The sequence below is a fragment of the Consotaella salsifontis genome, from assembly GCF_900167365.1.
Taxonomy (GTDB): domain Bacteria; phylum Pseudomonadota; class Alphaproteobacteria; order Rhizobiales; family Rhizobiaceae; genus Consotaella; species Consotaella salsifontis.
This window is the reverse complement of the sequence record NZ_FUXL01000002.1, coordinates 393,637-447,257: the sequence shown is the minus strand read 5'-3', so window position 1 is coordinate 447,257 and position 53,621 is coordinate 393,637. Positions and strand designations below refer to the sequence as shown.

Annotated in this window: 53 protein-coding genes (1 of these 53 running past the window's edge); 24 read left to right on the top strand and 29 right to left on the bottom strand. The window is 64.7% G+C overall.

Going from position 1 to position 53,621, the window contains the following annotated elements; genetic code table 11:
- From B5D38_RS04160 to B5D38_RS04145, 4 genes are all read right to left on the bottom strand, one after another.
- Positions 1-869, bottom strand: an 869-nt coding sequence (locus B5D38_RS04160) for a HAMP domain-containing protein (RefSeq protein WP_131829861.1), incomplete at its 3' end; no start/stop codon positions are given.
- Positions 870-1,095: 226 nt separating this feature from the next.
- Positions 1,096-1,278: a hypothetical protein gene (locus B5D38_RS04155; protein WP_078707066.1), complete on the bottom strand. Its 183-nt coding sequence runs from the start codon at positions 1,276-1,278 to the stop codon at positions 1,096-1,098.
- A gap of 304 nt (positions 1,279-1,582) precedes the next feature.
- The gene (locus B5D38_RS04150) at positions 1,583-3,442 is read right to left on the bottom strand and encodes a methyl-accepting chemotaxis protein (protein ID WP_245318797.1); all 1,860 of its coding nucleotides are present in this window, start codon (positions 3,440-3,442) and stop codon (positions 1,583-1,585) included.
- Between the two features lie 338 nt (positions 3,443-3,780).
- Entirely contained in the window at positions 3,781-5,670 is a 1,890-nt protein-coding gene (locus B5D38_RS04145; protein ID WP_078707064.1) for an ABC-F family ATP-binding cassette domain-containing protein, read from the bottom strand.
- Positions 5,671-5,802: 132 nt separating this feature from the next.
- Here B5D38_RS04145 and B5D38_RS04140 point away from each other — a divergent pair, with 132 nt between their 5' ends.
- Positions 5,803-6,495 carry a glutathione S-transferase family protein gene (locus B5D38_RS04140; protein WP_078707063.1) on the top strand — a complete coding sequence of 231 codons (693 nt, stop codon included), beginning with the start codon at positions 5,803-5,805 and terminating at the stop codon, positions 6,493-6,495.
- Between the two features lie 92 nt (positions 6,496-6,587).
- The gene (ndk, locus tag B5D38_RS04135) at positions 6,588-7,010 is read left to right on the top strand and encodes a nucleoside-diphosphate kinase (protein WP_078707062.1); all 423 of its coding nucleotides are present in this window, start codon (positions 6,588-6,590) and stop codon (positions 7,008-7,010) included.
- 159 nt (positions 7,011-7,169) lie between these two features.
- On the opposite strand, the gene B5D38_RS04130 is transcribed toward ndk, so the two are convergent.
- The 5 genes from B5D38_RS04130 to uvrC all read right to left on the bottom strand — a co-directional run bounded on the left by B5D38_RS04130 (position 7,170) and on the right by uvrC (position 11,318).
- Positions 7,170-7,649: a GNAT family N-acetyltransferase gene (locus B5D38_RS04130; protein ID WP_078707061.1), complete on the bottom strand. Its 480-nt coding sequence runs from the start codon at positions 7,647-7,649 to the stop codon at positions 7,170-7,172.
- 95 nt (positions 7,650-7,744) lie between these two features.
- Positions 7,745-8,197 carry a molybdenum cofactor biosynthesis protein MoaE gene (locus tag B5D38_RS04125; protein ID WP_078707139.1) on the bottom strand — a complete coding sequence of 151 codons (453 nt, stop codon included), beginning with the start codon at positions 8,195-8,197 and terminating at the stop codon, positions 7,745-7,747.
- An 11-nt stretch (positions 8,198-8,208) separates the two neighbouring features.
- Positions 8,209-8,460 (bottom strand): molybdopterin converting factor subunit 1, encoded by a 252-nt coding sequence (gene moaD / locus B5D38_RS04120; RefSeq protein WP_078707138.1) that lies wholly within the window; start codon positions 8,458-8,460, stop codon positions 8,209-8,211.
- Positions 8,461-8,547: 87 nt separating this feature from the next.
- Positions 8,548-9,129, bottom strand: a complete 582-nt coding sequence (gene pgsA / locus B5D38_RS04115; RefSeq protein ID WP_078707137.1) for a CDP-diacylglycerol--glycerol-3-phosphate 3-phosphatidyltransferase — start codon at positions 9,127-9,129, stop codon at positions 8,548-8,550.
- Between the two features lie 140 nt (positions 9,130-9,269).
- The gene (gene uvrC, locus B5D38_RS04110) at positions 9,270-11,318 is read right to left on the bottom strand and encodes an excinuclease ABC subunit UvrC (protein WP_078707060.1); all 2,049 of its coding nucleotides are present in this window, start codon (positions 11,316-11,318) and stop codon (positions 9,270-9,272) included.
- A gap of 266 nt (positions 11,319-11,584) precedes the next feature.
- Between uvrC and B5D38_RS04105 the strand changes: the two genes are divergently transcribed.
- Complete coding sequence (locus B5D38_RS04105) at positions 11,585-12,250, top strand: outer membrane protein (protein WP_078707059.1); 666 nt, start codon at positions 11,585-11,587, stop codon at positions 12,248-12,250.
- A gap of 57 nt (positions 12,251-12,307) precedes the next feature.
- Here B5D38_RS04105 and purU read toward each other — a convergent pair whose 3' ends face one another.
- Positions 12,308-13,162, bottom strand: coding sequence for a formyltetrahydrofolate deformylase (gene purU / locus B5D38_RS04100; protein ID WP_078707058.1), 855 nt, complete (start codon positions 13,160-13,162; stop codon positions 12,308-12,310).
- Positions 13,163-13,351: 189 nt separating this feature from the next.
- On the opposite strand from purU, the gene B5D38_RS04095 reads away from it, so the two are divergent.
- The gene (locus tag B5D38_RS04095; protein ID WP_116002561.1) at positions 13,352-14,839 is read left to right on the top strand and encodes a pyruvate kinase; all 1,488 of its coding nucleotides are present in this window, start codon (positions 13,352-13,354) and stop codon (positions 14,837-14,839) included.
- Positions 14,840-14,870: 31 nt separating this feature from the next.
- Here the strand turns inward: B5D38_RS04095 and B5D38_RS04090 are convergent, their stop codons facing one another.
- Both B5D38_RS04090 and B5D38_RS04085 read right to left on the bottom strand, forming a co-directional pair.
- Positions 14,871-15,536, bottom strand: a complete 666-nt coding sequence (locus B5D38_RS04090; protein ID WP_078707057.1) for a nucleoside/nucleotide kinase family protein — start codon at positions 15,534-15,536, stop codon at positions 14,871-14,873.
- A 34-nt stretch (positions 15,537-15,570) separates the two neighbouring features.
- On the bottom strand, positions 15,571-16,599 hold the full coding sequence (locus B5D38_RS04085; RefSeq protein ID WP_078707056.1) for a LacI family DNA-binding transcriptional regulator: 1,029 nt from the start codon (positions 16,597-16,599) through the stop codon (positions 15,571-15,573).
- A gap of 205 nt (positions 16,600-16,804) precedes the next feature.
- Between B5D38_RS04085 and B5D38_RS04080 the strand changes: the two genes are divergently transcribed.
- The 5 genes from B5D38_RS04080 to B5D38_RS04060 all read left to right on the top strand — a co-directional run bounded on the left by B5D38_RS04080 (position 16,805) and on the right by B5D38_RS04060 (position 22,380).
- Positions 16,805-17,794, top strand: coding sequence for a substrate-binding domain-containing protein (locus B5D38_RS04080; protein ID WP_078707055.1), 990 nt, complete (start codon positions 16,805-16,807; stop codon positions 17,792-17,794).
- Between the two features lie 126 nt (positions 17,795-17,920).
- Entirely contained in the window at positions 17,921-19,444 is a 1,524-nt protein-coding gene (locus B5D38_RS04075) for a sugar ABC transporter ATP-binding protein (RefSeq protein WP_078707054.1), read from the top strand.
- On the top strand, positions 19,437-20,444 hold the full coding sequence (locus B5D38_RS04070) for an ABC transporter permease (protein ID WP_078707053.1): 1,008 nt from the start codon (positions 19,437-19,439) through the stop codon (positions 20,442-20,444). Before B5D38_RS04075 ends, B5D38_RS04070 begins: the two co-directional genes overlap by 8 nt.
- Entirely contained in the window at positions 20,441-21,469 is a 1,029-nt protein-coding gene (locus tag B5D38_RS04065) for an ABC transporter permease (protein ID WP_078707052.1), read from the top strand. Before B5D38_RS04070 ends, B5D38_RS04065 begins: the two co-directional genes overlap by 4 nt.
- Before the next feature lie 50 nt (positions 21,470-21,519).
- The gene (locus B5D38_RS04060; RefSeq protein ID WP_078707051.1) at positions 21,520-22,380 is read left to right on the top strand and encodes a sugar phosphate isomerase/epimerase family protein; all 861 of its coding nucleotides are present in this window, start codon (positions 21,520-21,522) and stop codon (positions 22,378-22,380) included.
- A 97-nt stretch (positions 22,381-22,477) separates the two neighbouring features.
- Here B5D38_RS04060 and B5D38_RS04055 read toward each other — a convergent pair whose 3' ends face one another.
- The 8 genes from B5D38_RS04055 to B5D38_RS04020 form a co-directional block, all read right to left on the bottom strand.
- Complete coding sequence (locus B5D38_RS04055) at positions 22,478-23,515, bottom strand: tagatose 1,6-diphosphate aldolase (RefSeq protein WP_078707050.1); 1,038 nt, start codon at positions 23,513-23,515, stop codon at positions 22,478-22,480.
- The gene (locus tag B5D38_RS04050) at positions 23,512-24,462 is read right to left on the bottom strand and encodes a PfkB family carbohydrate kinase (protein ID WP_245318795.1); all 951 of its coding nucleotides are present in this window, start codon (positions 24,460-24,462) and stop codon (positions 23,512-23,514) included. The genes B5D38_RS04055 and B5D38_RS04050 overlap by 4 nt, the downstream gene beginning before the upstream one ends.
- Positions 24,446-25,522: an ABC transporter ATP-binding protein gene (locus B5D38_RS04045; RefSeq protein WP_078707048.1), complete on the bottom strand. Its 1,077-nt coding sequence runs from the start codon at positions 25,520-25,522 to the stop codon at positions 24,446-24,448. The genes B5D38_RS04050 and B5D38_RS04045 overlap by 17 nt, the downstream gene beginning before the upstream one ends.
- Positions 25,522-26,535 (bottom strand): alcohol dehydrogenase catalytic domain-containing protein, encoded by a 1,014-nt coding sequence (locus B5D38_RS04040; protein ID WP_245318792.1) that lies wholly within the window; start codon positions 26,533-26,535, stop codon positions 25,522-25,524. Before B5D38_RS04040 ends, B5D38_RS04045 begins: the two co-directional genes overlap by 1 nt.
- A gap of 3 nt (positions 26,536-26,538) precedes the next feature.
- Complete coding sequence (locus B5D38_RS04035; protein WP_078707047.1) at positions 26,539-27,366, bottom strand: carbohydrate ABC transporter permease; 828 nt, start codon at positions 27,364-27,366, stop codon at positions 26,539-26,541.
- Positions 27,367-27,376: 10 nt separating this feature from the next.
- On the bottom strand, positions 27,377-28,246 hold the full coding sequence (locus B5D38_RS04030; protein ID WP_078707046.1) for a carbohydrate ABC transporter permease: 870 nt from the start codon (positions 28,244-28,246) through the stop codon (positions 27,377-27,379).
- A gap of 189 nt (positions 28,247-28,435) precedes the next feature.
- On the bottom strand, positions 28,436-29,152 hold the full coding sequence (locus tag B5D38_RS04025) for an SDR family NAD(P)-dependent oxidoreductase (protein WP_342587344.1): 717 nt from the start codon (positions 29,150-29,152) through the stop codon (positions 28,436-28,438).
- Between the two features lie 39 nt (positions 29,153-29,191).
- On the bottom strand, positions 29,192-30,496 hold the full coding sequence (locus B5D38_RS04020) for an ABC transporter substrate-binding protein (RefSeq protein ID WP_116002560.1): 1,305 nt from the start codon (positions 30,494-30,496) through the stop codon (positions 29,192-29,194).
- A 487-nt stretch (positions 30,497-30,983) separates the two neighbouring features.
- Between B5D38_RS04020 and B5D38_RS04015 the strand changes: the two genes are divergently transcribed.
- Entirely contained in the window at positions 30,984-32,033 is a 1,050-nt protein-coding gene (locus B5D38_RS04015; protein WP_078707043.1) for a LacI family DNA-binding transcriptional regulator, read from the top strand.
- 12 nt (positions 32,034-32,045) lie between these two features.
- On the opposite strand, the gene larC is transcribed toward B5D38_RS04015, so the two are convergent.
- The 5 genes from larC to B5D38_RS03990 form a co-directional block, all read right to left on the bottom strand.
- On the bottom strand, positions 32,046-33,404 hold the full coding sequence (gene larC, locus B5D38_RS04010) for a nickel pincer cofactor biosynthesis protein LarC (protein WP_078707042.1): 1,359 nt from the start codon (positions 33,402-33,404) through the stop codon (positions 32,046-32,048).
- A 68-nt stretch (positions 33,405-33,472) separates the two neighbouring features.
- Positions 33,473-34,177 (bottom strand): FadR/GntR family transcriptional regulator, encoded by a 705-nt coding sequence (locus B5D38_RS04005; RefSeq protein ID WP_078707041.1) that lies wholly within the window; start codon positions 34,175-34,177, stop codon positions 33,473-33,475.
- Positions 34,170-35,663 carry a tripartite tricarboxylate transporter permease gene (locus B5D38_RS04000; RefSeq protein ID WP_078707040.1) on the bottom strand — a complete coding sequence of 498 codons (1,494 nt, stop codon included), beginning with the start codon at positions 35,661-35,663 and terminating at the stop codon, positions 34,170-34,172. Before B5D38_RS04000 ends, B5D38_RS04005 begins: the two co-directional genes overlap by 8 nt.
- A 2-nt stretch (positions 35,664-35,665) precedes the next feature.
- Positions 35,666-36,142 carry a tripartite tricarboxylate transporter TctB family protein gene (locus B5D38_RS03995; RefSeq protein ID WP_078707039.1) on the bottom strand — a complete coding sequence of 159 codons (477 nt, stop codon included), beginning with the start codon at positions 36,140-36,142 and terminating at the stop codon, positions 35,666-35,668.
- Between the two features lie 76 nt (positions 36,143-36,218).
- Complete coding sequence (locus tag B5D38_RS03990) at positions 36,219-37,214, bottom strand: Bug family tripartite tricarboxylate transporter substrate binding protein (RefSeq protein WP_078707038.1); 996 nt, start codon at positions 37,212-37,214, stop codon at positions 36,219-36,221.
- A gap of 282 nt (positions 37,215-37,496) precedes the next feature.
- Here B5D38_RS03990 and B5D38_RS03985 point away from each other — a divergent pair, with 282 nt between their 5' ends.
- The 3 genes from B5D38_RS03985 (at position 37,497) to B5D38_RS03975 (ending at position 41,056) form a co-directional block, all read left to right on the top strand.
- Positions 37,497-39,230 (top strand): IlvD/Edd family dehydratase, encoded by a 1,734-nt coding sequence (locus B5D38_RS03985; protein WP_078707037.1) that lies wholly within the window; start codon positions 37,497-37,499, stop codon positions 39,228-39,230.
- Positions 39,231-39,237: 7 nt separating this feature from the next.
- Positions 39,238-40,047, top strand: coding sequence for an HpcH/HpaI aldolase family protein (locus tag B5D38_RS03980; protein ID WP_078707036.1), 810 nt, complete (start codon positions 39,238-39,240; stop codon positions 40,045-40,047).
- A gap of 655 nt (positions 40,048-40,702) precedes the next feature.
- Positions 40,703-41,056 carry a gamma-glutamylcyclotransferase family protein gene (locus B5D38_RS03975; RefSeq protein ID WP_078707134.1) on the top strand — a complete coding sequence of 118 codons (354 nt, stop codon included), beginning with the start codon at positions 40,703-40,705 and terminating at the stop codon, positions 41,054-41,056.
- A gap of 167 nt (positions 41,057-41,223) precedes the next feature.
- Here B5D38_RS03975 and B5D38_RS03970 read toward each other — a convergent pair whose 3' ends face one another.
- On the bottom strand, positions 41,224-41,697 hold the full coding sequence (locus tag B5D38_RS03970; RefSeq protein ID WP_078707035.1) for a MarR family winged helix-turn-helix transcriptional regulator: 474 nt from the start codon (positions 41,695-41,697) through the stop codon (positions 41,224-41,226).
- A 71-nt stretch (positions 41,698-41,768) separates the two neighbouring features.
- Between B5D38_RS03970 and B5D38_RS03965 the strand changes: the two genes are divergently transcribed.
- Entirely contained in the window at positions 41,769-42,518 is a 750-nt protein-coding gene (locus B5D38_RS03965; RefSeq protein ID WP_078707034.1) for a VOC family protein, read from the top strand.
- A gap of 120 nt (positions 42,519-42,638) precedes the next feature.
- A complete protein-coding gene (locus B5D38_RS03960; RefSeq protein WP_078707033.1) occupies positions 42,639-43,643 on the top strand; it encodes an ABC transporter substrate-binding protein in 1,005 nt (334 codons plus the stop codon).
- 90 nt (positions 43,644-43,733) lie between these two features.
- On the opposite strand, the gene B5D38_RS03955 is transcribed toward B5D38_RS03960, so the two are convergent.
- Positions 43,734-44,192, bottom strand: a complete 459-nt coding sequence (locus tag B5D38_RS03955; RefSeq protein ID WP_078707032.1) for a GNAT family N-acetyltransferase — start codon at positions 44,190-44,192, stop codon at positions 43,734-43,736.
- 188 nt (positions 44,193-44,380) lie between these two features.
- Here B5D38_RS03955 and B5D38_RS03950 point away from each other — a divergent pair, with 188 nt between their 5' ends.
- The 9 genes from B5D38_RS03950 (at position 44,381) to B5D38_RS03910 (ending at position 52,049) form a co-directional block, all read left to right on the top strand.
- A complete protein-coding gene (locus tag B5D38_RS03950) occupies positions 44,381-44,959 on the top strand; it encodes an NnrU family protein (protein ID WP_078707031.1) in 579 nt (192 codons plus the stop codon).
- A gap of 121 nt (positions 44,960-45,080) precedes the next feature.
- The gene (locus B5D38_RS22680) at positions 45,081-46,073 is read left to right on the top strand and encodes a tetratricopeptide repeat protein (protein ID WP_078707133.1); all 993 of its coding nucleotides are present in this window, start codon (positions 45,081-45,083) and stop codon (positions 46,071-46,073) included.
- Between the two features lie 146 nt (positions 46,074-46,219).
- Positions 46,220-47,626 (top strand): ribosome biogenesis GTPase Der, encoded by a 1,407-nt coding sequence (der, locus tag B5D38_RS03940; RefSeq protein ID WP_078707030.1) that lies wholly within the window; start codon positions 46,220-46,222, stop codon positions 47,624-47,626.
- 84 nt (positions 47,627-47,710) lie between these two features.
- Positions 47,711-48,922: a cell wall hydrolase gene (locus B5D38_RS03935; RefSeq protein WP_245318790.1), complete on the top strand. Its 1,212-nt coding sequence runs from the start codon at positions 47,711-47,713 to the stop codon at positions 48,920-48,922.
- A gap of 241 nt (positions 48,923-49,163) precedes the next feature.
- Positions 49,164-49,583: an AtpZ/AtpI family protein gene (locus B5D38_RS22360; RefSeq protein ID WP_207552882.1), complete on the top strand. Its 420-nt coding sequence runs from the start codon at positions 49,164-49,166 to the stop codon at positions 49,581-49,583.
- A 78-nt stretch (positions 49,584-49,661) separates the two neighbouring features.
- Complete coding sequence (locus B5D38_RS03925; RefSeq protein WP_078707028.1) at positions 49,662-50,411, top strand: F0F1 ATP synthase subunit A; 750 nt, start codon at positions 49,662-49,664, stop codon at positions 50,409-50,411.
- A gap of 64 nt (positions 50,412-50,475) precedes the next feature.
- Positions 50,476-50,703 carry a F0F1 ATP synthase subunit C gene (locus tag B5D38_RS03920; protein ID WP_078707027.1) on the top strand — a complete coding sequence of 76 codons (228 nt, stop codon included), beginning with the start codon at positions 50,476-50,478 and terminating at the stop codon, positions 50,701-50,703.
- 77 nt (positions 50,704-50,780) lie between these two features.
- Positions 50,781-51,386 (top strand): F0F1 ATP synthase subunit B, encoded by a 606-nt coding sequence (locus B5D38_RS03915; protein ID WP_078707026.1) that lies wholly within the window; start codon positions 50,781-50,783, stop codon positions 51,384-51,386.
- 177 nt (positions 51,387-51,563) lie between these two features.
- On the top strand, positions 51,564-52,049 hold the full coding sequence (locus B5D38_RS03910; protein ID WP_078707025.1) for a F0F1 ATP synthase subunit B: 486 nt from the start codon (positions 51,564-51,566) through the stop codon (positions 52,047-52,049).
- Between the two features lie 98 nt (positions 52,050-52,147).
- On the opposite strand, the gene B5D38_RS03905 is transcribed toward B5D38_RS03910, so the two are convergent.
- Both B5D38_RS03905 and B5D38_RS03900 read right to left on the bottom strand, forming a co-directional pair.
- Positions 52,148-52,864 carry a ribonuclease HII gene (locus B5D38_RS03905; RefSeq protein ID WP_078707131.1) on the bottom strand — a complete coding sequence of 239 codons (717 nt, stop codon included), beginning with the start codon at positions 52,862-52,864 and terminating at the stop codon, positions 52,148-52,150.
- A gap of 195 nt (positions 52,865-53,059) precedes the next feature.
- Positions 53,060-53,621, bottom strand: the 3' portion of a protein-coding gene (locus B5D38_RS03900) for a PA0069 family radical SAM protein (protein ID WP_078707024.1). It continues 599 nt past the right edge of the window; the window shows 562 of its 1,161 coding nt (coding positions 600-1,161); its start codon lies off the right edge, out of view; the stop codon is at positions 53,060-53,062.

The following is a 53,621-nucleotide window of genomic DNA, read 5'->3' as shown; positions in this document are numbered from 1 at the left end:
CGTTCCTCGGCGGCGAGGCGCTCGCGCTCGACCTCCTGGCGCCGGCGCGTCTCCTCGGCCTCGGCCTCCAGCTGCTTGGCCTTGATGCCGTTGTCCTTGAACACCTGCACGGCGCGGGCCATGGCGCCGACCTCGTCCTTGCGGTCGATGCCGTCGATGGCGGTGGAGAGGTTGCCTCCCGCCAGCCTCTGCATGGCGGATTCGAGGCCCTTGATGGGGCGGATGAGCCAGGCGCGGAAGGCGAAGAATGCGCCGGCAACGACGATAACCAGGCCTGCTAGAATGATCGCGTAGGTCGTCTTGACGATGGTGTCGGATAACGCGGAAATGTCGTCGCTTTTCGTCTGTGCCGTTTTGATCAGATCGTCCTGAATGGCGGTCGTTTGCTTCACAAAATCCGGGAACAGGGGCTGGCACTGCGACAGATACGTCGTCTGCGAGGCCACGACATCCTCGATGGCGACGGCCTTGGCGGCTTGGTCGATGGCCGAGGAACAGTTCTGATCGATGATCTGCAGGCCCTTGCTCTTCAGGTCCTTGAGTTGCTGAAGTTCGGGCATGGCGGCACTGGCCTTGTCGGACGCATCGATGAACCGGCTCCTCATATCCGCCATCTCGGCGGAGGCGCTCTTGTTGATGGCCTCTGAGCGGGACATCAGAAGGTCGGCGATAGCGGCGCGGGCGCCCAGCATCGACCGGTTCATCCTCACGATCTGCAGCGCGGCCGTCGATTCGCGCTCCAGCATGCTGCTGTAAGCGTGATCGACGCTTTGCAGCTGCGATCCGCTGTAATAGGCGACGCCAAGCGCGAAAGCGCCGAACGCCGCCATCACGAGCAATAGCTTGCCGATAATAGGTATGTTCTTCATGAGGCTCACCAACAACGCCGCAATACAACAAAACGCGCCGAATGGAGCGCGGTCGGCGATAACAGTACCGACGGGCAAAGTATAAAAGCTTAACAGGGATGGAAATACATAGATTGGCTTTAGAGATAATCAGAGAAGTATAATTTATTGAGCATTCTTGCCTAGGGGTGCATCGCCAGGTGACGCCGGCTCCTGAATGCGGCAGCCGGCGATCTTGCGGCGTGCTCTACCGAGCCATTGCAGCTTCGTATTCCTCCGAAGCGGCCATTTTTCCTCGGCTTCGGAAAGAGCGCGCGGCCTCGCTCTTCCTGTGCGCATATTCGCCCGCCTTGCCGGGATCGCGCGTATAGAGCTTAGGGTTGGCGAGCTTGTCGCCGAGATCGGCCAGGATGCGCTGAAGGCGATGCATCTCCGCCTCCAGCGCGTCGATCTTCTTTTTGAGAGGCTTCGACGCCTCGCGCTTTTCGGCGGCCGCGCGGCGCTGGTTGGCTTTCGAGACGGAGAGGCGCTTTCCCCTGAGGCCGCCTTTTCGGTATCGCGGCCGGCCGAAAGGATGAGCTTGCGATAGTTTTCCGGGTCGCCGTCATAGGCCGTGACGGTGCCGCCCCGAACCAGCCACAGCCGGTCGACCGTCACCTCAATGATGTGACGGTGGTGGCTGGCGATGATCGCCGGCCGCCCCTCGTCTTGTTTGATCAGAATTCCTTGTCTGGTCAGAACTCTTCCCATCCGTCGTCGCCGCCGGACTTGGCCGGGGCGCCGTCGGTTCCGGTCGCCTTCATCGCGGACGCCGGACGCGGGGCGGCCTTTGCCGCCGCCGGACGGATCGGCGTTGCCGCGCGCAACACGGGAGGCGCGCTCTGGCGGCGCGCGGTGCGCGCGCCCTGCGTCTGATGGCCGGCGCTCGCTGCCGTGCGGAACTGCGCGATCAGCTGCGCCAGGTTGTCGGTCTCGGCGGCGAGCGACTGCGCCGCCGCCGTCGTTTCCTCCACCATCGCAGCATTTTGCTGCGTCACTTTATCCATCTGGTCCGCCGCCTGGCTGACCTCCTTCAGCGACACCGCCTGCTCGCGCGCCGACCGTGCGATCTCGGACACCTCGGCAGACATGGCGGCAACTTCCGAAACGATCTGCTCCAGGCTCTTGCCCGACGCCGTCACCAATTCCACGCCGCGACCCACTTGCTCGCCCGACTTGGAGATCAGGTCCTTGATCTCCTTGGCGGCCTCGGCGGAGCGCTGGGCGAGCGCCCGCACCTCCTGGGCGACCACCGCGAAGCCCTTGCCCGCCTCGCCGGCGCGCGCTGCCTCGACACCTGCGTTCAAGGCGAGCAGGTTCGTCTGGAAGGCGATCTCGTCGATCACCCCGATGATCTTGCCGATCTCCTCCGACGACCTTTCGATCTCGCTCATCGCCTCGACCGCCTGGCCGACGATGGCGCCGCCTTTCTCGGCATTCTTCTGCGCGGTCTGGGCGGATGCCTGGGCGCGGCTGGCGCCTTCGGCCGTGTCGTTGACGGCGCGCGTCACCTGACCGAGGGCCGCAACCGTCTCCTCCAGGCTCGCCGCCTGCTGTTCGGTGCGCTGGGCGAGATCGTTGGATGCCTGGTTGATTTCGCCGAGGCCGGAGCGGATCGAGCCGATCGAACCGACGATCGAACCGAAGGTGGCCTCGAGCGTCTCCACCGACCCGTTGAACTGAGCACGGATGACCTCGTAATCGGCCGCGACCGGCCGCGCCAGGCGCACGGTCAGATCGCCATCCGCCAGCTGGGCAAAGCCCTGTTCGATGTCGGCGACGAAGGCCGAGAGTTCTTGCGCCTTGGCACGCTCCTCGGCAGCCTGGCGCGCCTTTTCGGCCTCCTGGGCGTGGCGGGCTTCCGCTGCCTCGGCCGCGAGCCGATCCTGTTCGATCGCCGCCAGCCGGAATGTTTCCACCGCCTGAGCCATGTCGCCCACCTCGTCGCTGCGATCGCGGTGCGGAATGGCGATGCTCTTGTCGCCGGCGGCCAGCTGATGCGCTGTGCCAGCAATCGCGCTGAGCGGCCGGGCGATGCCGCGGGCGATGAACCAACCGGCGGTGCCGAGCACGATCAGGATGACGGCGATCCATGGGGCGATCGCCAGCACCTTTTCCCAGAAGAGCTGATCGAAATCGTTGGTGTAGGCCCCCGTGCCGATGACCCATCCCCATTCGGGCACGGCAGCGGAATAGCTGAGCTTGGGTTCGGGGTCGGCTCCCGCCTCACGCGGCCATTGATAGGCGGTGTAGCCGCCGCCGCCCTTGGCGACGCTGACCATGTTCTGAAAGACCGGGGAGCCTTCCGCGTCGCGGACCGCGTAAAGCGACTTGCCCACCATCGACGCATCGGCATGGGCGAGAACGCGGGCGTCGTAGTCCAGCACGTAGACATAGCCGTCGGCGCCGTACCGGATCCGTGCGATGGCTTTCAGCGCATAGGACTGCGCGTCGTCCGCGGGAATGGCTCCGGAGGCCGCCAGCGCCTGGAACGACTCGGCGATGGATCGCGCGGACGCGACCTGAGCGTGGAGCAACTCGGTGCGATCCTGCACCGCCAAGTCTCTCATCGAAACTAGTTGAATAAAAGAAAGAACGATGCTTGCGCAAATCGAAAGGGCGACGAGGAAGGTCAGTTTTCCGGAAATTTTGATACGCATGACAGAGAGCTCAACATCGGGATCTGTGTTGTTGCAATCTGTGCTAGTACTCTCTGCTTAAAGAATGTTGTGCTGGCGCGGCAGATGAGTGTGGCGGGATGCCGCATAGATATTACGAATATTCGATATAGCTGGCTACCGAGCCGGTGCTGCTGTGAGGGCACCGGCCGATGAGCGGTGGATGCGATCCGGTCAGCGGACCGTCGGGCGCGGCAGGGCGGTCACGGCTACCGTCATTCAGCGGCCATGGCGGTCTCGTGTTCCTCTGTGAGGGCCAGCCATTCCTCCTCGGCTGCTGCCAGCGCCTTGGTCGCGTCGGCGCGCTGCTTGGCGAGCTCGGCAGCCTTGGCCGGGGCGCGACTGTAGAGACCAGCATCCGCCAGCTTCTCGTCCAGGCCGGCAAGCGTGCGTTGCAGGCGCTCGATCTGGCTTTCGGTCGCGTCGATCTTCTTCTTGAGGGGCTTCAGCGCCTCGCGCTTTTCGGCAGCCGCGCGCCGTTGGTCGGCTTTCGAGACGGTAGGGGCGTTATCCCCTGAGGCCGCCTTGTCAGCATCGCGCCCGACCGAAAGGATGAGCTTGCGGTAGTCCTCCAGGTCACCGTCGTAAGCCGCGACGGTGCCGTCCCGGACCAGCCACAGCCGGTCGACCGTCGCCTCGATGATGTGGCGGTCGTGGCTGATGATGAGGACCGCGCCCGGAAAGTCGTTGAGCGCGCGAATAAGCGATTCACGTGCCTCGATGTCGAGATGGTTGGTCGGCTCGTCGAGAATGAGAAGGTTCGGCGCCTCGAATGTCGCCAGTCCCATGAGAAGACGCGCCTTCTCGCCGCCCGACAGGCTGTCGGCGACGGTGTCCATCTTTTCGGTCCTGAGGCCCATCTGCGCGACGCGCGAGCGCACCGCCGGCTCGGGAGCCTCCGGCATCAAACGCCGCACATGCTGGACGGCGCTTTCCTGGGGGCGCAGATCGTCGATCTGGTGCTGGGCGAAATAGGAGATCTTCAGCCCCGGCGCCTTGGTCAGCGTGCCCTCCTGTGGCGCGAGCCGGTCGGCAAGAAGCTTGGCGAAGGTCGATTTGCCGTTGCCGTTGGCGCCGAGCAGCGCGATTCGGTCGTCGGTGTCGATGCGCAGCGACAGGCGCGACAGCACCGGCTTGTCCGGCTGGTAGCCGACCTTGGCCCTGTCGATAGCGATGATAGGGGAGGCGGCCCGCTTCTCCGGCGTGGGGAAGACGATGGGGATGACTTCTTCCTCGACCACGGAAACGAGCGGCTTCATGCGTTCCAGCGCCTTCAGGCGCGATTGCGCCTGACGCGCCTTGGTCGCCTTGGCGCGGAAGCGCGCGACGAAGGCTTCCATGTGGGCGCGCTCGGCCGCCTGCTTGGAGATCTGCTTTTCCAGAAGCTCTAGCTTCTCGGCCCGCTGCCGCTCGAACTGATCGTAGCCGCCGCGATAGAAGACGAGCTTCTTCTGGTCGAGATGGACAATGGAATCGACGGCGTTGTTCAGGACGTCGCGATCATGGCTGATGAGCAGCACCGTATAGGGATAGCGGGCGACGAAATTCTCCAGCCAGAGCGTGCCTTCCAGGTCGAGATAGTTGGTCGGCTCGTCGAGCAGCAGAAGGTCGGGGCGCGAAAAGAGCACCGCCGCCAGCGCCACGCGCATTCGCCAGCCCCCCGAGAAGGAGGAGACGGGCCGCTGCTGCGCCTCATGGTCGAAGCCGAGGCCGGAGAGGATGGCGGCCGCGCGCGCTTCGGCCGAATGGGCGTCGATATCGGTGAGGCGCATCTGGATTTCGGCGATGCGCATGGGGTCGTGGGCAAGCTCGGCCTCGGTCAGCAGCGCCGCGCGCTCCTCATCGGCCTGGAGAACGATCTCGATCAGCGATTCGCTGGTTCCCGGCGCTTCCTGGGCGACCTGACCGATGCGGGTGCCCTTGGGGACGGAAATGCTGCCGCTTTCGGCGGCAAGATCGCCCGTGATCACGCGAAAAAGGGTGGATTTCCCGGCGCCGTTGCGCCCCACCAGCCCGGTCTTGGCGCCGGCCGGCAGCGTCAGGGACGCGTGGTCGATGAGGAGACGGCCGGCGATGCGTGCCGAAAGGTCGGTAATCTGGAGCATGGCGGGCTTTTGCCATCGAATGCGGCGCGGCGGAAGAGGCGGGACGCCGCCATATTGGCTCCGCCGCGCATTGCGCTATGGTGACGCCTATAGCCAGCTAGGCTTCGCGACCAAACCCCAGGAACGACGACCATGGCCATTTTGCTCTACGAACTCGTCGGCCGCGATGCCCAGCGCCCGTTTTCACCGCACTGCTGGAAGGTGAGGATGGCTCTTTCTCACAAGGGCCTCGACTTCGAGACGGTGCCCGTCCCCTTCACCGAGATACCGACGATCGAGGGCGGGGTGACGAAGATCGTGCCGCTGATCCGGGATGGCGATCGGCTGGTCGCCGATTCCTTCGCCATCGCCCAATATCTCGACGAAGCCTATCCCGACCGGCCGACCTTGTTTGGCGGGCCAGGGGGCGTCGCCCTGTCTCGCTTCGTCGAATCCTGGTCGCAGCGCACGATCCATCCGGTGGTGACGAGTTTCGCCGTCCGCGACATTCATGACTTTCTGGCCCCGGTGGATCAGGCCTATTTCCGCGAGGACCGCGAGCGCAAGCTCGGGGCCCGGCTGGAAGAGGTGCAGGAAGGACGCGAGGGGCGCGTAGACGGTTTCCTCAAGGCGATCGCTCCGCTGCGCGCGCTTCTCGAGCGCCAGCCCTTCGTCGGCGGCGAGGGACCGCTGTTTGCCGACTACATCGTGTTCGGCGCGTTTCAGTGGCTGCGGGTCGCCTCGTCCTTCCAGCCGCTGCCGGAGGGCGACGCCTTGTCTCAGTGGTTCGAGCGCTGCCTCGATCTCTATGGCCAGGCCGGACGAAAGGTGCCCGCCGCGGCCTGAGCCAAGCGTCCCACACCTTGCCGCTGCGAGCGCGCGCGGCTATAGAGCCGCCACGACAAGACCCAGCAAAGCGAGCGAGAGGAAACAGCGCGATGGCGATCGAACGCACTTTTTCGATGATCAAGCCGGACGCGACGCGGCGCAACATCACCGGCGCCATCGTCAAGATGCTGGAAGAGGCGGGCCTCAAGGTCGTCGCTTCCAAGCGCGTGTGGATGAGCCGGCGCGAGGCCGAGGGCTTCTACGCCGTTCACAAGGAACGCCCGTTCTTCAACGAGCTCGTCGAGTTCATGTCGTCGGGGCCGACTGTCGTCCAGGTTCTGGAGGGCGAGAACGCCATCGCCAAGAACCGGGAAGTCATGGGCGCGACCAATCCCAAGGACGCCGCCGAGGGAACGATCCGCAAGCTCCACGCGCTGTCGATCGGCGAGAACTCCGTTCACGGCTCGGATGCCGCCGAGACGGCCAAGGTTGAGATCGCCTACTGGTTCTCCGAAACCGAGATCGTCGGCTGAGCGCGAGTCGCTTTCCGTTAGAGCGGGATGAGTTGAGCTCTGTTCATCACCCTGCTCATTCTTCTTCTGTGCGCATGATGATTTCCGAAAACCGGTTCCCGCTTTTCGGGATCGTGCTCTAGATCAGAAAACGCCGGTCATCGAGCCGGCGTTTTTATTTCACTTTTTGCCGATCAGCTTGCTCATGTTGATGCCAGTGACGCGAAACCCTGTATTTTCATAGAGACGTTTTGCGCCGTCGTTATCGGCGGCAACCCTCAGCCTGATCTGCTCAATGCCGGCTTGCGTGAGTTCCGTCTCCAACAAGGCTAAAGCTTGCCGTCCAAGCCCCTGACCTCGATATTCCGGCCTGATATAAAAATCGTATACGAAGGCACTCCGGTCATCCGATTTGGCGCTATACCAGAGATATCCGACCAGCTGCTCCCGCGCGTCGTCCGCCAACGTTAGGCAGATCAGCGAAGCCTCTGGCGTCGATACACCGTCGGGCAAGTTGGCAGCGATCTCTTCGCTAGCCTTGATGCTGGATGCTTCGGCAGAAAGACCAAAATTTGCGGCGATTTCGGCAGCATAATCGGCAATGAAGTAGGAGAGATAGGCCGGAAATTCGTCGGCTCTCATGGGGCGCATTGTAAGCATCCACGAGCTCTCCTTTCATAACCAAGCAGCAAATCACTTGGCTGCGTTGGTTTCCGTGTCACGAAACCGCTGGCTGGGCGCAAAGAGAAAGAGGTCTAACGCCACCGCTCTAAAGCGGTGTCGTCCTCGTGTTTGGCTTCAACCCAGCCGCCGACGGTCCCGTCGATGAGATGCTCGCGCTTCCAGAAGGGCGCGCGGCTCTTCAGAAAATCCATCAGGAATTCGGCGGCCTCGAAAGCAGCCGCGCGATGAGCCGAGGCGCAGGCGACGAGAACGATCTCCTCGCCCGGCGCAATCTTCCCGTAACGGTGGATGACCTTGGCGGCCAGCAGCGGCCAGCGCTCGGCGGCCTGCTTGGCGATACGCCCGATCTCCTTTTCCGCCATGCCCGGATAATGCTCGAGCTCCAGCGCGGCGAGCTTTCCATCTTCGCTGCGGCAGTAGCCGGCGAAGGTCACGACGCCGCCGACATCGCCGCTCAAGGCAAGTTCGGCCGTCACCGCTGCAATGTCGATGCGACCCGACTGGACGGAGACGCTGGGCTCGATGCTCACTTGGTTCACCCCCCTGTCATGGGCGGGAAGAGAGCGATCTCACGCGCCCCGGAGATCGGATCGGAATGGTCCGCATGCTCCTGGTCGATCGCCACGCGGATGACCTCGGGCGCCTGAAGTGCCGCTTCGTAATGCGCGCCGCGCCCCCGCAGCCAGCGCAGAAGGTCCTTGACGGTGATGATGCCGGCAGGAAGCTCGACCTCTTCCTCGGCGAGCCCGATCCGATCCTTGATCCATGCGAAATAGACAAGCTTCATGTGAGGCTCTCCCATCATAGAGGTGATCGCGGATTGTCACAGCCGCCGTCCTTCGGCAACCCTCATCCGAGGATGGACCATCGCGGCCTAATCGTCGATGTGACGTAGACCCGCACGGAAGTAGTCATAGCCCGTATAGAGCGTGATCAAGGCGGAAAACCAGAGAAGCACGATCCCTGCCTGGGTGGTGTGGGAGACGATCTTGTCGGCGGCGGGACCCGCGAGCAAAAAGCCGATGGCGATCATCTGGACGGTCGTCTTCCACTTGGCGAGGCGTGTCACCGGTACGCTGACCTTGAGCTCCGCCAGATACTCGCGCAGGCCGGAAACCAGAATCTCACGGCACAGGATGATGATGGCCGCCCATATGCTCCATCCGGCGATGGTGCCGTCGGCGGCGAGCACCAGCAGGGCGGCGGCCACCAGAAGCTTGTCGGCGATGGGATCGAGCATCCGCCCGATGGTCGAGGTCTGCTGCCAGGCGCGCGCCAGATAGCCGTCGAAGAAGTCGGTGATGCTGGCGGCGACGAAGAAGAACAGCGCCCACCAGCGCGCGACGTCGGTGCCTTTCAGCGTGCCCTCGATGAAGAAGCACAGGACCACCAGCGGCACCGCGACGATGCGCGCATAGGTCAGCATATTCGGAAGATTGGTTGCGCGAGATCTCATCAGGACGCCCGGTTCGCTCAGCGTTCGGCGAGGCTTGTTCAACTCCGGCGACGGCCGTTCGTCAACCGATGAAGCGTATCGAATTGTATGGCCGTCGGCCCTCCAGGCGAGCCTTCGCCCGCCCTCGGCTCATTCCGGACCTATGGCGACGTGCCGGACTCGTTGAAATGAGCATAGACAAGACGCGCCGTGGCTTCGGATATCCCATCGACCTTTCTGAGATCGGACATGGCCGCTCTCGCCACCGCCTTGGCCGTGCCAAAATGGCGAAGGAGCGCCCGCTTGCGCGTCGGGCCGATGCCTGGAATTTCGTCCAGCGGGTTCTTCAGCATCTCCTTCTTGCGCCGCGCCCGGTGTGATCCGATGGCGAAGCGGTGCGCCTCGTCGCGCAGCCTTTGCACGAAGTAGAGCACCGGGTCGCGCGGCGGCAGCGAGAAGGGCTCGCGCCCCTCGGTGACGAAGCGCTCGCGGCCGGCGTCGCGGTCGACGCCCTTGGCAACGCCGACGAGCGCGACGCGGTCGGCAATGCCGAGTTCGCCAAGCACCGCCTTGACCGCCGAAATCTGCCCCTTGCCGCCGTCGATGAGCAGCAGGTCCGGCCAGGAGGGCATGGCCGTGTCGTCCGCCTCTTCGACCTCTTCCGCCGGCTCCGCGCCAGGCTTGTCGATCTCTGCGGGCACGCCGGCTTCCTTGATCAGCCGGGAGAAGCGGCGCGTCAGCACCTCCTTCATCATGCCGAAGTCGTCGCCGGGAGTGATGTCGGTCGAGCGGATGTTGAACTTCCGGTAGTGGTTCTTGGCGAAGCCCTCGCGCCCGGCGACGATCATCGCGCCCACGGCGTTCGTGCCCATGATGTGGGAATTGTCATAGACCTCGATGCGGCGCGGCGGGCGAGGCAGGGCAAAGGTCGCGGCCAGCCCTTCCAGCAGGCGCGCCTGGGAGGAGGTTTCTGCCAAGCGCCGGCCGAGCGCCTCGCGCGCATTGGCCAGGGCATGGGCGACGAGGTCCTTCTTCTCGCCGCGTGAGGGCACCGCCACCTGGACCCGATGGCCGGCGCGAACCGACAGCGCCTCGCCCAGGAGCGATTGTTCCTCGACATCGCAAGACAGGAGCACGAGACGGGGCGGCGGCTTGTCGTCGTAGAACTGCGACAGGAAGGCGCCGAGAACCTCCGATTCGGTCAACACGGGATCGGCCTTCGGGAAATAGGCGCGGTTGCCCCAGTTCTGGCCGGTGCGGAAGAAGAAGACCTGGATCGAGGTCTGTCCACCTTCCTGGTGGATGGCGAAGACATCCGCCTCCTCGACGCCCTGCGGATTGATGCCCTGGTGGCTCTGGACGTGGGAAAGTGCCGCCAGACGGTCGCGGAAGACCGCCGCCCGCTCAAAATCAAGCGTCTGGGACGCCTCGTCCATGGCGCGGGCCATGGCCTGCTTCACTTGGCTGCTGCGCCCGGAGAGGAAGCTTTTGGCCTCCTTCACCAGCTCGCCATAGTCGTCGAGGGAAATCTCGCGGGTGCAGGGAGCGGCGCAGCGCTTGATCTGATGGAGGAGGCACGGCCGGGTACGGGTCTCGTAAACCGAATCGGTGCAGGTGCGGATGAGGAAGGCGCGCTGAAGGGCGCTGATGGTGCGCTCCACCGAGCCGGCCGATGCGAAGGGGCCGAAATAGCTGGCGCCGGGCGCGCGACCGCCGCGATGCTTCATGATCGCCGGCGCCTCATGGCTGTCGCTGACGGCGATATAGGGAAACGACTTGTCGTCGCGCAGAAGAACGTTGAAGCGCGGGCGCAGGCGCTTGATGAGATTGGCCTCGAGAAGCAGGGCCTCGATCTCGGTGCGGGTCCGCACGAACTCCATCGCCCGCGTCTCCCGGATCATGCGGGCGATGCGGTTGGACTGCCCGGCGGGGCGCGTATAGCTCGTCACGCGCTTCTTGAGCGATTTCGCCTTGCCGACGTAAAGGACCGACTGGTCCTCGCCGAACATGCGGTAGACCCCCGGCGCATTGGGAAGGCGCTTGACGAAATGGGCGATGAGCTCGGCACCGATCAGCCCTTCGGGCGCATTGGTGCCTGCATCGCCCCATTCGATCGCCGGCCCCGCCTGCGTCGCTACCGTCTCCTCCTCGTCGAACTCCGCGGTCTCGCCGGGCTCCAGAGCGCTGTCGTTGTCGTTGGTTTCGGTCATTCTCTCTGCCGGTCTCGCTCGGTCCGGTTGTTTTCCACGGGGGCCTCGCCCAATAGGCGGCTCCTTGAAGATAGTGCGTGAGGCTTGGAATATCTGGTGTTTTTGTGCCTCGATAGCCACAGTTTTCGGCCAATTGCCAATTTGTAACCCGCTATCGGGGCTCAAGGGGTACCGCCTCGAACTTGAGCGATTATATTGCGATTGAGGAAAGTGTCGCGGGCCTATGGATGCGAGCGAATCGTGCAACGGCCAGCAGGATTGATACCATGAGATCGCTTCGGATAGCTTCGATCAGTCTCTGCGCGCTCGTAATCAGCGCGGGCGCGGCCTTTGCTGCCGACGCCGTGGTGGCCGAGCCGCCGGCACCGGCGCCGGTGCTCAACGAGCCCGTCCAGGTGTGGAGCGGGCCTTATGCCGGCGTGTTCGTCGGCTACGACTTCAAGAATGTCGATCAATCCGGCTCAGGTGCCTCCTTTGACGGAGACGGTTTCGTCGGCGGCGTCTACACGGGCTACAACTGGCAAAAGGGCTCCATCGTCTATGGCGTGGAAGGCGATATCGGCCTCTCCGGCGTCGATGCGGCGGGCTTCAATACAGCCACGGCCAGTGAGATAAACTCCGACGATTCCAACGTGTTCGGCTCGTTGCGCGGCCGCGTCGGCGTCGCGTATGATCCGTTCCTGGTGTTCGCGACGGGCGGCGTCGCCGTTGCCGAGAACGAACTCAAGATCGGCAACACGTCGGATAGCAACACCCATGTCGGTTATACGGTGGGCGGCGGCGTCGAGGCCAAGATCAGCGACAACATCACTTCGCGTCTGGAATACCGCTATTCCGATTATGGCAGCGAGGACTACGCCATCGGCGGAACCACCGTTTCCAGCGGCTTCGACGAGCATTCGATCCGCGCGGGCGTCGCGCTGAAGTTCTGAGTGTCCTGAACTGGGTTGCCAGGGGCGGCTGCTGACTGCCGCGTCCCGCGCATTCCCTCATCCGAAGACGACCGTTTTCCGCCCGTTCAGCATGACGCGATGCTCCAGGTGGAGCTTCACTGCCCGCGCCAGCACCCGCGCCTCGATATCCCGCCCGGCCGCCACCAGGTCGTCCGGGCTCATGGCATGGGTGACGCGCTCGGTCTCCTGCTCGATGATCGGTCCTTCGTCGAGGTCCGCCGTCACATAGTGGGCCGTTGCCCCAATCAGCTTGACCCCCCGCTCATGCGCCTGATGATAGGGACGCGCGCCCTTGAAGCTCGGCAGGAACGAGTGGTGGATATTGATCGCGCGGCCGAAGAGCCGGTTGGCGAGATTGTCGGAGAGCACCTGCATATAACGCGCGAGGACCACTAGATCGGCGCCCTCGCTGCGCACGAGATCGAGCAGGCGCGCTTCCTGGTCGGCCTTGTTCTCGCGCGTCACTGGCCAGTGGTGAAACGCGATCCCCTGCGCCTCGGCGATCTCTCGCGCTGCCTCGTGGTTGGAGACGATGGCCGCCACATCGGCGTTCAGCCAGCCCACCCGCACCTGATAGATCAGGTGTTGCAGCGTGTGGTCAAACTTCGACACCATGACGATCATGCGGGGGCGCCGGCTTTCGTCGGCCACCGCCGCGCGCATCTCGAAGCGGTCGATCGCCGGCTGAAGCTCGCGCTCGACGTTCTCCCGGGTCACGGCGGCCGGCGCGGTGAAGGCGATGCGCATGAAGAAGCGGTCGGTCTGGCGGTCCCAGAACTGGTTCGATTCCGCGATGTTGCAGCCGAGCGCCGCGAGTACGGTCGTCACCGCGGCGACGATGCCGGGCCGGTCGACGCAGGAAAGGGTGAGAACAAAGGTTCTGTCAGACACGGCTGATCTCTTGTGGCTGGGTCCTTCGCACCGTGTACAGGCTTGCCGCCGACGCGCAAGAGCCAATGCGCCATCCGCGTCCGCGATCTCCCGTCTTTGCGAGGCTGCAAGAAAGGAGGAATATCAGTGAGGCTCTGACGACAGTTGACGCGACTGGTCTGTGCCTTGACCGGTCGGGGAGGGGGATTGATGGCGACGACCGATGGCGCGGAGCGTCCTGATGCCACCGCCGATCTCATGGCGGATGTCCTCGCGCTCCGAGAAGAGGTCTCCCGGGCCGGAACGGTTCTGCTCCAAAAGCTGACCGCCGGTGACGGGGAGCCCGATGCCGCAGTGGTTAATCTCGTGCATTACCTCGCGGTGCGACACCACGATCTGCGTGCCCTGCAGCGCCGGTTGATGTGGCGCGGCCTATCCTCCGTCGGACGCCTGGAAAGCCGTGTCCTGCCGACGCTCGACGCGCTGCTTTCCGTTCTCTCTGCGCTGACAGGGGTTACCAGCCCGCATCCGGCGCCGAACGAGGCGGAGTTCTTCGCGGGCGAGGTTCGTCTGGATGTGGCATCCGACGCCCTGTTCGGGCCGCCGCGTTCTCATCGCCGTGGCCGCATCATGGTCACGCTTCCCAGCGAAGCGACGGAAGACCCGGCGCTGATCCTCGATCTGGCCCGAAAGGGAATGGACGTTGCGCGCATCAACTGCGCCCACGACGACAGCCAGTCGTGGAGAAACATGACGCGGCACATCCGCCGGGCCGAAAAAGCGATTGGCCGACGCATCGCGATCTTGATGGATATCGCGGGGCCGAAGATCCGCACCGAGGTGGTGCTTCTCAGCCAGCCGAAGGTGCGGCTCGAAGCGGGAGACGCGCTACGGCTGGTGGCTGGGGAAACGCCGCGGGTCGACGATGTCGCTCCCTTCTCGGCCTCGGTCTCTTTGCCCGAACTGGTGACGCGCCTGTCGGTGGGCGACCGGGTCGGCTATGACGACGGCAAGCTCGAGGGCCGGGTCGAAAGTCTGGCGCCGGGAGAGGCGATCGTGCGCGTCACCCACGCCAAGACCGGCGGCACGAAGCTGAAGCCGGAAAAGGGCATCAATCTGCCGGATACGGCCCTGGGCCTTTCTCCACTCACCGCCAAGGACGAGAGCGATCTCGCCACGGTCATCGAGTGTGCCGACATGGTCGGCTATTCCTTCATCAGCCGCGCCGAGGACATCGACCTTCTCGAGGACATGCTGGAAAGGCTCGGCGCGCGTGACGCGCCGCTCGGTCTCGTCGCCAAGATCGAGCGCCCCGAGGCAGTGAAGAACCTTCCCGCCCTGATCGCCAGGGTCAACAGTCGGCGGCCCTTCGGCGTGATGATCGCGCGCGGCGATCTCGCGGTCGAGATCGGCTTCGAGCGCGTGGCTGAGATGCAGGAGGAAATTCTCTGGATCTGTGAGGCGGCGGCCGTGCCAGCCATCTGGGCGACGCAGGTGCTGGAGGATCTCGTCAAGAAGGGCATCCCGTCGCGCGGCGAGATGACAGATGCGGCCATGGCGGCCCGCGCCGAGTGCGTGATGCTGAACAAGGGGCCGGCCGTCGCGGAGGCCGTTGCGGCTCTCGACCGGTTGCTGGAGCGCATGGACGCCCACTTCCTGAAGAAGACGCCACGGCTTCGCGCTTTGTCGTCATGGTAGCGCGCGTCTCGCGGGAGCGCCGCGACAGGCCCTAGGCTTTCGGCAACGAGGCGAAGCGGACCGTCATGTCGGCCGGAACGCTTTTCGCAATGACGAGGCGCGCATTGGGCATGTCGTTGCCCTCGACCTTGCGCTCGATCTCTGCGCTATCGAGCTTAAAGCCGGTCCATCGCGCGGTCAGGCGCCGATGCAACTCCTCCTCCGGCACGTCGAGCATGACGGTGAGATCGAAGAAGCGGCGGACCGGTGCCCAGGACGGATCGTCGAGCAGAAGGTAGTTGCCTTCCGCGATGATGAGGCGCGCCTCCGGCCCGATGATGCGCGCCCCGGCGCGCGCGATCTCGATCGCCCGGTCGAACACGGGCACGGCGATCTCCGACCCGTCGTCTGCGGCCAGACGCGCCAGCATCGCCGCCAGTCCGCCGGTGTCGAACGTGTGAGGCGCCCCCTTGCGGGGCCGATGGCCACGGGCATTGAGCACGATGTCGTCGAAGTGGAAGCCGTCCATCGGCAGCACTGCGATCTCGCCCGGCCGGCTCTTTTCCAGTTCGCCCGCAAGCCATTCGGCAAAAGTGCTCTTGCCGGAACCGGGTGCCCCAGCCACCGCTACGATATGGCGGCGGGCGGGGTCGAGGCTTTCGATCCGCGCGACGAGCTCGTCTTGACCGAGAAGGGGGATGTCGTTGCTGTCATCCATTGGCGGAACTCCAGAGATTCGATCGCCAACTCTTCTAGCGCTTTAGTCGCCCAGGAAGAACGGCAAGGGTCGGCTCCACCACGATCCGGCCGTTAGGGCCGGCGGGTTTGCCGTCGAGAATGTCGAAGCAGTGGCGGATCATCTCCTCGACATTCTGCCGCATCATGATCACCGGCAGGGGCAGCGTCGCGGCGAAGGGGTCCCAGTCGAAGCACGCGACAACGGGTTGGCCGGCCTCGGGGCTCTCCTGGAAAAACGCGGCGAAGCCCTCGAACGCGGTGATCGAGTTGACAAAGAGCCCGTCGGGAAGCTTGCCGGCGGCGGCAAGACCGGAAAAGGCCTCGTGCGCCGCCTTGGGCAGGTAGCCGCAGCACAGTATCTTGGAAGGATCGGGAGAAATTCCTGCCTCCGCCAGCGCCTCGGTAAATCCGATGACGCGCTCCTCTGTCGCGAACTCGCCGGATCTGCCGCCGACGAAATGGATCTTTGCCGGATCGCCGCCCCGCTCCCGCGCCGCCGCGACCAGATGTCGCGTCAGCTCTCGCGCGCCGCCGCGATTGTCGGTGACGACGGAAGGGGCGAGCGTACCGGGAAGATCGAGGTTGACGCAGGCTATTCCCGCCGCCGCGCAGAGCTCGTCCAGCTCGTCGCAGTCCTGTACGCCGGCGATGATGAGGAATTCCACCTGCTGCGCGATCAATGTCTGCGTCACCTTGCGCTCGGTCGGGGCATCGCGCTGGGTGCTGACGACGATAGGGCAGAGGCCGCGCTCGCGCGCCTTCAGCTCGAAGGCCTCGGCCAGACCCGCGAAAAACCGGTTGCGATAATGCGGGATGATCATTCCCGCGAGACTGGACCGGTTGAGGCGCAGGCCTCGCGCGCGCAGATTGGCGCGATAGCCGATGCGCTCCGCCGTGGCGAGAATGCGCTCGGCCGTATCGGCATTGATGCGATAGCGTTCCCAGGAGCCATTGAGGACGAGGCTGACCGTCGACGCGGAAGTGCCGGTTTCCTGCGCGATGTCGTAGATCGTCGACCGACGTTTCGTCGGCTTCCTGGCCATGGAGTTCTGCTTTCTTCCTGTCCCGGAGAGTCTTGTTTGCCGGGAAAATACCGCTGAAGCAAGTGTATTGACGATCAAGCTAAATGGATTTAGCGTGTTGATCAAGCCGAAAGAGCGAGGAGGTTCTTCGGCTGTCTAGGGAGCGTCGGGCAGCGGTTCTAAAGGCTGCTCGGCACAATGGGAGGCTTTCATGAATTTCGGTTGGATGACTCGTCGCGCCCTGATGGTAGCCGCGGCCGGCTTGGCTCTGGGCGCCGCCGCTCCGGCACTCGCCGCAGACGCGCCGACGATCGGCGTCGTCGTCAAGATCGGCGGCATTCCCTGGTTCAACGCCATGGAAGCAGGCATCAAGGAGCGCGCCAAGGAGCTTGGCGTCAACGCGTTCATGGTCGGCCCGACCAGTGCCGATCCCGCGCTTCAGGTGCGCGCGGTGGAGGACCTCATCGCGCAGAAGGTCGATGTGATCGGCGTTGTTCCGAACGATGCCCAGGTGCTGGAGCCCGTGCTGAAACGCGCCATGGACGCCGGCATCAAGGTTGTCACCCATGAATCGCCGAAGCAGGAGAACGTCAATTGGGACTTCGAGCTGACGTCCTCGCAAAGCTTCGGTGAAGCCTATGGCAAGCGCCTCGCCGAGATGCTGGGTGGCAAGGGCAAGTATGCCGTCTTTGTCGGCTCGCTGACGGTTCCCCTGCACAACGCCTGGGCCGACGCGGCCATTGCCTACATCAAGAAGAACTATCCCGACATGCAGCTGATCGGCGATCGCTACGGCGTTGCCGAGGATGTCGACGCCTCACGCAAGACGGCGCTCGATCTGATGCGCGCCAATCCCGACATCGCCGGCTTCCTCGCCTTCGGCAGTCAGGGCCCGATCGGCGCGGCGCGCGCCGTCGAGGAACGCCGCATGGGCGGCAAGATCGCGGTGCTCGGGCCGTTCTCGCCGGGGCAGGGCAAGAGCCTCGTGCATGATGGCATCCTGAGCGGCGGCTATATGTGGAATCCCAAGCTAGCCGGAAAGATCTTCGTCACGCTCGGCACGATGCTGGCCAAGGGCGAGGAGATCAAGGACGGCATGACGATCGAGGGGCTGGGCGAGGTTCATCCAGACTTCGAGGGCAAGGACATCATCGTCAACGAGCTTGTGGAGATCAACGACAAGACCGTCGACGATCTCGCGGCCATGGGCCTCTGACAGACAGGGCGGCGGTCCGGACGCCTGGCGTTCGGGCTGTTCCACTGACCGGCTCGGCCCGCCTCCCGGGTCGAGCCGGCTTTTCAGGCGATGGTTAGGAGTGGGGCGGTCATGTCTCCCCAGAGAATGGAAACGGCGCGTGTCGACGCTCTCGCGGCGCCTTTGCCCGAGTTGCTCCGCCTGGAGCATGTCTCCAAGCGGTTCGGCGGCGTCCAGGCGCTCGACGATGTGGCATTCGACATTCGCCAGGGCGAGGTCGTATGTCTGGCGGGCGAGAATGGCTGCGGCAAGTCCACGCTGATCAAGGTCATCAGCGGCGTTCATCCGCCGGAGCCGGGCGCGACGATTTTCTTCGATGGAAGGCCGGTCCACGACCTTTCCCCCGCCAGGGCGAGAAGCCTGGGCATTCAGGTGATCTGGCAGGACCTGGCGCTCTTTCCCGAAATGTCGGTGGCGGAGAACATTGCCTTCGAGCGCAATCTCGGCGGCCGGCCGCACCTCGTCCATTACGATGCGATGAGGAAGGAGGCCGCCCGCATTCTCGAGCGGCTTGGCGTCAGGATCGATCTCGACAAGCATGTGCGCGAGCTTTCGATCGCTCAGCGCCAGCTCGTCGCGATCGCCCGTGCGCTGGTCGCCGACGCGCGCCTCGTCTTCATGGACGAGCCCACGGCCTCGCTCTCCCGCGCCGAGACGGAGGCGCTCCTTGCCATCGTTCGGCGCCTATCGGGCGAAGGCATTTCGGTGGTCTTCGTCTCGCATCGACTTGCGGAGGTCTTGGACGTCGCCAGCCGCGTCACCGTTCTGCGCGACGGACGGTTGGTCGGCACCTTCCCCGCCGCAGGCATGACCCAGGCCAAGCTCACGGAGCTGATGACCGGGCGCACCTTCGATCACAGCGTGCGCCCGCCGGCTGAGATGACGACGCCTCCGGTAATCGGTGTGGAAGCGCTGTCGCGGGCGGGCGAATACGAAGACATCTCCTTCGAGGTCCATGCCGGCGAAATTCTCGGCCTCACGGGACGCCTCGGAGCGGGGCGCACCGAACTCGCCTTGACGCTCTTCGGCATGACGCAGCCGGACAGTGGCCGGATCGTCATGAATGGGCGCGAGCTTCAGCTTCGTTCCAATCGTGATGCGATCGACGCCGGCATCGCCTATGTCTCGGAGGACCGCCTCTCCCTGGGGCTGGTTCAACCGCAGTCCATAGCCAGCAACACCACCGTCGCCGTGCTCGATCGCCTCGTCGATCGCCTGGGCCTGCTCTCGCCCTCGCGCCACCGGGTGCTGGTGGACGAGTGGATCGGCCGCCTCAAGGTCAAGATCGGCCATGCCAACGACCCCGTCTCGACGCTCTCAGGCGGCAACCAGCAGCGCATCGTTCTCGCCAAATGGCTGGCGACGGGGCCGAAATTCCTCATTCTCGATTGCCCGACGGTGGGCGTCGACGTCGGCGCCCGGGCCGGCATTTTCGAGATTGTGAGCGAGCTCGCGAAGGCCGGCATGGCGATCCTTCTGATCTCGGACGAGATCCCGGAGGTATATTTCAACGCCGACCGCATCCTCCACATGCGGGATGGCCGCATCGTCGAGAGCTTCGTTCCCTCACAAACCACCATAGAGCGCATGGAGCGCGCCATCCATGCTTGAGCGTTTCGGCATCGGCAAGACGGAAGGCTGGCTCCTCCTCGTCATCGCCCTCATCTGCCTCTTCCTGTCGCTGACGACCGACACCTTCGCGACGCTGGTCAACATCTGCGACATTCTCAACTATTCCTCGGTCAACATCATCTTCGCGGCGGGGCTGCTTGTCGTGCTGGTGGCGGGCGGCATCGACATTTCCTTCGCCGTCGGCGCCTCCGTGGTGCAATACCTCGCCGTCAGCCTGCTCATCTGGATGGGCGGCGGAAACTGGGCGTTGGGCTTCGCGCTCGCCATCGTCATCGGCTTCGGCCTCGGCGCCCTCAACGCGGCGCTCATCTATCACTTCCGCATCATCTCGATCATCGTCACCATCGCGACGTTCAATCTCTTCTTCGGCCTCCTGATGTTCTTCACCTCGGGCGTGTCGATCTACGACCTGCCGGATTGGCTGTCGCGGCGCGTCATCCTCTTCGAGCACGAGACGAGCGTCGGATGGGCGGAGATCACGCTTCCGGTGCTGGTCATGGCCGTGGTCGTGTTCGCCACGTGGCTGCTGCTGCGCCGGCTGACCGTGGGGCGCCAGCTCTTCGCCATGGGCGACAACACCGAGGGCGCGCGCCGCCTCGGGATCAATCTCGGTGCGATGCACTATCTCGCCTATGGCTGGCTGGGAGGCTGTGCCGGTCTGGCGGGCCTCATGCAGGCGCATTACGCGCAGGAGGTCGTGCCCAATGCTCTTTACGGGCGAGAGCTGGAGGTTCTGGCCGCCGTCGTGCTCGGTGGCGCCCGCCTGGGCGGTGGCCGTGGCACTCTGCTCGGCGCCATCCTCGGTCTCATGCTGATCTCGATCACGCAGAACGGCCTGAACCTTCTCGGCATCTCGCCCTATGCCTTCCGCATGATCGTCGGCTTCATCATTCTCGTCGCGATCAGCCTGTCGGGCGAGAGAATGGGCCTGCTTTCCATCGGCAGGCGGCATGTGAAGGCAGCGGGGGCAAGCCGATGAACTCGCTCGTTTCGACGTTCCTGAACCCAAAGGGCGGCAAGTCCGCCTCGGGCGCCTCGCCTCTCGGCGAAATCGGCGGGCTCCTCGCTGTCTTGGCGGCGCTGGTGATCGGCCTGAGCCTGACGGCTCCGCACTTCCTTTCGGCCGCGACCTTCACGTCTATCGCCTTCCAGCTGCCGGAACTCGGCCTTTTGACATTGGCGATGCTGATTCCGCTGCTATCCGGCGGCCTCAACCTTGCGATCACCTTCTCGGCGAACCTGTCGGGCCTGGTTCTGGCCTGGGTTTTGAAGGCCGGTGGCGGCGCCGACGCGGGACTCCTCGTCTTCCTGGTCGGCGTGATGGCGGCGATCGCCGTCGGCGCGCTGATCGGCCTCGTGATGGGGCTCGTGGTTGCCTATATCGGCGCCCACCCGATCCTGGTCTCGCTGGCGATGATGATCTTCCTGCGCGGCCTCGGCGAGTTCATCACGCGCGGCGGCGACGTTGCTGGTTTTCCGCCCTACGTCGTGGCGCTCGGCCAGGGCACGCTCCTCGGCATACCCGTGCCGCTGATCATCCTCATCGCGGCGATCCTGCTCTGGATGCTGATCCTCAACCGCACCCGCCTCGGCTTCTCCATCTATATGCTGGGCTCCAATCTGGAGGCGACGCGCTATTCCGGCGTCAACACCGGCCGCGCGCTGACCATGGTCTATGTCCTGTCGGGCATCATGTGCTCCATCGCCGGCATCGTCATGCTCGCCCGGTTCAATTCGGTGCGCGTCGGTCACGGCGAGAGCTACGTCCTCATCACCGTGCTGGCCTGTTTCCTCGGCCGGGTGGATCCGTTCGGTGGCTTCGGGCGGGTCGTGCCGGTGGCGATCTCCCTGGTGATCCTTCAGGTCATCGGCTCCGGCCTCAATCTGCTCGGAACCAATCAGCATCTGGCGACCGCGCTCTGGGGCGCGACCCTCATCCTGGTGATGGTCATCCGCGCGCTGTGGTCGCGCCTTCGCCTGGACTTTCTCTTCAGGCGGCGCTGACGCGCCGTCGCTCTGGCCGGACGGGGCCATTATCGAAAGGAGCTTGACCGATGGGCGTCAGCGGATTCGGCGTGCACACCGCCATGTGGGCAATGGAGTGGAACCGGGATGCGGCGGAATTCGCCATTCCCGAAGCCGTGAAGTACGACATCGACTTTCTCGAAATCACCATGCTCGACCCCGAAGGGGTCGACGCCGATCACACGCGTTCGCTGCTCGAGAAGCACGAGGTCGAATGCGTCTGTTCGCTCGGCCTGCCGCTGGACAAGCTGCCGACGAACAACCCCGACGGCGCGCTGGACTTCCTGGTCCGCGCGCTCGACAAGTCTCACGCCATTGGCGCCAAGGCGATGAGCGGCGTCATTTATGGCGGCATCGGTCAGCGCACCGGCAAGCCGCCGACCCGGGACGAGATCGACGCCACCGCCCGCGTCGTCGAAAAGGCGGCGGCCCACGCCGCCAAGCTCGGCATGGGCTATGGGCTCGAGGCCGTGAACCGCTACGAGAACCACATCCTCAATACCGCCGAGCAGGCGGTCGCGCTCATCGAGAAGATCGGCGCGCCCAACGTCTTCGTTCACCTCGATACCTACCACATGAACATCGAGGAGAAGGGCCTCGCCAACGGCATCATCAAGGCGCGCGATCACCTTCAGTATATTCACCTGTCGGCGAGCGACCGGGGGACGCCCGGCTGCGACACGATCCAGTGGGACGAGATCTTCGCGGCGCTCGCTGCCATCGGCTTCAAGGGCGGGATGGCGATGGAGAGCTTCATCACCGTGCCGCCGCAGATCGCCGCCGCGCTCTCCGTCTGGCGCCCCGTCGCGCCGGCGCGCGAGGAGGTGCTGGGGCAGGGGCTCTCCTTCCTGCGCAACAAGGCCCGGCAATACGGCCTGATTGCGCGCTGAGCGGAGGGCGGCGGGTTTCCTTCGTTCGACAAAGATGCGGCGCGGAAGACAAGGTCTTCCGCGCCGCCGAAGTTTGGTTCGTCGTGGGTCCACCCGCTCAGGCGTAGAGCGCGGCGAGATCGCCTTCGCGGCCGAAAGGCGCGCGGTCAAGGGTGAAGTCCCAGGGCTCAGCGACCTCGCGGGTGAGCTTGGCCATCGAACGCAGCCGCGAAAGGCCGTCGCCCCTTAGCGCCGCCAGCACCTTCTCCTCGTTGGGGAAGGCCGACTGGATGGCGTCCAGCCAGATGGTGCGGCCGGCGAGGAAGCCCCGCGCCCCGGCAGCATAGGAATAGCGCAGCACACGCTCGAACTGCTCCGGCTTGACGCCGCCCGACAGCATCACCCACGGAACGCCCGCCTCGCGGCAGATGCCGCCGACAGCCGCGAACGCCTCGGCCGCCGCCTTGCCCTCGGCGCTGTCCATCTCGTCGGGCAGCGACGCGCCGGGAACTGGCGTCTCTAGCTTCAAGAGGTCGACGCCGTATTCCGGCTTGGCGAACTCGCGCACGCTGTCGATCACCAGCTCGGAGCGCTTGTCGGCCATCTCGACATAGTCGGTGGTGTGGTTGGCCGCGCCGGGGAACGGATAGACCAGGAGCTCGAGGACGTAAGGGATGTCATGGCGCCGGCACTCGGCGCCGACGGTGCGCACATAGGCCTGCTGGTGCGCCACCACGTCGGGGCTGGCGTCCGGACGATACCAGGCCAGCACCTTGACCGCGTCGGCGCCCATGCGGCGGATCTTTTCCACCGACCAGTTGTCGATGGAGCGCGACTTGCGCCCCGTCGCCGTCTCCTCGAACCGGTGCTCCTCGAGCGTCACGATCAGGCCGGTCTTGGCTGGCAGCTGGTCGTAGGCGGCGGGAATGGCGAAGTTCGGATCGAAGAGCATGGAGCTCGCGTCGGCGGCCAGCGCCTTGACCATGAGTCGCTTGGCGAGAAGCATGTCGGCGAAGGTCACCTCCGACGCCGCAACACCCTTGGCCTTGGCGATCGCGGCCTGAAGCGGTGGGCGCTGGTCGAGCGCGACCATGGCGAAGTGTCCGTCGGCGTCGCAAAGGCGCTTCAATCCGCGCAGTTTGCCAAGAGGGATCATGAGTGTGTTCTCCAAAAGCGTAGGGTCTCGATCAGGGAGGGAATGCCGCTGCGCCCGTCCGGCTTGGTGCACTTCAGGGCGGCTGCGGCGGAAGCGAAGTCGATAACCTCGTCGAGAGGCGCGCCGGCGGCGAGCGCGAAGGCGTAGGCGCCGTGGAAGACGTCGCCCGCACCGGTGGTGTCCACCACCTCGACGCGGTAGGCCGGACGTCGGCCAAGGCCACCGTCGGCGATCCACGCGATGCCGTCGGCGCCGCGGGTGACGGCCGCCACCTTGCAGCCGAAGCTCTTGAGGAAGGCGAGGGCCTCGTCACCCTCGGTCTCGGCGAACACGGCCAGCGCGGGAGCCGAGAAGATGGCGTGGTCGGTCAGCGGCAGAAGCGTCTCGAAGACCTCCTTGTCGGCCATGTCGGCATCGAGAACGGTGGGAACGCCCGCCGCCCGCGCCGCCGAGAACGCGGCGACCGCCCCCTCGATCCAGCGCGGATCGGCCAGCACCGCGCCGCAGGCGGTGATCTCGGAAAGCGGCAGCCAGGAGGGATCGGTCGGCTGGTTCAGCCCGCGAAAATTGGAAATCTGGCGTTCGCCCTGGCGGTCGACGAAAATGCCGGAGACGGAGGAGCGCGCCTCGGCAAACAGCCTGAAATGGGTGACGTCCACGCCCGTCGCGGCCATGGCGTCGCGCATCCAATGGCCCTCGGGGTCTTCGCCGCCGCGACCGACGAACATCGCCCGCCCGCCAAGACGGGCGACCGCCACGGCCGCCGTCGCCGCCATTCCTCCGCCCTTGGTGGAAAACTCGATGGCCCGCACCTTGGCGCTGCCCGCCTCGGGCAGACGCTCGACCAGCCACATGTAGTCGAGCGCCGAGAGGCCGACGCAGGCCACCGATACGCTCTGACGCGCCCAGGATGGCGCGTCCTCGGGAAACTCAACAGATGAGGGCACCACTTTTCTCCTCGAACAGATGAGCCTTCTCCGGTGAAGGCGCGAGCGCGATGACATCGCCAACCTTGGGCCTGAGGTCCGGCTCGACGCGAGCGATAGCCTCGGCATCGCCCACCTTGAAGTGGATCAGCGTGTCGGAGCCGAGCGGCTCGACCAGGGTGATCTCGACCGAAAGCGCTCCGGCCGCATCCGGCGCCACGCGAAAATGCTCGGGCCGGACGCCGAGGATGAGGGGCTTACCGCGATGAGCCGTCGCCGCCGCCTGGACCCGGTCGCCGACCGCCACCGTGCGACCGTCGGCAAGCTTGAGGCCGTCGTTCTCCACGCTCGCGGGAAAGAAGTTCATCGACGGCGAGCCGATGAAGCCGGCGACGAAGAGGTTCGCCGGCGTTTCGTAGACGTCCTCAGGCGAGCCCACCTGCTGGATGACGCCCGATTTCATCACGACGATCCGGTCGGCCATGGTCATGGCTTCCACCTGATCGTGGGTGACGAACACCATGGTGGTGCGCAGCTGCTGCGACAGCGTCTTGATCTCGGCGCGGACCTGGGTGCGCAGACGCGCGTCGAGGTTAGACAGCGGCTCGTCGAACAGGAAGACCCGCGGATTGCGCACGATCGCCCGACCCATGGCCACGCGCTGGCGCTGGCCGCCGGACAGCGCCTTCGGTCGCCGGTCGAGATAGGGCTCGATGGCCAGAAGCGCCGCCGCCTTCTCCACCCGCTCCTTGATCTCGCCCCGCGCCATGCCGCGCATTTCCAGCGCGAAGGCCATGTTCTGCCGAACGGTCATGTGCGGGTAGAGCGCATAGTCCTGGAAGACCATCGCGATATCGCGCTTGGCGGCGGGAATGTCGTTGACCCGGTCCTCGCCGATGAAGAGGTCGCCTTCGTCGATGGCCTCGAGCCCGGCCAAAACTCGCAGCAGGGTGGATTTGCCACAGCCGGACGGGCCGACCAGCACGACCAGCTCGTGATCGGGAATTTCCAGGTCTAGCCCGTGCAGCACGGTGAGGGAACCGTACTTCTTGACGAGCCCTCGTGTGTGGATCGAAGCCATCAGCGAGCACCCTCGAAAGCGAGAACGGGTTTTATGGAGCGCCCCTTGGCGAAGTCGGCGAAGCGCTCCGGCATTTCGTCGAGCGGGAAGGCGGCGTCGACGAGGCGGGCATAGTCGGCGAGGTTGTCGCGCAGGAGCTGAATGTTCTCTGCGTGGTCCGCCTGCGGGAAGTAGAAGGTCCGCAGCATGGAAAAGTCCTTGCGGCGGAACACCTTGTCCTCGGTGATGGTCCACGGCGCCGAGTTTTCGCCGATGAGGACGATGACGCCCTTGGGCAGGATCAGTTCGATGGCGAGGTTGCGCGCGACATGGGCGCCCGAGCATTCGAAGACCAGGGCGAAGCGCTTGTCGCGGCTGCCGACCGGGTGGGGCTTAGCGCCGAACTCGGCGGCGATGGCAACGCGCTTCTCGTTGGGGTCGGAGACGTAGATCTCCGTATAGCCGAAGGCGCGCAGCGCCAGGATCGCACCGAGGCCGACAGGGCCGGCGCCCGTGACGAGGATCGGCCTGTCCGCCTGCCGGGGCAGGAAACGCTCTGCCTCGCGCACGGCATGAGCGGAGGTGCCGATCGTGTCGAGAAGGAGCGGCCCGAGGTCATCGGGAATGTCGTCCGGCACGGGGAGAAGGCAGTTGTCGGGCACCGCGACGAATTCGCAGTAGCCGCCGTCGCGGTTCCAGCCGATGAGCGATGAAACCTCGACGCACATCTGCGTATTGCCGGCGCGGCAGGCCTCGCAGTGGCCGCAGTGGAGCGGGATGTAGACCGCGCAGCGCCTGCCATCTAGCGGGTGGCCCGGCTGCTCGACGCGGCCGAAGATCTCATGGCCGGCGAGATAGGGCGCGCCATTGTGCCAGAGCCGGAAATCGGAGCCGCAAAGGGCGGTGCGCAGGATGCGCACCAGCGCCTCGCCCGGACCGGGCTCGGGCATCGGCACCGTCTCTACGGTAATCTTGTCTCCGCCATGGAAGATGGCGGCGCGCATCTTGTTGTTCTGGAAATCGAGTGTGGTCATGGGTCAGCCTTTCACCGCGCCGAGCGTCAGTCCGGAAATCAGCCAGCGCTGGACGACGATGGCGAGAACGAGCGGGGGAAGAGCGATGAGGGTCGCCGCCGCCATCAGCGCGCCCCAGTTGGTGGAGCCTTCGCCGATGAAGTTGAAGGAGGCGGCGATCAGCGTCTTGGTGTCGGAGTTGGAGAGCACCAGGGCGAAGAGGAAGAAGTTCCACGAGAAGACGAAGGCAAGGATCGAGGAAACCGCCAGGCCACCGGCGACCAGCGGCAGCCCGATGCGGAAGAAGATCCTCAGTGGTGAGCAGCCATCCACCTGCGCGGCCTCGTAGATGCTGCGCGGAATGTTGTCGAAGAACGGCAGCAGCACCCAGATGACGATCGGCATGGTGATGACGGCATGGGTGAGGATGAGCGCCCAGTAGCTGCCGATCATGTCGAACTGCCGGAACATGATGTACCAGGGCAGGAGAAAGAGGGTGCCCGGCGCCATGCGCGCCGCGAGGGTCAGCACCGCCGGCCAGGTGACGCGCGTCCATGAGGCGACAAAGGCCGCCGGCGCGCCGAGGATGATACCGAGCGCCGTGGAGGAAACCGTCACGACCATGCTGTTGAAGGCGTAGTGCAGAAACGGCGTGCGCTCCCACAAGGTGGCGTAGTTCTCCAGCGTCGGCGAGAAGATGACCGTCGGCGGATAGGCCGTGACCTCGAAGGACGCCTTGAAGGAGGAGAGCACCATCCAGGCCATCGGCGTCAGCGATACGACGCCGGCAAGGACAAGCAGGAAGATGTTGAGCGCGCCGGTCCAGCGGTTCGAGGCAACAGTGTGGGACATTGTCTTCTCCTCACCAGGCGACCGCGTCGCGCAGCCGGTTGAGCACCAGAACCGCGCCTAGGACGATGACGGAAAGCGTGACCATCAGCGCGCTGGCATAGCCGAGCTGGAAGAACTCGAAGCCGACGCGGAAGCCATAGATGTTGAGGGTGTTGGAGGCGTTGGCCGGGCCGCCCTGCGTGGTGATGTAGATGAGATCGAAGAAGCGCAGCAGATCGACGCTGCGCAGGATCATCGCCGCGACCAGCGTGGGCAGGAGAAGCGGCAGCGTGATGCGGAAGAGCACCTTGACGGGCGAGGCGCCGTCGATTTCCGCCGCCTCGTAGACGCTGGGCGGCAGCGCCTGGAGACCGCCGAGAACGATCAGGGCGACGTAAGGGCTCCACTGCCAGGTGTCGATGAAGGCCAACGTCGGCACCACGAAACCGGGGGAGGCGAGCCACTCGGAGGGCGGCAGGCCGAAGCTCGTCAGGATGTAGTTCGCCGCGCCGAGCGATGGGTCAAGGATCACCAGCCACATCATGCCCGCCACCACCGGCGGCATCATGAAGGGCGAGATGAAGAGCGAACGCACGATTCCGGGCAGCTTCTTGGAACGGAACATCACCAGCGCGAGGATGGTGCCGAAGAAGAGCTGGAGGGCCAGCGAGAGGATATAGAGGTAGAACGTGACCGCGAGGCCGTTCCAGAATTCTCCGTCCGAAACCATGCGCACATAGTTGTCGGCGCCGTTGAAGCTGGTGGTGCCGACCGAGGAAAACGCCTGGAAGCTGAGCCAGATGGAGTAGCAGAAGGGAAAGGCGATCATCGCCACGGTGAAGATCACCGCTGGCGCCGACAGTGCGGCAAGCTGTGTCTTCGGTGATTGTTGACTGCTCATCGTCGGAGCCTCGAAATATCCAGGAGTGGCAGCGGGACGGTGATCCAGTCTGGCGCCCCGCGTCTCGATCGCCCTCGGGTGCGGTCGTTCGAGCGCAAACCTCGCCCGTTCGCCGCCATGACATGGAGGACGGTCATCCGTGGTGGAATTCGGGGGGCGCCGCCACCGGCGGCGCCCGCTTGCGCTGTCTCAGCCGGCGAGGAACCCGCCGTCGACGGCGAACACCGTGCCGGTGACATAGGCAGCGGCAGGCATTGCCAGATAGACGACGGTGCCCGCGACCTCGTCGGGCTGGCCCCAGCGATTGAAGGCGGTTCGCGAGGCGATGCGCTGATAGTGCGCGATCTCCTTGCGGCCTTCGGCGTTGAGGGGAGTCTCGATAAAGCCAGGCGCCACCGCGTTCACGCGGATGCCGCGGCTTGCCCAGGCAAGAGCGAGGCTCTTGGTGAGCATCACGACGCCACCCTTGCTGGCGCAATAGGCCGGCAGGCGCGGCAACGCCGCGTAGGCATTCATCGAGGCGATGTTGACGATCGAGCCGTGCCGCTCCGCCAAACCGTCGGCAAAAGCCATCGAGGTGGTGAAGGTGCCGATGAGGTTGACCTCGATCACCTTGCGGAACACATCGACCTGATACTCCTCGTCGCGCCGCAGGATGCCGGCGCAGTTGACGAGGAAGTCGATGGGTCCGCAGTCCTCGGCGAGGCGCTGGACGGCAGCCTCGTTGGTGACGTCGAGCGGGATAAAGCGAAGCCCCGCCTCATCGGCCATGCCGCAGGCGGAAATCTCCGCCTCGCTCACGCCCGTCGCCGTGACGGCCGCCCCAAAGTCGCGCAGCAGCTTGACGATGGAAAGGCCGATGCCGCCGGCGCCGCCGATGACGACGGCCTTGAAGCCAGTCGGCAAACTGAATTGCTCCTTGCCCATGGTTCGGCCGCCGTTCGACTATTTCTGAGCGCTCAGACCGTTCAGAGCCTGGTCTGCGGCCGCGCAGGCTTCGTCGACCGTGCCCGTCCCGAGCAGAAGCGTGTTGACCGCCTGGCCGATGTACTCGCGCGATTCCGGGTTGCGGATGATCGGCACGCCGACCTCGGATGTTCCCTGATCCGCCAGCACCTGGAGCGTATCCTGCCACGACTGGCGCAGAGGCTCTTCGGCGAGCCAGGCCTTGTAGTCGGCATTGTCACGAACCGAGGCGCGCGGCGGGGCAATGCCCTCCATGGCAAGGCGGGCCTGCATCTCCGGGCTGGTCGCCCACTGGACGAAGTACCAGGCGGCATCGGGATGCGCGCTATAGGCAGAGACCGACAGCGCCCAGCCGATCGTCGTCGGATGCGAGCCGCCGTCGCCTGCCGGCAGCGGCATGAGCGCCGTATCCTTCAGGCGTGCGCCGCCTTCCATCACGCCGGGAAATTCGTTGGACGACTGGAAGGACATGGCCGAGCGACCGGCGCGGTAAAGCGAGGTGAGCTGGTAGAAGCTGTAGTTGACAACGCCCGGAGGGCCGTAGTCGCGCAGCAGGCCGGCATAGGTGGTGAGGGCGGCCTTGCCCTCGGGCGTGCAGAACGCGGACTTGCCGTCCTTCAGGTAGCTTCCGCCCATATTGTGGAGGAAGTTGCTGAAGGTATAGGCGAGGGCGGGCTTCAAACCGCGCGAGGCGAAAGGCGTGGTGCTGGAATCGCACTCCTTGATCTTTTTGGCTGCCGTCTGGAGGTCGGAGATCTTCTCCGGCTTCGGCACGCCGCACTTCTCGAAGATATCGGTGCGGTAATAGAGGATCGGGCCCTCGATGTTGAGCGGGATGCCGGTCAGGGCGCCGTCGAAGACCGCTGCTTCGACCAGGGCCTTGCTGAGATCACCGAATTTGTAGTCGGGCGAAACCGTCTGCTCGGTATAGGGCTTGAGATCCTTGTACCAGCCGGCGGCGGCATACTGCATGCCCTCGCGCGACGGCAGCGTCATGAAGACGTCGACCTCGTCGCTGTGCGCGTTGAGCACCGTGGTCAGGCGCTGGCGCATCTGCTGCTCCTGATAGGAGTCGACGCGCAGCTTGATGCCGGTGAGCTTCTCGAAATCGCCCTGATACTTGAGAAGCGTGGTGGACCAAGGATTGTTGTTGGCGAGAAAATTGACTGTTTCGCCCTCATGGGCTCGCCAGTCGAAATCCGCTGCTGCCGAGACGGCCGGCCAGGAAACGCTTGCCGCCAACAGCGCCGCGGCGAACGGCATCGAACGGTGTAGGATTGCCATGAAATTTCTCCTCCGGGACACATGCACGTCGCGCAGTCATGGGAGCGTATTCCTCCCGCTCTCATGGCTGCAGCATGTAACCGTTTGCATAACTAAGCTTAGCAACTCTGTCAACCGGGGCTTCCATCCGCGCTCTTCCGGCAGTGGAGCGCGGTTGTCTAATCCCGACGCAGGGGGTGAGGTCCAAATCAGACATATAGCCTGGACCATTCACTGGTTGAGCAGCCGCCCTGAAATTCCCTGTTGCTATCACCGTGGCAGGAAAGCCAAAAAGTCGTTAAACAACATATCGTTGCCGTGGGATTGTGCAGCCTCGTCGTGGGGTGGTGAGGCTGCGAGGCAATCCCTTCTGGATATCTGTACAAGGGATTGCCCGCCTCGACTTGAGGTCGCAAACGGCTGGATGACGCCAAAGATCGCCCCAGGATTGTCAAGCCCTATGCATCTGGGATATCGCTGAACCGAAGAGGGAGGATTGACGGCAAGGATGAAACCGGTTTCCCAAATGAGCGAGAGCGCCCGCAGCCGGTCAGTCGGCATCCGTCAGGTCGCGCAGAAGGCGGGCGTCTCGACGGCCACCGTCTCGCGCTTCCTCAATCGACCTGAGGTGGTAAGCGCCGAGCTCGCGGCGCGCATCAATGCCATTATCGACGAGGTCGGGTATATTCCCGATGCGTCGGCCAGGGCCCTCTCTTCGCGGCGAACGCGGACTATCGGCGCCATCGTGCCGACCATCGACAACGCGATGTTCGCGCAGGGTCTTCAGGCCTTGCAGCGCACGCTGGCGGCGCAAGACTATATGCTGCTCCTGACCACCAACCAGTACGACATCGACATTGAGCTGAAGCAGGCGCGCAATCTGGTCAGTCGTGGCATCGACGCGCTGATCCTGCGCGGTGACGCGCACCATCCCGCGTTGCGTCGTCTCCTCGAGCGCCAGGACATTCCGTTCGTCCATGTCGGCGTTTACGAGCCGGAGAAGCCCTATCCGTCCATCGGCGTCGACAACAGGGCGGCGGGGCGGCGCATTGCCCGTCACATGATCGAGCTTGGCCACGAGAGGATCGCGATCGTCGCCGGCATGCAGAAGAACAACGACCGCGCCCAGGCGCGCCTTGCCGGCATGACGGAAATGCTGGCCGAGCGCGGCTGCTCGCCGCGGCCCGAGTGGCTTCAGCAGGTCAACTACAAGCTCGACGAGGCGCGGCAGGCGGCCCGAGCCCTTCTTGCCATGCCCGAACCGCCGACGGCAGTGATCTGCGGCAACGACGTCATCGCCTATGGTGTGCTGCTGGAAGCGGAGAAACTCGGCTTTGACGTTCCGAACCAGTTGTCTGTGGCGGGCTTCGACGATCTCGAATGGAGCCGGCATTTGCGGCCGTCGTTGACCACCATCCACATGCCGACCGACGAGATATGGGCCCAGGCCGGCACCTATCTGATGCAGCGCCTTTCCGGTGCACCGGCGATGATGCACCGCGAGCTCGATTTTTCCCTTGTGGTTCGAGAATCGACCGCGCCGCCCTCTTCTGCCTAACCAGACCGCGAGTCAGGCCGGCTCGTCACCGAACTCGGCGCGATGCTTGAGTTTGCGGCGGCGAGCGAGCGACTCTCCGCCTGCGACGTCGTCGCTTTCCGCCTTGACGGTGGTCTCGCCGAAAGGGCGCGCGGCATGTTTGCGGCGGATTTGCCCGCCTTCCACTGCCAAGCGGTCCTCCCGTCGATCGAGACAGGCGCGTTCTTCCAGGTGCCAGCGCAGGCCGAGCGTCGAGGTTTCCCGGAAGCAGGCGTCACGCAGATCGGGAAGAGCCTCCGGCCGCACGAGGAGCCGAAAATCGGTCAGGGGCCGGTTCTTCTTGCCGGCGCGGTTCCCGACTGAAAGGTCGATGACGGCCGGAAGGGCGCGCAGCCTGTCTGCGGCGACGCCGATCTCCTCACCGGTCATGTCGTCAATGTCGAAGGAAATAACGACGACGTCGTCGCGCGCCGGCTCTTCGCCTTCAGCGAAGACGAGCGCGCGCAGAATGTTCGGCATGCCGGGAAGCGTACGGGTTCCCGCGCCCATGCCCGTTGCGGCCAGCGGTCCGGCCGCTTCGGAGCGCGACGCGTTAATCAGATGCGCGAGAATCGCGGCGCCGGTGGGCGTCACGCGCTCGCCCGCCACTCCGTCGTCGCGCCAGGAAAACCCCTTAAGGATTTCCGCCGTCGCGGGCGCCGGTACCGGCAGGAGCCCGTGCTGCGTCCGCACCAGCCCGCTGCCGAGGGGGAGCGGCGAGACGCTCCAGGCGGCGCGGGGCAGGGCGGCCGCGATGCTGCCGGCGGCGACCACGTCGAGCAGCGAATCCCAATCGGCGATCTCGTGGAAATGCACGTCCTCAATCCTGACGCCGTGCATCCGGCTCTCAGCTTCGGCCAGTCTTGAGAGGATGGCCACGGCTTCCGCCGCCGTCCCGGCAGAGAGAGGCGCGGCTTCGATCAGGGCGACAAGATCGGGAAAGTGCGCGGACGGGCCGTGCCCATGCTCGTGATGATGGTGATCCGCGCCTTCGTCCGGGCCATGATGATGATGATGGTGATGGTGATGATCGCCGTGACTATGGCCGTGAGCGTGATGGCCATGATCGTGATGGTCGTGGTCGTGGTCGAAGTGGTCGTGATGATGATCGTGCGAGGGCGCTTCCTTGAGCCCGAATCGCAGGACGGCCATGGCGCCGCTGGTGCCCTCGGAGAGGTGAGCGCTCCCTGCCTCTGCGGGTAGAACGGCCGCGACATCGGCCATGACGCGGTCCTTGAGCGAGGGAAGGGCGTCCAGCATGGCGGCGACGAACATGTCGCCGGCGGCGCCCCCCACGGCGTCGAGATGGATGTGGCGCACGGCGGCAATGTTGAGGGAGGAAGCAAGGGGCATGACTGGTCGTTCCGGTGGGTCGACGGCCTTTTTAGCCGCCGTGGCCTGCGCCGCGAAGGCACGGGCGTCTATATTTCGAGGTCCATGAAGCGCTGGGCCAGAATGTCGACGTGAGCCTGCATGGCGGATGCGGCGACTTCGGGCAGACGGCGTGTCAGGGCGCGGTGGATCGCCTCGTGGTCTTCGGCCGAGCGGTGGCGGTGCTGGGTGGCGCGGGTTCTGTCGTACCAGCGGTCCCACATCGGATTGGTGCGCATCTCGTTCCAAAGATGGGCGATGTAGCTTTCGACGAGGCGGTTGCCGGAAGCCTCGGCGATCAGGAGGTGGAATTCGATGTCGGCGCGGTCGAAGCGCGGCAGGTCGTGGATGGCGACCTGCATCCGCTTGACGGCCTTGCCGATCGCCTCGAACTGGGCCTCCGTGCCGCGCTGGGCAGCGCGATAGGCCGATTCGCCCTCGATGAGACGGCGCATCTCGAGAATCTCGGAGGGTCCCGCCGCCGCCGGCACGAGCCCGGCGGCCCTGCCGGCGCCGCGAGCGGCCTCCGGCAGGACGAACACGCCCGATCCAAGACGAATCTCGATGGCCCGCATCAGTTCGAGCGCGAGAAGGGCCTCGCGGACGGTGGCGCGGCTGACCTGGAGTGACGACGCGAGTTCGCGTTCGGGCGGCAGACGGCTTCCCGGGGGAAACTCGCCCGCCGCGATCCTCGAAAGGAGGTCGTTGGCGATTTGAAGATATCGCCGCTCCCCTGCCGCCGGCAGCTCAAACATTCGCGCTCTCGGTTTTTCCACCACGCCGTCCGAGAAGATCGATGATCATCGGATAGAACAGTGTCAACACGGCGATGGCGAGGAAGAACAGGGCGTAGGGCCGGTGGAGAATGGCCCACACGTCGCCGTCGGACATCATCAGCGAGGCTCTGAGCTGCTCCTCGGCAATCGGGCTGAGGACGAAGCCGATGACGAATGGTCCGAGAGGAACCTTGGCCAGCTCCAGCCCCAGGCCGACGAGGCCGAACGCCATCATGATCCAGACGTCGGAGAAGGAGTTGTTCACCGCATAGGAGCCGATGACGCAGAAGACCAGGATGGCGCCGAGAAGGCCGGCGCGCGGGATCTGCGCGATCATGGCGATATAACGCACCGTGCCCCACATCAGGATCAGCATCATGACGTTGGCGACGGCATAGGCCGCGATCACGCCATAGGCGATCTCGGGCGAGTTCTGAAACAGCAGCGGCCCCGGCTGGAGATTGTGAATGGTCAGGGCGCCGATCAGGATGGCCTCCGTCACCGAGCCGGGAATGCCCATGGTGATCAGCGGGATCAGCGCGCCGCCGATCGCCGCGTTGTTGGCCGATTCGCTGGCCACGACCCCTGGCTCATGGCCCGTGCCGAACTTTTCCTTCTCCTTGGAAAGCTGGCGCGTCGTCGAATAGGCGACCAGAGCGGCGACGTTGCCGCCGATGCCGGGAAGAAGGCCGATCCACGTGCCGAGAACCGAGGAGCGCAGCATGTTCATGCCGTGCACCTTGGCATCGGACCAGTGGACGGGCAGCTTGCGATCAGGCAGGCGCGCCTTGCCCTTTTCCTTCTTCGGCTCGGCGGCCTCGCGCAGGATCTGGCTGATAGCGAAGACGCCGATGAGAACCGGCAGCAGGCCAAAACCCGAGAGCAACGTGTCCGAGCCGAAGGTCAGGCGGGCGGAGCCGAGCGAGGAATCAACGCCGGGCAAGGAAAACGCCATGCCGATGGCGGCCGCGAGCAGCCCCTTGACCAGCGATCCGCTGGCAAGTGCCGCCAGCATGAACAACGCCATCAAGACGAGCGTGAAATACTCCCACGGGCCGAACTGCAGCGCGAAATGCGCCAGCGTGGGCGACATTCCCGCCAGAAAGCCCCAGGAAATGATACCGCCGGCGACCGAGGCCATGATGCCCAACGCCAGTGCCCGCTCGGCGCGGCCCGTCTGAGCCATCGGGTAGCCGTCGAAGGTGGTGGTGATGGAGGAGGGCGTGCCGGGCATCCTGAGCAGGATGGCGGTGATGAGGCCGCCCGAGATGCCGCCGACATATTCGCCGATGAGCAGCGTCACGGCGTTGACTGCTTCCATGTGGAAGGTCATCGGCAGCGTCAGGGCGATGAGCATCGTCGCCGTCAGGCCCGGAATGGCGCCGACCACGATGCCGACGGCAGTGCCGGCCAGGAGCAGGAGCAGGTTGTCGAGGTGGAAGACGACCAGGAAAGCGTCGAACATGATCAGCCCAGGTCCACATAGAGAAAGCGGGTGAAGACGAAGCGGATCGCGACGGCGAGAACGAGGCCAAGCACGGCGAACAGGGCGAGGGATCGGGGCTTTGGACTTCCGATGGTCGCGCCGATGGCGATGATAAAAAGGGTCGTCGCGACGATGTAGGGCGCCCGGAAGCTGTCGAGGGCGGCCACGTAGATCAGCGTGGCGACGAACACAAGCGCCATGCGGCCCGGATTGGCGAGTTCACTGGGTTCGCCGGCGTTCGGCATAGCGGCGCGCAGTGCAAAGAGCGCGCGAAGGCCGATGATCGCCGCGAAGAGCGCGATGAGAACGCCGAGTGCGTATGGCAGCGCGGACGAGCCCAGAGGCTCGAAGCGAGCGGCCGGCAGATCGGACGCGCCGACGAACAGCAGCGCTGCACCCGCGAGCGAAAAGACCGACAAAGCGAGGTCGGTGTAGATGTCGCGACGTGTCCTTGTCATTCGTTTCCTCCAGAATGCCTGAAAGGCCTCGGGCGGGTCTGCTGTCGCATCCCGCCCGAGGCCTTCAGACAGACGATTATTTCAGCGTGTCGGTGATGGACTTGAGCGAAGCCAGCATGGCGACCGACTGGTCCATGGCCTCGTCTCCCCCGGTCCAATAGGGCTCAAGCGTATTGTTCTTGAAGTACTCGGCGATCTCGGGATCGTTGATCGCCTTCTCCAGGGCGCCCGCGATCTTCTTGACCACGTCGTCCGGGGTGCCGGCCGGCGCCAGCCACCAGTTCGGGTTGGCCCAGGACGCGTCGTAGCCGAGTTCCTTGGCTGTCGGCAGATCGGGAAGGGCGGCAAGGCGCTCGTTGCCGAAATAGACCAGCGGGCGAAGGTTCTCACCCTGCCGCATGAACTCCGAGGCGGCGAAGAGAGCGATGTCGGCATTGCCGCCGAGAAGCAGGCGGAGGCGATCGGCGTTGCTGTTGGCGGTGACGTAGCGCGTCTCGACGCCGGCCGACTTCTCCAGCATTGCGCCGACGATGTGAGGGATCGAACCGATCGCCACGGCCTCGACGAGGCTGCGCGGCTCCTTCTTGAGATGGTCGATCAGCTCGTTCAGCGTCTTGTAGGGCGCATCCTCGCGCACGGCCCAAAGCGGGCTGCCGCCGCCGGTGAAGCCGATCGACTTGAAGTCGTCGAGCTGGAAGCCACCAAGGCCCATGGCCACCGACAGAAGCAGCTCATGCGACCAATGCATGATCGTGTAGCCGTCGTTGCCGCCGCGCTTCAACTGGCCGAAAGCGTTGGCGCCGGCGCCGCCATCGGCGTTGACGATCACCAGGGGCTGCTCCAGCCAGCCCTTCTGCTGGATCTTGTCGGCGATCATGCGGGCGACGACGTCGGTGCGTCCGCCGGGCTTATAGGGAACGATGACCTTGATCGGCTTGGTCGGGAAATCGTCGGCGAGGGCCGCCTGCGACGTCGCCGTCAGAGCCGTGGAGGCCACCGCTAGCGAAACGATCGCGCCGGCAACCGCCCGGATCGTCCCCGAAATGGCGCGCCGGCGTGTCAAGTTGAACATGGCTCACTGTCTCCCAAAAAATCCATCAGTTCGGCGGGTTCATCCCCGCTCACCCTGTCGCCTTTGAAATTGGCTAGGCCAAACTACAAACGCCTATGGGTATTGTCCAGACCGATCTTTTGGAGCAATGTGCCCCCCGCTCGCCTCCGAGGGTTGAACGAAGCGCCGCGGCGCCGGCTGCCACGCCAGGCTGCCCGGTGCTGTGTTCGGCGGTTGGGACGAGCTCTGGTCGATCACGATAGGCGATCAGGAGGTGGAATTTGATGTTGATGGAGTGCCTTGATGGCAAAACGGGAACTGTCGGATCTGCGCAGCCAGCGCTGGTATGCGGGCACCAGCATCAGGGGTTTTGCCCATCGCCAGCGCACGCAGCAATTCGGGCTGCGCCGCGAGGAGTTCATGGGCAAGCCGGTCATCGGCATCGTCAACACCTGGAGTGAGATGAACGCCTGCCACGCTCATCTGCGCCATAGGGCGGAGGCGGTGAAGCGCGGTGTCTGGCAGGCGGGCGGCTATCCGGTGGAGCTGCCGGCCCAATCCATGGCCGAGATCATGGTCAAGCCGACCACCATGCTCTACCGCAATTTCCTGGCGATGGAGGTGGAGGAGCTGCTCCGCTGCCATCCGATCGACGGCGCGGTGCTTCTGGGTGGCTGCGACAAATCGACCCCCGGCATGCTCATGGGTGCCTTTTCCACCGATCTGCCGTCGATCTTCTGCCCGGCCGGCCCGATGTCCAACGGGCGCTACAAGGGCACGATCACCGGCGCGGGCACGCATACGAAAAAGTATTTCGACATGCTGCGGCGCGGCGAGATCGACGCCCAGGAATGGATCAATCTCGAGAGCCCGATGACGCGCACGGTCGGCACGTGCAACACCATGGGCACGGCCTCGACCATGACCTCTATCGTCGACGCCATGGGGCTGTCGCCGACCGGCGCCTCGTCCATTCCCGCTGTCGATTCCGGCCATGAGCGCATGGCCTCGCTCTGCGGCGAGCTGGCGGTGAAGATGGTGTGGGACGATCTGAGGCCCTCGCGGCTTCTCGACCGCCGCAGCTTCATGAATGGCCTCGTCGCCTACATGGCGCTCGGCGGCTCGACCAATGCCGCGATCCACCTCATCGCCATGGCCGGCCGTCTTGGCATCGAGCTTTCCCTCGAGGACATGGCGGCGAAGTCAGAGGTGATTCCCGTGCTGGCCAACCTCTTCCCGTCGGGCGAATATCTGATGGAGGACTTCTACTTCGCCGGTGGCCTGAAGGCGCTGCTGGGCAAGGTGAAGGACCACCTGGATCTTTCCGTTCCCACCGTCGAGGGGCAGACCATCGGCGATGCTCTCGAAGGCGCCGAGTGCTACAACGACGATGTGATCCGCGACGTCTCCAACCCGGTCACGCCGCTGTCGAAGGGCCGAACGCTGGTGGTCCTGCGCGGCAACCTCGCGCCCAACGGCGCGGTGCTGAAGTCGTCCGCCGCCGATCCGAAGTTCCTGAAGCACAAGGGACCGGCTCTCGTCTTCGATCATCCTGACGCGATGATGAAGGCTCTCGACGACGCCGATTTCGAGGTTTCCGAGGACACGGTGCTGGTTCTGCGCAATGCCGGGCCCGTCGGCGCGCCGGGCATGCCGGAATGGGGCAATCTGCCGATCCCGAAATCCCTGTTGAAGAAGGGCGTGCGCGATATCGTGCGGATCTGCGACGGACGCATGAGCGGCACGCACTACGGCACCTGCGTTCTTCACGTTTCCCCCGAAGCCGCCGTCGGCGGGCCGCTGGCACTGCTTCAGACGGGCGACCTCGTTTCGCTCGACGTTCCTGCCGGGCGGCTCGACATGGAGGTCGGCGAGGAGGAGCTGGCGCGCCGCCGCGCCGCGCTGAAGCCTTCCGCCCGCGTCTATGAGAGCTCCTTTACGGCTCTCTACCAGCGCTCGGTGACGCAGGCCGACAAGGGCTGCGATTTCGACTTCCTTGCGGGCGTGCGCGACCTGCCCGAACCCGAGATCTACTGAGGCTGTGATGACGAACGAACTTTCCAACCCTTTCAAGCGGTTCTTCGTGGAGCATCCGGGCGGAACGATCCTCGGCACGTGGCTGATGTCGGCCGCCGCCGGACCGACCGAGGCGGTCGGCCATGTCGGCTTCGATTTCCTGGTGGTCGACATGGAGCATGTCCCGCTGGACGTCTCGACCCTGCCCGAAATCCTCAGGGCCGTAGGCTCGACGCCGGCCATGCCGCTGGTCCGCATCGCCTGGAACGACCGCGTGCTCATCAAGCGCGTCCTCGACGCCGGGGCGGAGACCATCATGGTGCCGTTCGTCCAGACGGCCGAGGAAGCGCGCGAGGCGGTCGCGGCAGCAAAATATCCGCCGGCCGGCGTGCGCGGCGTGGCGGCGGTGCATCGCGCATCGCGCTTCGGCGCGGTCGCGGATTACCTCAAGCGGGCCAATGACGAGACCTACGTCGTCGTTCAGCTTGAGACCGAGGAGGCCGTGGGCCGGCTGAAGGAGATCGCCGCGGTGCCGGGAATCGACGCCCTTTTCGTCGGTCCCAACGATCTTGCCGCGTCCATGGGGCTGATCGGCGAGATCGGCCGTGACGAGGTTCAGAGCCTTCTTGCCAAGGCCGCGGCCGATGCGCGTGAGATCGGCAAGCCGATCGGCATCGTCGGTCCGAACCCCGCCATGGTTCGCCGCTTCATCGGCTACGGCTACAACTTCTGCGCCGTCGCCTCCGACATCGGCATGATGACGGGCCGCGCGCGCGATTGGCTCGCCGAGCTCCGCGGTGTCGCCAAAGAAGACGAGGGCAGCCGGCCAGCGTATTGAGCGCGCGCGGCACCGGAGCCCGGCGGGCTTCCCGAAGGTAACCGGACGCCGCCGAACTTGAAAACGCCGCCCGCCGGGCGGCGTTTTTGTACGCGAAAACCACTCTCGCCGACCTGCTGCGATGAGCCTTGGTCATCGGTGGGCGATGGGCCGCGACGGCGCGCAAAAGCACCTTGACGCACTTGCGCTGTGGCCCATCTGGCAGCCTCGGAAGGGTGCTGGCAGGCCTGCGGCATACCAGCCGAGAAGCTTCGTTTTTCGGGAAAGCGTTAGATTAAGCTCCCTCAGAGCCCTATATCGAGCGCGTATGAGCACAACCCTGGTGACAGGATCGCGACAGATCGCCTCGCATAAACGACGCTGAAGCCGGCGTCGGGTTCCACGAGAAAGATGGCGCGGTCCGGGAACGTGAAGAGGATTGTGGCGAAGTGGGCGGAGCCACGGCATTGGGAGAATTCGGCGCGATCGCCCGGGAAGGGGGAAGAACGTCCTTGGTTCTCCGAGCGCGGCGATTCGGCGCCCGATACTGTCATGTGCCATATCCTGGCCCAGCGGCCGGAGCAGGTTCGGCAAAGTGTACGGGGGCGGCGCGCCCCGATGGGTGGGAGAAGCCTCCTCGCGCCTGTGCAGCATTCCAATGAAGAAGGCGGAAACGATGACGACGGACAATCAAAAAGAATATCTTTTCACCTATGGCACGCTGCAGCAGGACGGCGTCCAGCAGTCGACATTCGGTCGTGTGCTGGAAGGCAAGGAAGATGAATTGCCTGGCTATATGCAGCAGGTGATCGAGATCACCGATCCGGAGGTCACGCGCAAGAGCGGCCGCCACGCCCACCGCATCGCCGTCAAATGCGACGATCCGACCAAATCGGTGAAGGGCAAGGTGCTCGAAGTCACCAAGGCCGAGCTCCAGGCGACAGACGAATATGAGGTCTCCGACTACAAGCGCACCCGCGTGACCTTGAAGTCGGGCACGGAAGCCTGGGCCTACGTCAAGCGCGCCTGAAGACGATGATGAAGCCGGGGCGGCGCGACTCCGTAGCCGCCTCGCTCGCTCGCGCCGCCGCGCTGAAGAATTCTGCCGCGCCGGATGATGAATCCGCCGCTGTTCCGTCTGGCGGGAGAGCAGTGCCGCCGTGGCTGGCCTTAGTCGCCCCGGCAGTCGCCTCGGCCTTAGCCGTCGCGCTTCGACGGGTCCCAGTTCGACAGGGCCATCAGCCCCTCGCGCAAGGTGTCGCTCGAAAGCGGCGCGATATCCTCATCCAGCGCGCGGTGCATCTTGACCCACAGGGGTAGTGCCTCTGCCAGGAGCCGCGAGCCATCCGGCGTCAGCGACAGGCGGCGCACCCGCTTGTCTTGCCTATCGGCCGCGACCGCGACCAGCCCGCGCCGCTCCAGAGCCTTCAGCGCGGCGGTCAACGTTGTCCGATCCATGGCCAAAAGGTCGGCGACGGCGGAGAGAGTGGGCGGCTTCGGCCTGTTCAGCGACATCATCAACGAAAACTGTCCGTTCGTCAGGTTGAGCGGGCGAAACACCTCGTCGAAGTGACGCGCCAAGGCTCGCGCGGCGCGCTGTGCATGAAGGCAGAGACAGGTATCGCGGACGTGAATCGTGGTCGCGAAGGCAACCGAATCGTCATTTGACATGGTCTTATTATGTTGATATCAACTTAAAAGGGAAGCGACATTCTGCCGCGATGGCGGCCATAGGGGGTTTCATGATCCGCAATGGCTTTTCCTGGTACGAGTTGGCAACCTCAAATGCTGCGGCATCCCAGTCGTTCTATGGTGATGTTGTTGGGTGGACCTTCCAGGGCGGGGACGTCGGAGGGCGCCCCTATCAATGGCTTGTCGCAGGCGGCGGGCCGATCGGCGGCATGATGGAAATAGCCGCAGACATCTCCACGGGTTGGACGGGTCTCGTTCAGGTGGATGATGTCGACGCCACCGTCGAGGCCGCTCTCGGCGCCGGAGCACGCCTCCTGCACGAAGCGGAGACGATCCCTGGCATGGTCCGCTTCGCCATTCTCCAGGATCCGACAGGCGCTGCTTTCGGAGTCTTCGCATTGACCGACGATTCGATCGTGCCGCCTGCTGCCTCCATCGCAACAACCGGAACGGTCTGCTGGCGAGAGCTCCACACCTTTGATCCAGATGCCGCCTTTCTTTTCTACTCGAAGCTGTTCGGTTGGCAGAAGGACCAGGCCTTCGACATGGGGGAGATGGGCACCTACCAGACCTTTACGGTTGGCGGGCAAGCCGCCGGAGGCATCATGAGGGCGCCTCCGTATTTCCGGCAGTCCAGCTGGCTCTTCTATTTCGTCGTCGATGCCGTCGAGGCTGGCATGGCGCGGATAGAGCAGGCTGGCGGGCGCGTCGTCTGGGGGCCGAGTGAAGTGCCAGGCGGCCGCATCGCGCAAGCGCTCGATCTCGAGGGCACGATGTTCGGGATTTTTTCCATGGCTTGATGTCCAGTGAGACGGTCTTGAGGCTATTTGGAATTAGGGGGCCGGCATCCCCTCGTCGTTTTCGTCAAACGTTCTAGTTGCCTCCCAGCAACGCCAACGGCCCCTCGACGGGAGAAGACGATGAAATTCTTGATCACGACAGCCGCCGCAGCGCTCGCTCTCGGCGCGCTGACCGGCGCCGCAGCAGCCGACGATTCGGCCTGTGGGAAGATCACCATCGCCAATATGAGCTGGGCCTCGGCCGAGGTCATGGGGGAGATCGACCGGTTCATCCTGGAACACGGGTTCGGTTGCGATGCCGAGCTGGTGCCGGGCGACACCATGCCGACCTTTACGTCGATGACCGAAAAGGGTGAGCCAGACGTTGCCCCCGAGATGTTCGTCAACCAGTTCCGCGAGCAGATCGACGCTGCCGTAAAGGACGGGCGCATCGAATATGCCGCCAAGGTTCTCTCGGACGGCAGCCAGGAGGGTTTCTGGATTCCGCAGTATATCGCCGACGAGCATCCGGACATTCAAAAGCTCTCTGATGCCTTCGCGCACCCCGAGCTTTTCCCCGCGCCGGAAGATCCTTCCAAGGGAGCCGTCTATGATTGCCCGGCCGGCTGGGGCTGCCAGATCATGGTTCGCAACTTCTTCAAGGCCTATGATGGCGAGAAGAACGGCTTCGTCATGGTCGATACCGGCTCGTCCGCCGGTCTTGACGGCTCGATCGCCAACGCCTTCGAAAGCAAGAAGGGTTGGCTCGGCTATTATTGGTCGCCGACCGCGATCATCGGTCGCTATCCGATGAAGCTCCTGGAATTCGACGTTCCATTCGATCAGCAGGAGTGGAAGACCTGCACCACCCAGCCGGACTGCGAGAACCCGAAGAAGAACGCCTGGACGCCGGCAGACGTCTACACGCTCATCACCCCGCGCCTCGCCAAGGAGTCGCCCAAGGTTGCCGAGTATCTCAAGAACCGCTCTTGGGGGAACGATACGGTCAACTCGATTCTCGCCTGGAAGGACGAGAATCAGGCGACGGGCGAGGACACCGCGCTCCAGTTCCTGGAGACGCATGAGGACATCTGGTCGAAATGGGTTTCCCCCGAGGTGGCCGAGAAGGTGAAGGCCGCCCTCTGAGGTTCAAGAATGGCCATCACGCCATTCCATGTTGAAACGGGGCCGGCGGCGCGATCCGCCGGCCTTTGGCTTTTGCCCCAGGGGCTCTGCTCAAAGGCTGATCTTGAAGCCCGCGTGGGTCTTGGAAAAACCGAGACGTTCATAGAAGCGGTGGGCGTCGAGGCGGCGGGCGTTCGAGGTCAGCGATAGCGATTCGGCGCCGGCCTCGCGCGCCAGTTCCATTGCCCGCTTCACCATCGCCTCGCCGAAGCGGCGACCGCGCCGGTCTGCCCGCACCTGAACCGCCTCGATCCTGGCCTTGATGGCGCCGCGCGACGTCAGGGTATTGGTGAAGCTGAGGTGGAAAGTGCCGACGACCACGCCATCCTCCTCCGCGACGAAAATGTCTTCAGCCGGACTGGCCGCGCAGCGCTCGAAGGCGGCCCGGTAGAGCGGCCGCAACTCCGCCTCGCTGCTGTCGCCGTGCCCTCCGAGAGGGTCGTCGGCAAAGAGCGCCACCAGTGCATCGAGATCCTCGGCTCGCGCCGCCCGGATCAAAAGGTTCGTCATGCCGGTCTCCCGCTAAGAACACGCCGCTCGCCACAGCACGGATGGCGCGGCGCTTCGTTCAATGGGAGGCTTGCGACATCGTGGCGGTGGATATCGCCCTCTGTTATCATGGATGGGCGAAATTGCTTTCGTCGCCGAGTCGGAAAAGTGCCCGGCGATGGCGAGGCGTTGGGAATACGGAGCGGCGCATGAAGGTCCTCGTGCTGGGGCTTGTCCTGTTTCTGGGACTGCATTCGAGCCGCATCTTCGCCGCAGGCGCGCGGGAAGCGTTGATCAGGCGTTTCGGCGAAATGTCCTACAAGGGCATCTACAGTGTCGTTTCCCTGATCGGCCTCTTTCTGATCGTCTGGGGCTTCGGTACTGCCCGAGCGAACGCGGGCCTCGTCTGGCAGCCCCCGGTAGGCATGCGGCACGTCGCTCTTCTTCTCGTGCCTATCGCCCTGATCCTCGTCGTTTCAGCCTACGGGCCCACGGGCCGCATCAAGGCCGCCGTGGTTCATCCGATGGTCCTCGGCGTCGCGGTTTGGGCGTTCGGCCATCTTCTTTCCAATGGAACCAGCGCCGACGTGTTGCTGTTCGGCGCCTTCTTCATTTGGGCCGTCGTCGATTATGTGGCTTCCCTCTCGCGAAGCCGCCGCTCGGGTGAATACCCCGTCGCGGCCGGCGTTCGCGGCGATGTCGGCGCCATCGTGATCGGGTTGATTATTGCGGCTCTGCTGCTCGGCGACGTCCATGAATGGTTGTTCGGAGTTTCCCCGCTCGCGTGAGCGATTCGCGCGAACCTGTCGGCGCACCTCTTTAACGCCGCCGAAAAATCGTTAGAAGACGCCAGGAACAAGCGGATGTCGCCGAAGGGCGATGTGCGCCGAGAGCGCGATGAGTGTTTGGATGAGCGACGACAGTTTCTTTCGCGAGGTGAGCGAGGAGCTCCGCCAGGATCGGGCGAAGGCGCTCTGGAGCAGATACGGCAAGCTGGTGATCGGCGCTGCGGTGGCCATTGTCGTGGTGACTGCCGGCATTGTCGCCTGGGATCGCTACCAGACTGCTCAGGCCGATGCCGCCGGCGACCGATTCATTGCCGCCAGCGACCTTGCCGACGAGGGCAAGAACGAGGAGGCGATCACCGCGCTGAAGGCGATCGCCGACGAGGGTTACGGCGTCTATCCGGTTCTGGCGCGCATGCGCCTTGCCGCCGTTCAGCTGGCCTCGGGAAATCCCAAGGCGGCGATCGCCGAGTACCAGACCGTCGAGCAGAACGCCTCGGCTCCCCAGCCGCTGCGGGACATGGCGGCCCTACGCGCCGGCTATATTCTCGTCGACGAGGGGAGCCTCGACGACGTGCGGCGTGAGGTGGAGCGTTTAAGCACCGATGACCAGGCGCTGCGCGCCCCGGCGCGCGAGGCTTTGGCACTCGCGTCCTGGAAGGCGGGCGATGTCGACGACGCCAAGAAGCTGTTCGATCAGCTCGTCGGCGATGGCGCGACGCCGCGCGGCATGATGGAGCGGGCGCGCCTGATGCTCGATGTCATCGCCGCGGACGGCGCCCCCCCGAAGCCGGGAGAAGCCTCCGCCGCCGCCCCTGATGCCGGCGCCGAAGCGGTATCGCCGGAAACATTGGACCTTCCGTCGATTCTTGGCGCGCCCACAATGGAGCCGAGCACGAGCGAGCCGGCCGCCCCGGCGGCGGCGCCTGAGGCACCGGCAACAACGCCCGCGCCGGCGCAAGGGACCGCTGGCCCAGGCCAGCCGACTCAGGCGCCCGTGGCGGACGCGCCGGACCTGTCCGATGTCGTGCCTCTCGGCGACGAGGGCGCGGCCGAGCCGGACGGTCCGCTGGAAGGACCCGCCGAGCCGGCGCCGGCGCCGATCCAGCAGCAGTGAGGGCAGCGCCTCGGTTGAGGGGCGGCTGATTCTTCAAGGAATTACAGGAGGCGGGCGGGCGTCTTTTCGCCCCGCTCGCCTTTTCCTCTATAAGGATAGGCCGTGGGTGCTCAGCACCGCGAGCCCGAGACGACAAAGAGTGTGCCATGGTCACGATCGCCATTATCGGACGCCCGAACGTCGGCAAGTCGACCTTGTTCAACCGGCTTGTCGGAAAGCGGCTTGCCCTGGTGGACGACCGACCGGGCGTGACCCGCGACCGCCGTCCCGGCGAGGCTCGTCTTGGCGATCTGGAATTCGAGGTTATCGACACGGCGGGACTGGAGGAGGCTGCGGCCGAGAGCCTGGAGGGGCGAATGCGCGCCCAGACCGAGGCGGCGATCGCGAGCGCTGACCTTTCTCTCTTCCTCATCGATGTGAAAGCCGGCGTCACGCCGGTCGACCAGGTCTTTGGCGAGCTCTTGCGCAAGGTCGGAAAGCCGGTCGTTCTCGTTGCCAACAAGGCCGAGGCGCGGGGCTCCGACGCGGGACTGGCCGACGCCTATGGGCTTGGCCTGGGTGAGCCGTGTCCGATCTCGGCCGAACACGGAGAGGGCATGTCGGATTTGCGCGACGCCATCGTCGAAGCGATCGGAATCGAGGCCTTCGATACCGAGGAGGCTCTGGACGAGGCCGAGACCGACGTCGCGGTTCCCGAGAGCGAGGAGGTGCCGGCCTATGACGCAACAAAGCCGCTGCGCATCGCCGTCGTGGGGCGGCCCAACGCGGGCAAGTCGACCCTGGTCAATCGCTTTCTTGGAGAGGACCGGATGCTGACCGGTCCCGAGGCGGGCATCACGCGCGATTCCATCTCGGTGGAATGGTCCTGGCAGGGCCGGCGGGTCAAGATGTTCGACACGGCGGGGCTGCGGCGCAAGTCGCGCATCCAGGAAAAGCTGGAGAAGCTCTCGGTCGCGGATGCCCTGCGCGCTGTCAAGTTCGCCGAAGTGGTCATCGTCGTTCTCGACGTCACCATCCCGTTCGAGCGCCAGGATCTCCAGATCGCCGACCTCGTGCTTCGCGAGGGGCGCGCCGCCGTCCTTGCCTTCAACAAGTGGGACCTTGTGGAGGACCGCCAGGCCGTGCTCGCGGACCTGCGCGAAAAGACAGACCGGCTGCTGCCGCAGGCGCGCGGCATCCGCGCCGTCCCGGTGTCCGGCGAGACGGGCGAGGGGCTCGACCGCCTGATGCGCGCGGTCGCAGAGACCCACGAGGTGTGGAATCGCCGCATCTCGACGGCGCGGCTTAACCAGTGGCTCCAGGGCATGGTGGCTCATCACCAGCCGCCGGCGGTTTCCGGCCGACGCGTCAACCTGAAATACCTGACCCAGGTGAAGACGCGCCCGCCCACCTTCATGCTCTCCACCTCTCGCCCCGAGGCGCTTGGCGCCTCCTATACGCGCTACCTCATCGGCGGGCTGCGTGAGGATTTCGGCCTCTTCGGTGTGCCGATCCGGCTCTCGCTGAAGAAGCCCGACAATCCGTACGCAGGAAAACGGAAACGTTTTTCGTAATCAAATCAGAGCTTGTTAACCAAGAAACAAGATTGATCGCCCATCCTCGCTCATGAACGAAACGAGCGTGGACGAGTTTTTAATATGTCGGCGATTGAGCGACACGACAGAGCGGCGTCCCGCGGCAGAAGCGCGCCCCGGTCGGGCCGGCATTGGGTTGCCGTATCGCTGCTGTCGCTGATGCTCATGCCCGCGATGACGACCTCGGCGGCCTTCCAGGACATGGCGAGTATGCTGGAAGGGCCGGCCGCCGCCGCCCGTTGGCAGACCTACTTCGTGCCGTCGCCGGCTGGCTCGCTCGTCAAGGCGGAGCTCGCGTTTGCCGACAGCAAGATCAACGGCTCGCTGCCGAAGGGTTCCGGCGTGCGTGCCGGGGATGGTGAGCTTCTTTCGGTCAAGACGCCGCGCGCCGCCTATGAATCTCCCGATGAAGCGCGTGTGTCGCGGACCGACAAGGGCCGGCGTGTCATTTCATCGACGGCCAGCACACCGCAGAAGGCATTCAGCACCAAGTCGATCCTTGAGCGCCAGAGTGCTCTCTCTCCGCTGCCGATCGCGGGTGACGCCGCCGTGCGTCTGGCTTTCTCGCCTCCTTCAACCCGGATCGAAGCGGTCCAGGTCGCGATGAACTTTGCTCCGACCGTGCGCGGCGATGGACCCGCCATTCCCCGCGGTACGCCCGACAACGTCATGCTGGCGTCTCTGCGACCGGCGGTCACGACTGGCCCGACAGGATCGGCTCTGGCCTATGCCGCGCCCGACAGCGCCACCGCCACCGCCTCGCTCTTCGAGAAAATTCTGAAGGAGCCGCAGGAGCCCTTCGTGCCGCCGGTCGATCCCAGCGATCACTCGTGGGCGGCGACACCGCTTCCGGCCTCCGCCTTTACGGAGAAGGAGCAGGCATGCCTGGCCTCGGGGGTCTATTTCGAGGCGCGCGGCGAATCCGAACTGGGGCAGGCTGCCGTGGCCCAGGTCATCCTGAACCGCGTGCGCAACCCTGCCTATCCGTCGACCATCTGCGGCGTCGTCTATCAGAACAAGGACTGGCGGAATCGCTGCCAGTTCTCCTTCGCCTGCGACGGCCGCCGCGATCGTGTGCGGGACGACGAGGCATGGGAAATAGCCAAGCGCGTGGCGGATCAGGTCACGAAAGGCGAGATCTGGATCAACGACGTTGGCTCGGCAACACACTACCACGCCACCTACGTCCGCCCGCGCTGGGCCCGCGCCATGGAGAAGGTGGACAAGATCGGGCGCCACATCTTCTACAGAACCTTCGGTGGCGGCTGGAACTGAGCGCCGCGATCTTTTCGCGTCACTTCATGTGGACCGCGCCGCTCGCGCACCCATGGACGCTTGACGCTGAATTTCAGGATTTCTAGGGTGATAGCAGGGGCTTACGGTAGGAACCGCCGTGGGCGTTTCTGCTTTAGCGGCCCGGTGGCTGGCGGGGAGGATCGTTCCAACCGCCGCCGCCGTGAAGGGGATCTTGATGGGCAGCGTGGCCGGTGGGCCAACCTGCCGGAGGAGGAATGGCATGCCGGCGGACGAGAAAAGGTCTGCCTCGACGGCACCCCCTGCCGCCGGCGCGGATGCCGTGCCGCCCGGCGAATGGGAGCGGCGGCGCCAGGATCTTGGGGAGCGGTTGGCGACGCGTCGTGTGAATCAGCCCAAGGTTTCCGAAAAGGGCTCGCCGACGATGCAGGGCATGGCGCAGGGAATGCGCCTCGGCAGCGAATTCGTCGGCGGCGTTCTTGTCGGTGGCGGCATAGGTTTCCTCATCGACCATTTCGCCGGCACCATGCCCATCGCGCTGATCATCTTTCTGATGCTCGGTTTCGCTGCAGGCGTGCTCAACGTGGTGCGCTCCGTTCAGGGCGATAAATCGCGTTCTGTCACGATGGCGAACACGGAAAGCTCGAAATCTGCGACATCCGATGGCCCAGGTGGCGCATGAGGTGTTGCGAACATTGGTTCGTCCGGCTATGGCAGTGCGGCCTCGACGACGCTAAAATTTGCTGAAGGGTTTGGGTTTTTGGCGACCGATCCGATTCATCAATTCCAGATCCACAGGCTGATCCCTATCGAGATCGGCGGACTGGACCTGTCTTTTACCAACTCTTCGCTCTTCATGGTGGTGACGGCGGGGCTTGCCGCGGGTTTCCTCTATTGGTCGACGAGTGGGCGCGGTTTGATTCCGGGTCGCCTCCAGTCGGTCTCCGAACTCTTCTATGAGTTCGTGGCGGGGATGCTGCGCGATTCGGCGGGGTCGCAGGGGATGCGCTTCTTCCCCTTCGTCTTTGCCCTCTTCATGTTCGTCTTGCTGGCCAATCTCATTGGCCTTATCCCCTATTTCTTCACCGTCACGAGCCACATCATCGTCACCTTCTCGCTGGCGATCACCGTGACGGCGGTGGTCATGGGATACGGCATCTACAAGCACGGCCTTTCCTGGTTCGCCGTGTTCAAGCCCTCGGGGGTTCCCCCGGCAGTGGCGCCGTTCGTGATCCTGATCGAAGTCATCTCGTTTCTGTCGCGGCCGATTTCACACTCGGTCCGACTGTTCGCCAACATGCTGGCAGGCCATGTGACGCTCAAGGTCTTTGCCGGATTCGTCGTTTCGCTCAGCGCCCTCGGCGCGGTCGGCGTGGGCGGCGCAATCCTCCCGCTCTTGATGACTGTGGCGCTGACGGCGCTCGAGCTCATCGTGGCGGTGTTGCAAGCCTATGTGTTCGCCATTCTGACCTGCATGTACCTCAACGACGCGGTTCATCCGCATCATTAAAACCACCGGCGCTCGCGGCGCTCCTGCCGCGGGATTGCCTCACGATCCAACCAAGGAGACTTTCATGGACGCGGAAGCCGCACGTTATATTGCAGCGGGTCTCGCCTGCTTCGGCATGGGCCTCACCTCGCTCGCGCTCGGCAACATGTTCGCCCAGTATCTGACCGGCGCGCTGCGCAATCCGAGCGCCGCCGATGGCCAGTTCGGCCGTCTGGTCTTCGGTTTCGCCGTGACGGAAGCTCTCGGCATTTTCTCGCTGCTGATCGCGCTGTTGCTCCTCTTCGTCGGCTGAGCCGGCGGACTGAAGGATCGTGACAATGGCCAGCCGGCCCTCGGGCCGGCGGCCGGCGTGCCGAGCAGGAGAAGGAAATGTTCGTGACTGAAGCCCTTGCGCAGACGGAGACGCCGGCGACGGACCATGCGCTTCCTCCTTCCGATCCCGCAGCGGCAGCCCATGGCGAGACCGTGCAGGTCGAAGGCGAGCACGGCGTCTTTCCGCCGCTGAATCCCGAGTTCTTTGCATCGCAGATTCTGTGGCTCGCCATCACTTTTGGCGTCTTCTATCTCGTGCTCGACCGGGTGATCATTCCCCGCCTTTCCGGAATTCTGGAGAATCGGCGGGATCGGATCGCTTTCGATCTGGAAGCGGCCGAACAGATGAAGGCCGAGGCCGACGAGGCTGAGGCCGCTTATGAGCAGGAACTGGCGGAAGCCAGGGCCCGTTCGCAGGAAATCGCGGGCGCGGCCCGCGATGCGGCTCGGTCGGACGCCGATCGGGAGCGCCGCAAGATCGAGAAGGAACTCGACGAGAAGCTCGCGGCCGCGCAGGCGCGAATCTCCGAGATCAAGGCAACCGCGATGGCCGATGTCGGCACGATCGCGGAAGACGTCACCGAGACGATCGTCAGGGAGTTGACGGACCTTGATGTGTCGCGCGAAGTGGCGAGCGAGGCCGTGCGCGCCGTTCGGGCCTGATTGGCGCCGAGCCAGACGGGAGCGCCGGACCGCTCCATGCGCCTCTTCGCCTCGATTGTGCTGAAGCGGCGAGAGAAACGGCGGGAAGGGAGAAGACTATCCCCTCGCCATGACTGGTTGACGCATGATGGAGAGCCTCTTCGGGCTTGACCATCGTGCCGCAAGGGAGCGAGCGACATGCTGTCGGACGCGACATTCTGGGCCTTCATCGCGCTCGTCCTCTTCATCGGCGGGCTGATCTATTTCCGCCTGCCGGGGATGATTGGCCGCTCGTTGGACGCGCGTGCCCAGCGCATTCGCAACGAAATCGAAGAGGCGCGTGAGCTTAAGGAAGAGGCCAAGCAGCAGCTGGCCGAGTTCCAGCGCCGCCGCCGCGAGGCCGAGGCGGAAGCCAAGGAGATCATCGCGGCTGCCAAGCGCGAGGCCGAGGCCATCGTGGACGAGGCGCGCGCCAAGAGCGAGAGCTACCTGGCCCGTCGAACGGCCATGGCCGAACTCAAGATTTCACAGGCGGAGGCGGACGCCGTCGCCGAGGTTCGTGCTTCGGCGGTGGATCTGGCCGTGGCTGCGGCGGGGCGCATCATCGCCGAACGCAACTCCGGCTCTGGTAGCGATCGCTTCGTTTCGGATGCGATTTCTGAAATCAAGCAGAAGCTTCAGTAGCCGCTTGCCCGCCAACCCTGCCTAAATGATGCACGGCGCGCCCTTGGCGCGCCGTTTGTCGTTATAGAACTCTCAGGATCGGTCTGCCGGAACCGACGCTATTCGGCGGCGTCGAGGAGGTCGATGCGCAAAGGCCGAAAGGTCATGCGGTGAAGAGGGCAGGGACCAAGGTCGCGGATTGCTTCGAGATGCTCCGCCGTCCCGTATCCCATGTGGCGGCTGAAGCCATAGCCCGGATAGACGGCGCAGGCGCGCCGCATCATCGAATCCCGCACTGCCTTGGCAACGATCGAGGCCGCGGCGATGGAAAGGCACCGCGCGTCGCCGCCGACTACAGCCGTGCCTCGGCTGGCGAGGGGGCGCGGCACATCCTTGCCGTCGACGAGGACGTGGCAGGGCACCTCCGGCAGGGCATTCAGCGCGCGTGTCATGGCGAGCAGCGTGGCGCCGCGGATGTTGTAGCGGTCGATCTCCACGGCGCTCGCGGACGCGAACGAAACATGCGCCACCGCGAGAATTTCGGCGAAGAGAGCTGTGCGCGCCTCGGCGGTTAGCTTCTTCGAATCGTTGATGCCGGTGGGCACGCGTTTCGGGTCGAGCACGACCGCCGCCGCGACGACGGGACCGGCGAGTGGCCCGCGTCCCGCCTCGTCGACGCCCGCCACGAGGCGCGCGCCGCGCCCGAGGCGTTCTTCTTCGATGCTGTAGTCCGGCCCCTTGGAGGAGAGGGCGGCGCGCCGGGCCGTGCCCTTTTGAGCGGCGCTTTTCGGCGCTCGACCTTGCCCCTTTTTTGTCGCCGGACCGGAATCGGTCATCGATGCCGCCAAATCGAATTCGGGCGTGACAAGAAAAGAGGGAGAATCGGAGCGTGAGCGAGCCATGATGCGGCGAAACTCGCCCATTCTCCGATTCTCCACAAGACCCGCCGCACCAGAGGGGGGATGCAGCAGGCGAGGGTCTTTTGCGTCTGAACCCAGGACGCGATGATCAAGGCATGTCGGCGCAGGAGCCTAAAGCAGTGAGAGCTGAACGCCTCGGCTTCCGGCAGGGGCCTTGAAGAGGTCCGTGCGCAGCGTCGTCCGACTGCGGTTGAGCTCGAGCCGCTCCACCGTCATCTCGAATCGGCGCTTGATCTGGAAGGCATAGGGGCCAGTCCCGCGCATCCTCTTGCCCCACTCCGCATCATAATCCTTGCCCTCGCGCATCGAGCGCAACAGCGCCATCACATGGCGGAAGCGGTTGGGATAGTGTCGAAGCAGCCAATCCTTGAAGATCGGGCTCACCTCCAGTGGCAGGCGAAGGAGAACATATCCCGCCTCGCGCACTCCGGCCGTAACCGCCGATTCGAGAATGCGCTCGATTTCATGGTCGTTGAGCCCTGGAATGATCGGCGCCGTCATCACCATCGTCGGAATGCCTGCCTCAGAAAGCTGGCGCAGCGTTTCCAGCCGGCGAGACGGCGTGGCGGCGCGCGGCTCCATCGCTCGCGCCAGGGTCTTGTCGAGTGTCGTCACGGAAAGCGCGACGCGTGAAAGACCCTTGGCCGCCATGCGGGACAGAATGTCGATATCG

What these genes read in the sequence shown, in the direction of transcription:
- B5D38_RS04155 (WP_078707066.1), bottom strand. Translation starts at nt 1,278, where the DNA reads ATGCATCGCCTTCAGCGCATCCTGGCCGATCTCGGCGACAAGCTCGCC.
- B5D38_RS04145 (WP_078707064.1), bottom strand. Translation starts at nt 5,670, where the DNA reads ATGCTCCAGATTACCGACCTTTCGGCACGCATCGCCGGCCGTCTCCTC.
- B5D38_RS04140 (WP_078707063.1), top strand. Translation starts at nt 5,803, where the DNA reads ATGGCCATTTTGCTCTACGAACTCGTCGGCCGCGATGCCCAGCGCCCG.
- ndk (WP_078707062.1), top strand. Translation starts at nt 6,588, where the DNA reads ATGGCGATCGAACGCACTTTTTCGATGATCAAGCCGGACGCGACGCGG.
- B5D38_RS04130 (WP_078707061.1), bottom strand. Translation starts at nt 7,649, where the DNA reads ATGCTTACAATGCGCCCCATGAGAGCCGACGAATTTCCGGCCTATCTC.
- moaD (WP_078707138.1), bottom strand. Translation starts at nt 8,460, where the DNA reads ATGAAGCTTGTCTATTTCGCATGGATCAAGGATCGGATCGGGCTCGCC.
- pgsA (WP_078707137.1), bottom strand. Translation starts at nt 9,129, where the DNA reads ATGAGATCTCGCGCAACCAATCTTCCGAATATGCTGACCTATGCGCGC.
- uvrC (WP_078707060.1), bottom strand. Translation starts at nt 11,318, where the DNA reads ATGACCGAAACCAACGACAACGACAGCGCTCTGGAGCCCGGCGAGACC.
- B5D38_RS04105 (WP_078707059.1), top strand. Translation starts at nt 11,585, where the DNA reads ATGAGATCGCTTCGGATAGCTTCGATCAGTCTCTGCGCGCTCGTAATC.
- B5D38_RS04095 (WP_116002561.1), top strand. Translation starts at nt 13,352, where the DNA reads ATGGCGACGACCGATGGCGCGGAGCGTCCTGATGCCACCGCCGATCTC.
- B5D38_RS04090 (WP_078707057.1), bottom strand. Translation starts at nt 15,536, where the DNA reads ATGGATGACAGCAACGACATCCCCCTTCTCGGTCAAGACGAGCTCGTC.
- B5D38_RS04085 (WP_078707056.1), bottom strand. Translation starts at nt 16,599, where the DNA reads ATGGCCAGGAAGCCGACGAAACGTCGGTCGACGATCTACGACATCGCG.
- B5D38_RS04080 (WP_078707055.1), top strand. Translation starts at nt 16,805, where the DNA reads ATGACTCGTCGCGCCCTGATGGTAGCCGCGGCCGGCTTGGCTCTGGGC.
- B5D38_RS04075 (WP_078707054.1), top strand. Translation starts at nt 17,921, where the DNA reads ATGGAAACGGCGCGTGTCGACGCTCTCGCGGCGCCTTTGCCCGAGTTG.
- B5D38_RS04070 (WP_078707053.1), top strand. Translation starts at nt 19,437, where the DNA reads ATGCTTGAGCGTTTCGGCATCGGCAAGACGGAAGGCTGGCTCCTCCTC.
- B5D38_RS04065 (WP_078707052.1), top strand. Translation starts at nt 20,441, where the DNA reads ATGAACTCGCTCGTTTCGACGTTCCTGAACCCAAAGGGCGGCAAGTCC.
- B5D38_RS04060 (WP_078707051.1), top strand. Translation starts at nt 21,520, where the DNA reads ATGGGCGTCAGCGGATTCGGCGTGCACACCGCCATGTGGGCAATGGAG.
- B5D38_RS04055 (WP_078707050.1), bottom strand. Translation starts at nt 23,515, where the DNA reads ATGATCCCTCTTGGCAAACTGCGCGGATTGAAGCGCCTTTGCGACGCC.
- B5D38_RS04045 (WP_078707048.1), bottom strand. Translation starts at nt 25,522, where the DNA reads ATGGCTTCGATCCACACACGAGGGCTCGTCAAGAAGTACGGTTCCCTC.
- B5D38_RS04040 (WP_245318792.1), bottom strand. Translation starts at nt 26,535, where the DNA reads ATGACCACACTCGATTTCCAGAACAACAAGATGCGCGCCGCCATCTTC.
- B5D38_RS04035 (WP_078707047.1), bottom strand. Translation starts at nt 27,366, where the DNA reads ATGTCCCACACTGTTGCCTCGAACCGCTGGACCGGCGCGCTCAACATC.
- B5D38_RS04030 (WP_078707046.1), bottom strand. Translation starts at nt 28,246, where the DNA reads ATGAGCAGTCAACAATCACCGAAGACACAGCTTGCCGCACTGTCGGCG.
- B5D38_RS04020 (WP_116002560.1), bottom strand. Translation starts at nt 30,496, where the DNA reads ATGGCAATCCTACACCGTTCGATGCCGTTCGCCGCGGCGCTGTTGGCG.
- B5D38_RS04015 (WP_078707043.1), top strand. Translation starts at nt 30,984, where the DNA reads ATGAAACCGGTTTCCCAAATGAGCGAGAGCGCCCGCAGCCGGTCAGTC.
- larC (WP_078707042.1), bottom strand. Translation starts at nt 33,404, where the DNA reads ATGCCCCTTGCTTCCTCCCTCAACATTGCCGCCGTGCGCCACATCCAT.
- B5D38_RS04005 (WP_078707041.1), bottom strand. Translation starts at nt 34,177, where the DNA reads ATGTTTGAGCTGCCGGCGGCAGGGGAGCGGCGATATCTTCAAATCGCC.
- B5D38_RS04000 (WP_078707040.1), bottom strand. Translation starts at nt 35,663, where the DNA reads ATGTTCGACGCTTTCCTGGTCGTCTTCCACCTCGACAACCTGCTCCTG.
- B5D38_RS03995 (WP_078707039.1), bottom strand. Translation starts at nt 36,142, where the DNA reads ATGACAAGGACACGTCGCGACATCTACACCGACCTCGCTTTGTCGGTC.
- B5D38_RS03990 (WP_078707038.1), bottom strand. Translation starts at nt 37,214, where the DNA reads ATGTTCAACTTGACACGCCGGCGCGCCATTTCGGGGACGATCCGGGCG.
- B5D38_RS03985 (WP_078707037.1), top strand. Translation starts at nt 37,497, where the DNA reads ATGGCAAAACGGGAACTGTCGGATCTGCGCAGCCAGCGCTGGTATGCG.
- B5D38_RS03980 (WP_078707036.1), top strand. Translation starts at nt 39,238, where the DNA reads ATGACGAACGAACTTTCCAACCCTTTCAAGCGGTTCTTCGTGGAGCAT.
- B5D38_RS03975 (WP_078707134.1), top strand. Translation starts at nt 40,703, where the DNA reads ATGACGACGGACAATCAAAAAGAATATCTTTTCACCTATGGCACGCTG.
- B5D38_RS03970 (WP_078707035.1), bottom strand. Translation starts at nt 41,697, where the DNA reads ATGTCAAATGACGATTCGGTTGCCTTCGCGACCACGATTCACGTCCGC.
- B5D38_RS03965 (WP_078707034.1), top strand. Translation starts at nt 41,769, where the DNA reads ATGATCCGCAATGGCTTTTCCTGGTACGAGTTGGCAACCTCAAATGCT.
- B5D38_RS03960 (WP_078707033.1), top strand. Translation starts at nt 42,639, where the DNA reads ATGAAATTCTTGATCACGACAGCCGCCGCAGCGCTCGCTCTCGGCGCG.
- B5D38_RS03955 (WP_078707032.1), bottom strand. Translation starts at nt 44,192, where the DNA reads ATGACGAACCTTTTGATCCGGGCGGCGCGAGCCGAGGATCTCGATGCA.
- B5D38_RS03950 (WP_078707031.1), top strand. Translation starts at nt 44,381, where the DNA reads ATGAAGGTCCTCGTGCTGGGGCTTGTCCTGTTTCTGGGACTGCATTCG.
- B5D38_RS22680 (WP_078707133.1), top strand. Translation starts at nt 45,081, where the DNA reads ATGAGCGACGACAGTTTCTTTCGCGAGGTGAGCGAGGAGCTCCGCCAG.
- der (WP_078707030.1), top strand. Translation starts at nt 46,220, where the DNA reads ATGGTCACGATCGCCATTATCGGACGCCCGAACGTCGGCAAGTCGACC.
- B5D38_RS03935 (WP_245318790.1), top strand. Translation starts at nt 47,711, where the DNA reads ATGTCGGCGATTGAGCGACACGACAGAGCGGCGTCCCGCGGCAGAAGC.
- B5D38_RS22360 (WP_207552882.1), top strand. Translation starts at nt 49,164, where the DNA reads ATGCCGGCGGACGAGAAAAGGTCTGCCTCGACGGCACCCCCTGCCGCC.
- B5D38_RS03920 (WP_078707027.1), top strand. Translation starts at nt 50,476, where the DNA reads ATGGACGCGGAAGCCGCACGTTATATTGCAGCGGGTCTCGCCTGCTTC.
- B5D38_RS03915 (WP_078707026.1), top strand. Translation starts at nt 50,781, where the DNA reads ATGTTCGTGACTGAAGCCCTTGCGCAGACGGAGACGCCGGCGACGGAC.
- B5D38_RS03910 (WP_078707025.1), top strand. Translation starts at nt 51,564, where the DNA reads ATGCTGTCGGACGCGACATTCTGGGCCTTCATCGCGCTCGTCCTCTTC.
- B5D38_RS03905 (WP_078707131.1), bottom strand. Translation starts at nt 52,864, where the DNA reads ATGACCGATTCCGGTCCGGCGACAAAAAAGGGGCAAGGTCGAGCGCCG.